The sequence below is a fragment of the Streptomyces sp. NPDC093984 genome, assembly GCF_044764595.1.
Lineage (GTDB): Bacteria > Actinomycetota > Actinomycetes > Streptomycetales > Streptomycetaceae > Streptomyces > Streptomyces cynarae.
Window position 1 is genome coordinate 1 of record NZ_JBIWIM010000019.1, and the last position, 56,669, is coordinate 56,669.

The 56,669-nt window shown below is 69.1% G+C and carries 49 protein-coding genes, 1 tRNA gene, 3 pseudogenes and 1 CRISPR repeat array (1 of these 54 running past the window's edge); of the genes and pseudogenes, 22 read left to right on the plus strand and 31 right to left on the minus strand.

Annotation, left to right across the window (positions count from 1 at the left end; translation table 11 throughout):
* The first annotated feature begins 143 nt into the window (after positions 1–143).
* Positions 144–1,026: direct repeats of the CRISPR family, unit length 29 nt; unit sequence GTCCTCCCCGCCGACGCGGGGGTGTTCCG.
* A 468-nt stretch (positions 1,027–1,494) separates the two neighbouring features.
* A complete protein-coding gene (locus tag ACIRC0_RS35805; protein WP_403625103.1) occupies positions 1,495–1,980 on the plus strand; it encodes a hemerythrin domain-containing protein in 486 nt (161 codons plus the stop codon).
* An 878-nt stretch (positions 1,981–2,858) separates the two neighbouring features.
* Here ACIRC0_RS35805 and ACIRC0_RS35810 read toward each other — a convergent pair.
* The 3 genes from ACIRC0_RS35810 to ACIRC0_RS35820 all read right to left on the minus strand — a co-directional run bounded on the left by ACIRC0_RS35810 (position 2,859) and on the right by ACIRC0_RS35820 (position 6,468).
* A complete protein-coding gene (locus tag ACIRC0_RS35810; protein ID WP_403625106.1) occupies positions 2,859–3,434 on the minus strand; it encodes a hypothetical protein in 576 nt (191 codons plus the stop codon).
* A gap of 44 nt (positions 3,435–3,478) precedes the next feature.
* Complete coding sequence (locus ACIRC0_RS35815) at positions 3,479–5,824, minus strand: P-loop NTPase fold protein (protein ID WP_403625108.1); 2,346 nt, start codon at positions 5,822–5,824, stop codon at positions 3,479–3,481.
* Between the two features lie 482 nt (positions 5,825–6,306).
* A complete protein-coding gene (locus ACIRC0_RS35820; RefSeq protein WP_403625111.1) occupies positions 6,307–6,468 on the minus strand; it encodes a hypothetical protein in 162 nt (53 codons plus the stop codon).
* 502 nt (positions 6,469–6,970) lie between these two features.
* Here ACIRC0_RS35820 and ACIRC0_RS35825 point away from each other — a divergent pair.
* Positions 6,971–7,045, plus strand: a tRNA-Met gene (locus tag ACIRC0_RS35825).
* 422 nt (positions 7,046–7,467) lie between these two features.
* Here ACIRC0_RS35825 and ACIRC0_RS35830 read toward each other — a convergent pair.
* From ACIRC0_RS35830 to ACIRC0_RS35850, 5 genes are all read right to left on the minus strand, one after another.
* Positions 7,468–8,316 carry a TniB family NTP-binding protein gene (locus ACIRC0_RS35830; protein WP_403625283.1) on the minus strand — a complete coding sequence of 283 codons (849 nt, stop codon included), beginning with the start codon at positions 8,314–8,316 and terminating at the stop codon, positions 7,468–7,470.
* 211 nt (positions 8,317–8,527) lie between these two features.
* Positions 8,528–10,633 (minus strand): Mu transposase C-terminal domain-containing protein, encoded by a 2,106-nt coding sequence (locus tag ACIRC0_RS35835; RefSeq protein WP_403625114.1) that lies wholly within the window; start codon positions 10,631–10,633, stop codon positions 8,528–8,530.
* Positions 10,630–11,388: a TnsA-like heteromeric transposase endonuclease subunit gene (locus ACIRC0_RS35840; RefSeq protein ID WP_403625117.1), complete on the minus strand. Its 759-nt coding sequence runs from the start codon at positions 11,386–11,388 to the stop codon at positions 10,630–10,632. Before ACIRC0_RS35840 ends, ACIRC0_RS35835 begins: the two co-directional genes overlap by 4 nt.
* A 160-nt stretch (positions 11,389–11,548) precedes the next feature.
* The gene (locus tag ACIRC0_RS35845; protein ID WP_403625119.1) at positions 11,549–12,943 is read right to left on the minus strand and encodes a DNA-binding protein; all 1,395 of its coding nucleotides are present in this window, start codon (positions 12,941–12,943) and stop codon (positions 11,549–11,551) included.
* A gap of 355 nt (positions 12,944–13,298) precedes the next feature.
* Entirely contained in the window at positions 13,299–13,661 is a 363-nt protein-coding gene (locus tag ACIRC0_RS35850; protein WP_403625122.1) for a helicase associated domain-containing protein, read from the minus strand.
* 437 nt (positions 13,662–14,098) lie between these two features.
* On the opposite strand from ACIRC0_RS35850, the gene ACIRC0_RS35855 reads away from it, so the two are divergent.
* A complete protein-coding gene (locus tag ACIRC0_RS35855) occupies positions 14,099–15,106 on the plus strand; it encodes a glycosyltransferase family 2 protein (protein ID WP_403625125.1) in 1,008 nt (335 codons plus the stop codon).
* Between the two features lie 412 nt (positions 15,107–15,518).
* Here the strand turns inward: ACIRC0_RS35855 and manB are convergent.
* From manB to ACIRC0_RS35910, 11 genes and pseudogenes are all read right to left on the minus strand, one after another.
* Positions 15,519–15,995: pseudogene (gene manB / locus ACIRC0_RS35860) on the minus strand (phosphomannomutase/phosphoglucomutase); the annotation flags it as partial.
* Positions 15,992–17,698, minus strand: coding sequence for an alpha-amylase family glycosyl hydrolase (locus ACIRC0_RS35865; RefSeq protein ID WP_403625128.1), 1,707 nt, complete (start codon positions 17,696–17,698; stop codon positions 15,992–15,994). The gene ACIRC0_RS35865 and the pseudogene manB, both read right to left, overlap by 4 nt.
* Positions 17,695–18,921, minus strand: a complete 1,227-nt coding sequence (locus ACIRC0_RS35870) for a Gfo/Idh/MocA family protein (RefSeq protein ID WP_403625131.1) — start codon at positions 18,919–18,921, stop codon at positions 17,695–17,697. Before ACIRC0_RS35870 ends, ACIRC0_RS35865 begins: the two co-directional genes overlap by 4 nt.
* Positions 18,918–19,934, minus strand: coding sequence for a glycosidase (locus ACIRC0_RS35875; RefSeq protein ID WP_403625286.1), 1,017 nt, complete (start codon positions 19,932–19,934; stop codon positions 18,918–18,920). The genes ACIRC0_RS35870 and ACIRC0_RS35875 overlap by 4 nt, the downstream gene beginning before the upstream one ends.
* Positions 19,935–19,995: 61 nt before the next feature.
* The gene (locus ACIRC0_RS35880; protein WP_403625134.1) at positions 19,996–20,796 is read right to left on the minus strand and encodes a carbohydrate ABC transporter permease; all 801 of its coding nucleotides are present in this window, start codon (positions 20,794–20,796) and stop codon (positions 19,996–19,998) included.
* Between the two features lie 97 nt (positions 20,797–20,893).
* Positions 20,894–21,856, minus strand: coding sequence for a carbohydrate ABC transporter permease (locus ACIRC0_RS35885; protein ID WP_403625137.1), 963 nt, complete (start codon positions 21,854–21,856; stop codon positions 20,894–20,896).
* A 9-nt stretch (positions 21,857–21,865) separates the two neighbouring features.
* Complete coding sequence (locus tag ACIRC0_RS35890; RefSeq protein ID WP_403625140.1) at positions 21,866–23,143, minus strand: extracellular solute-binding protein; 1,278 nt, start codon at positions 23,141–23,143, stop codon at positions 21,866–21,868.
* Positions 23,144–23,253: 110 nt separating this feature from the next.
* Complete coding sequence (locus tag ACIRC0_RS35895; RefSeq protein WP_403625143.1) at positions 23,254–24,291, minus strand: LacI family DNA-binding transcriptional regulator; 1,038 nt, start codon at positions 24,289–24,291, stop codon at positions 23,254–23,256.
* A 258-nt stretch (positions 24,292–24,549) separates the two neighbouring features.
* The gene (locus ACIRC0_RS35900; RefSeq protein WP_403625146.1) at positions 24,550–24,924 is read right to left on the minus strand and encodes a hypothetical protein; all 375 of its coding nucleotides are present in this window, start codon (positions 24,922–24,924) and stop codon (positions 24,550–24,552) included.
* Positions 24,925–25,390: 466 nt separating this feature from the next.
* On the minus strand, positions 25,391–26,329 hold the full coding sequence (locus ACIRC0_RS35905; protein ID WP_403625149.1) for a sigma-70 family RNA polymerase sigma factor: 939 nt from the start codon (positions 26,327–26,329) through the stop codon (positions 25,391–25,393).
* Between the two features lie 10 nt (positions 26,330–26,339).
* The gene (locus ACIRC0_RS35910; RefSeq protein WP_403625152.1) at positions 26,340–27,530 is read right to left on the minus strand and encodes an NAD(P)/FAD-dependent oxidoreductase; all 1,191 of its coding nucleotides are present in this window, start codon (positions 27,528–27,530) and stop codon (positions 26,340–26,342) included.
* Positions 27,531–28,076: 546 nt separating this feature from the next.
* Here ACIRC0_RS35910 and ACIRC0_RS35915 point away from each other — a divergent pair.
* The 3 genes and pseudogenes from ACIRC0_RS35915 (at position 28,077) to ACIRC0_RS35925 (ending at position 30,967) form a co-directional block, all read left to right on the plus strand.
* Positions 28,077–28,537 (plus strand): annotated as a pseudogene (locus ACIRC0_RS35915) (pyridoxamine 5'-phosphate oxidase).
* 293 nt (positions 28,538–28,830) lie between these two features.
* The gene (locus ACIRC0_RS35920) at positions 28,831–29,727 is read left to right on the plus strand and encodes a LysR substrate-binding domain-containing protein (RefSeq protein WP_403625155.1); all 897 of its coding nucleotides are present in this window, start codon (positions 28,831–28,833) and stop codon (positions 29,725–29,727) included.
* Positions 29,728–30,217: 490 nt separating this feature from the next.
* A complete protein-coding gene (locus tag ACIRC0_RS35925; protein ID WP_403625157.1) occupies positions 30,218–30,967 on the plus strand; it encodes an SDR family NAD(P)-dependent oxidoreductase in 750 nt (249 codons plus the stop codon).
* 209 nt (positions 30,968–31,176) lie between these two features.
* Here the strand turns inward: ACIRC0_RS35925 and ACIRC0_RS35930 are convergent, their stop codons facing one another.
* Positions 31,177–31,794, minus strand: coding sequence for a CGNR zinc finger domain-containing protein (locus ACIRC0_RS35930; RefSeq protein WP_403625160.1), 618 nt, complete (start codon positions 31,792–31,794; stop codon positions 31,177–31,179).
* Between the two features lie 136 nt (positions 31,795–31,930).
* Between ACIRC0_RS35930 and ACIRC0_RS35935 the strand changes: the two genes are divergently transcribed.
* Both ACIRC0_RS35935 and ACIRC0_RS35940 read left to right on the plus strand, forming a co-directional pair.
* Positions 31,931–32,479 (plus strand): carboxymuconolactone decarboxylase family protein, encoded by a 549-nt coding sequence (locus tag ACIRC0_RS35935; RefSeq protein WP_403625163.1) that lies wholly within the window; start codon positions 31,931–31,933, stop codon positions 32,477–32,479.
* Between the two features lie 327 nt (positions 32,480–32,806).
* Positions 32,807–34,264, plus strand: coding sequence for a dihydrolipoyl dehydrogenase family protein (locus ACIRC0_RS35940; protein ID WP_403625165.1), 1,458 nt, complete (start codon positions 32,807–32,809; stop codon positions 34,262–34,264).
* A gap of 313 nt (positions 34,265–34,577) precedes the next feature.
* Here the strand turns inward: ACIRC0_RS35940 and ACIRC0_RS35945 are convergent, their stop codons facing one another.
* The 7 genes from ACIRC0_RS35945 to ACIRC0_RS35975 all read right to left on the minus strand — a co-directional run bounded on the left by ACIRC0_RS35945 (position 34,578) and on the right by ACIRC0_RS35975 (position 41,231).
* The gene (locus ACIRC0_RS35945; protein WP_403625168.1) at positions 34,578–35,330 is read right to left on the minus strand and encodes an SDR family NAD(P)-dependent oxidoreductase; all 753 of its coding nucleotides are present in this window, start codon (positions 35,328–35,330) and stop codon (positions 34,578–34,580) included.
* Positions 35,331–35,538: 208 nt separating this feature from the next.
* Positions 35,539–36,423, minus strand: a complete 885-nt coding sequence (locus ACIRC0_RS35950; protein ID WP_403625171.1) for a TIGR03619 family F420-dependent LLM class oxidoreductase — start codon at positions 36,421–36,423, stop codon at positions 35,539–35,541.
* Between the two features lie 157 nt (positions 36,424–36,580).
* The gene (locus ACIRC0_RS35955) at positions 36,581–36,946 is read right to left on the minus strand and encodes an ATP-binding protein (RefSeq protein ID WP_403625289.1); all 366 of its coding nucleotides are present in this window, start codon (positions 36,944–36,946) and stop codon (positions 36,581–36,583) included.
* A 375-nt stretch (positions 36,947–37,321) separates the two neighbouring features.
* Positions 37,322–38,722, minus strand: coding sequence for an NAD(P)(+) transhydrogenase (Re/Si-specific) subunit beta (locus tag ACIRC0_RS35960; RefSeq protein WP_403625174.1), 1,401 nt, complete (start codon positions 38,720–38,722; stop codon positions 37,322–37,324).
* Entirely contained in the window at positions 38,715–39,035 is a 321-nt protein-coding gene (locus ACIRC0_RS35965; RefSeq protein ID WP_403625177.1) for an NAD(P) transhydrogenase subunit alpha, read from the minus strand. Before ACIRC0_RS35965 ends, ACIRC0_RS35960 begins: the two co-directional genes overlap by 8 nt.
* 2 nt (positions 39,036–39,037) lie before the next feature.
* Positions 39,038–40,261 carry an NAD(P) transhydrogenase subunit alpha gene (locus ACIRC0_RS35970; RefSeq protein ID WP_403625180.1) on the minus strand — a complete coding sequence of 408 codons (1,224 nt, stop codon included), beginning with the start codon at positions 40,259–40,261 and terminating at the stop codon, positions 39,038–39,040.
* A gap of 229 nt (positions 40,262–40,490) precedes the next feature.
* Positions 40,491–41,231, minus strand: coding sequence for an SDR family NAD(P)-dependent oxidoreductase (locus ACIRC0_RS35975; RefSeq protein WP_403625183.1), 741 nt, complete (start codon positions 41,229–41,231; stop codon positions 40,491–40,493).
* A 297-nt stretch (positions 41,232–41,528) separates the two neighbouring features.
* On the opposite strand from ACIRC0_RS35975, the gene ACIRC0_RS35980 reads away from it, so the two are divergent.
* Complete coding sequence (locus tag ACIRC0_RS35980; RefSeq protein WP_403625186.1) at positions 41,529–41,873, plus strand: ArsR/SmtB family transcription factor; 345 nt, start codon at positions 41,529–41,531, stop codon at positions 41,871–41,873.
* A 219-nt stretch (positions 41,874–42,092) separates the two neighbouring features.
* On the opposite strand, the gene ACIRC0_RS35985 is transcribed toward ACIRC0_RS35980, so the two are convergent.
* From ACIRC0_RS35985 to ACIRC0_RS35995, 3 genes are all read right to left on the minus strand, one after another.
* Positions 42,093–42,623 carry a hypothetical protein gene (locus ACIRC0_RS35985; RefSeq protein WP_403625189.1) on the minus strand — a complete coding sequence of 177 codons (531 nt, stop codon included), beginning with the start codon at positions 42,621–42,623 and terminating at the stop codon, positions 42,093–42,095.
* A gap of 143 nt (positions 42,624–42,766) precedes the next feature.
* A complete protein-coding gene (locus ACIRC0_RS35990; protein ID WP_403625192.1) occupies positions 42,767–43,531 on the minus strand; it encodes an SDR family NAD(P)-dependent oxidoreductase in 765 nt (254 codons plus the stop codon).
* 508 nt (positions 43,532–44,039) lie between these two features.
* Positions 44,040–44,336 (minus strand): helicase associated domain-containing protein, encoded by a 297-nt coding sequence (locus ACIRC0_RS35995; RefSeq protein WP_403625292.1) that lies wholly within the window; start codon positions 44,334–44,336, stop codon positions 44,040–44,042.
* Between the two features lie 992 nt (positions 44,337–45,328).
* On the opposite strand from ACIRC0_RS35995, the gene ACIRC0_RS36000 reads away from it, so the two are divergent.
* The 5 genes from ACIRC0_RS36000 to ACIRC0_RS36020 all read left to right on the plus strand — a co-directional run bounded on the left by ACIRC0_RS36000 (position 45,329) and on the right by ACIRC0_RS36020 (position 49,159).
* A complete protein-coding gene (locus tag ACIRC0_RS36000) occupies positions 45,329–45,541 on the plus strand; it encodes a hypothetical protein (RefSeq protein WP_403625195.1) in 213 nt (70 codons plus the stop codon).
* A gap of 423 nt (positions 45,542–45,964) precedes the next feature.
* A complete protein-coding gene (locus tag ACIRC0_RS36005; RefSeq protein WP_403625198.1) occupies positions 45,965–46,513 on the plus strand; it encodes a hypothetical protein in 549 nt (182 codons plus the stop codon).
* Positions 46,497–47,753, plus strand: a complete 1,257-nt coding sequence (locus ACIRC0_RS36010) for a terminase large subunit domain-containing protein (protein WP_403625201.1) — start codon at positions 46,497–46,499, stop codon at positions 47,751–47,753. The genes ACIRC0_RS36005 and ACIRC0_RS36010 overlap by 17 nt, the downstream gene beginning before the upstream one ends.
* 33 nt (positions 47,754–47,786) lie before the next feature.
* A complete protein-coding gene (locus ACIRC0_RS36015) occupies positions 47,787–48,050 on the plus strand; it encodes a hypothetical protein (protein WP_403625204.1) in 264 nt (87 codons plus the stop codon).
* 158 nt (positions 48,051–48,208) lie between these two features.
* Positions 48,209–49,159 carry a hypothetical protein gene (locus tag ACIRC0_RS36020; RefSeq protein WP_403625206.1) on the plus strand — a complete coding sequence of 317 codons (951 nt, stop codon included), beginning with the start codon at positions 48,209–48,211 and terminating at the stop codon, positions 49,157–49,159.
* A gap of 58 nt (positions 49,160–49,217) precedes the next feature.
* On the opposite strand, the gene ACIRC0_RS36025 is transcribed toward ACIRC0_RS36020, so the two are convergent.
* Positions 49,218–50,240 (minus strand): hypothetical protein, encoded by a 1,023-nt coding sequence (locus ACIRC0_RS36025; protein ID WP_403625209.1) that lies wholly within the window; start codon positions 50,238–50,240, stop codon positions 49,218–49,220.
* Between the two features lie 153 nt (positions 50,241–50,393).
* Here ACIRC0_RS36025 and ACIRC0_RS36030 point away from each other — a divergent pair, with 153 nt between their 5' ends.
* From ACIRC0_RS36030 to ACIRC0_RS36065, 8 genes and pseudogenes are all read left to right on the plus strand, one after another.
* On the plus strand, positions 50,394–52,115 hold the full coding sequence (locus tag ACIRC0_RS36030) for a hypothetical protein (RefSeq protein WP_403625212.1): 1,722 nt from the start codon (positions 50,394–50,396) through the stop codon (positions 52,113–52,115).
* Positions 52,116–52,173: 58 nt separating this feature from the next.
* Positions 52,174–53,175 (plus strand): hypothetical protein, encoded by a 1,002-nt coding sequence (locus tag ACIRC0_RS36035; RefSeq protein ID WP_403625215.1) that lies wholly within the window; start codon positions 52,174–52,176, stop codon positions 53,173–53,175.
* A gap of 87 nt (positions 53,176–53,262) precedes the next feature.
* Positions 53,263–53,958, plus strand: coding sequence for a hypothetical protein (locus ACIRC0_RS36040; protein ID WP_403625217.1), 696 nt, complete (start codon positions 53,263–53,265; stop codon positions 53,956–53,958).
* A 113-nt stretch (positions 53,959–54,071) separates the two neighbouring features.
* Positions 54,072–54,410: a hypothetical protein gene (locus tag ACIRC0_RS36045; protein ID WP_403625221.1), complete on the plus strand. Its 339-nt coding sequence runs from the start codon at positions 54,072–54,074 to the stop codon at positions 54,408–54,410.
* Between the two features lie 83 nt (positions 54,411–54,493).
* A complete protein-coding gene (locus ACIRC0_RS36050; protein ID WP_403625224.1) occupies positions 54,494–54,958 on the plus strand; it encodes a hypothetical protein in 465 nt (154 codons plus the stop codon).
* Positions 54,959–55,323: 365 nt separating this feature from the next.
* On the plus strand, positions 55,324–55,578 hold the full coding sequence (locus ACIRC0_RS36055; RefSeq protein ID WP_403625227.1) for a hypothetical protein: 255 nt from the start codon (positions 55,324–55,326) through the stop codon (positions 55,576–55,578).
* The gene (locus tag ACIRC0_RS36060; RefSeq protein WP_403625230.1) at positions 55,575–55,949 is read left to right on the plus strand and encodes a PIN domain-containing protein; all 375 of its coding nucleotides are present in this window, start codon (positions 55,575–55,577) and stop codon (positions 55,947–55,949) included. The genes ACIRC0_RS36055 and ACIRC0_RS36060 overlap by 4 nt, the downstream gene beginning before the upstream one ends.
* A gap of 252 nt (positions 55,950–56,201) precedes the next feature.
* Positions 56,202–56,669 (plus strand): annotated as a pseudogene (locus ACIRC0_RS36065) (L-threonylcarbamoyladenylate synthase) (it continues 506 nt past the right edge of the window).

Consider the following 56,669-nt stretch of genomic DNA (forward strand, 5'->3'; position numbering starts at 1 on the left):
ACCGAACAGGGCTACGCCATCCGCACCGCCGGCACCCGCCGCCGCATCCCCATCGACTTCGAAGGCCTTACCCTCATCCGCATGACAGGACTACCACAGGTAAAGGGAGCGCAAAGCAACCTCTGAGGCGCAGGTCAGGAAGTGTCCTCCCCGCCGACGCGGGGGTGTTCCGGCACGGTGCCGATGCCGGTCACGGCAGTCGCGGTCCTCCCCGCCGACGCGGGGGTGTTCCGTCCTCGACGCGGAACTCCCACCGCCAGTCGGGGTCCTCCCCGCCGACGCGGGGGTGTTCCGGCCATCGAGGCGCTGAAGAAGGCGTGGGACGAGTCCTCCCCGCCGACGCGGGGGTGTTCCGTCATGGGCGGGCTCGCGGTCGGTTCGATCGTGGTCCTCCCCGCCGACGCGGGGGTGTTCCGCATGCGGACTGACACGCCCCGTGCCAACCAGGGTCCTCCCCGCCGACGCGGGGGTGTTCCGCACGCGTTCGTGTCCGACTACGCGGAGGGTGCGTCCTCCCCGCCGACGCGGGGGTGTTCCGCTCGTGAAGGCCGTGCACGTCAAGGACCCCGAGTCCTCCCCGCCGACGCGGGGGTGTTCCGATCCGATCGACCCGCGGGCGCTGAACGCGTTCGTCCTCCCCGCCGACGCGGGGGTGTTCCGCTGGCGCGGCAGGCGTTCCTCGCCGCGGCGAAGTCCTCCCCGCCGACGCGGGGGTGTTCCGCCGGTTCTGCACTCAGCACCGGATCATGCTGGGTCCTCCCCGCCGACGCGGGGGTGTTCCGTCGACGACGAACCTGGGCCGGGTCGGTGCGGAGTCCTCCCCGCCGACGCGGGGGTGTTCCGACGCGCGAGGACCGGGCCAAGCACGGTCGCGAGTCCTCCCCGCCGACGCGGGGGTGTTCCGGCCGCCGGTCCGCTGTCCCTCGAGCAGGTCATGTCCTCCCCGCCGACGCGGGGGTGTTCCGTTCGAGTAAACGCCGAGCACGATCGGGCTGGCGTCCTTCCTGCCGACGCGGGGGTGTCCCGCCGTACGGGGCGGAAAAGCTGAGCGACGAGGGCAGTGCGACCCCGCCTCCTACGACGCTGTGGCAGTCCGCCATAGTGAAGGCCCCGCCGGTCCGCGCTCCCCCGTCGCGGACCGGCGGCCGGCGGATTTCGTTCTGCTCAAGACAGCCGAGACGTGTACGGGGTCCGTGCCGGCTGTGTCCGGCACGGACCCTCACACAGCCTCCCACGGCTACGACGCAGCCCACTCCAGCCCGAGGTCAGCCAGTGCCTGGAGCTTTGCCCCCAGGTCGGTATTTGCGGAGGGTGCGGTTCCTCTGGAGTGAAGCGCTGAGCTGGCAGAACGCCGGAGCACGGAGCTGGTTTTAGGCGCGAGCGGGCACTGTGCTTGCCGTGTCGCCGCGTTGCGTGATCAGATTGCGGCAGCATCGCGTGCCGGTGGCGGACTGCGTCAGGCATGGAGGTGCGGAACCGAAGGGACCGCCATCCGTGGCTTCCCGCGACGGCGACCGTGTAGTCGCCTTGAGTCTGCAGCTCTCACAAGCACATCAAAAACTGCGTCGTCAGATCAACGAGATCAGGACAAGTCTCGGACACCGCCGGTTGAGCGACGACGCACTTGTCACCCATTGCCTGGCCTTTTGTGCCGCCTTGACCTCGCACCATCAAGGCGAGGACGACGGGATGTTCTCCCAGTTGCTGCGCGAACGCCCGGATCTCGCAGCGACGGTCGCGAAGCTTGTCGAGGATAATGGAATGATCTCGTCGATGCTGTCCCGGGTGCGTGAACTCGCCGAGAGGGCTGCCGAATCGCGTGGCCCGGTCCTGGAGACGATCGGGCGTGAGCTTGACGGATTGGCGGCGATCATGGAATCCCACTTCAGCTATGAAGAGCGGACGATCAGCGAGGCGCTCGATGGCGGAGTACCTGATACCGACTGGCCCGACATGGTCTTCCGGTTCGGCATGGCATAAGGGAGGTTCGTGATCAGGCCATGAGCTCGTATTGGTCCTGGTCAGGGGTGGGGTAGAGGCGCTGGTGCTCGCGGGTGGCGTGGAACCGCCAGTAGGCATCGAGGTCGCCGTTGGAGACGAGAGCGCGCAGTCGCAGGACGGCTTCAGCTCCGGCAAGGCCGCGTCACTGGTCTCGATCACCTCGAAGATCTCGCGGTAGGCATCCCGCCAGTGATCGAGAAGGCGCTCCAGGTCCAGCGGCTCCAGCGAGCTCTCGGGCTCCCAGGGAAGATACGCACGCAACTTCGCCAGACTGTTCAACGCCGCGTGGTACTTCTCGGGGTAGAGGCGAGCCTGGTGGGCGGCCATCTCCTCCAGCACCATCCAGGGCACAGCGACCCGGTGGTGCTTGGACTGCCGCAGCTTCCGAATGAGGTCAGCACGCGGACTCGACGGTGACAGATGGTTCACCGCGTTTGTGTCAAAGATGATCACACAAGCCTCCCTGCTCGTACGGGCGCAGTATCTCAGCGGCAACCTGCCGGTCGCCCGCGCGAAGAGGGCCGGCGCCTGACACAGCGCGAGGGCCACGCCGACTCCGGCATGGCCCTCGCGCGGTCCCCGACGGCCGCTACGCCGCGGCCCACGCCAGTCCGAGGTCGGCCAGCGCCTGTGTCCAGGGGCGATTTTTCTGATCAGTGGGTGGTGGGCTGGCCCGGGCTGATCAGTTTGGTGTTGGGGGCGATAGGGCTCCGGGCCGAGCTATCACGGCTTGGTGATGGGGGACCGGGTTTCAGTTCTCTGAATTGAGCTGCTGTTTTGTCAGGTGGAGCGGGCGTTGGTCAGGTGTGGTCATATTCCGGGTGTGTTGATCAGGTTCGTTGAGTGCTGCTATGCGGTCATCCAGTACAGGGCGGTGTCCATGTCGCGTGGGGTCCAGGTGCGGATCGAGGCTGGGGCAGCGGCGAGGAGTTGTCGATCTTTTCTATGTAGCGGCTGTAGCGGCCGGGTGCGTGGCTGAGGGTGATGCCGAGAGTGCGCAGTCCGCTGTGGGCTCGCCGGTCGTAGATGGCCATGCGGTCTGGTGCGGCTGCTGTGAGGACGGCGGAGGCGAGGGCGTCACCAGTGCGGAAGCCTGGTAGGTGGGCGAGGGCGGCGCGGCCGGCTTGTGCTCCCGCGCTGCGGCTGAGGGTGGTGTCCCGGGCGGCGGTCGTGGCTGCGGCGGTTGCGCGGCGTACGTCGGTGTCTGCGAGCGCCATGAGTTCGGCCGCCCAGGGCGTGTCGGCTCTGAGCCGTTTCCACATCAGCAGTGCTCCGATGTCGGCTTTGCCGATGCTTCCGCTGGTGCATGCACGTCGTGTCACTTCTTGCAGGGTCTCGTCGTAGTACGGGCTGACGGCGCCGGTGTAGGCCTGGTGGGCGGCGGCGACGCGCTGCCATTGTTCGGGTGCGAGAGCGAGCGGTTGGTCTGTCACGGTTTGCTGCTCCGTCTTGTCCGGAGGGATGAGGCAGGGGGTGGTCAGCCGCTGACTGGGGGGTTGCCGCGGTGTTCCCGGAGTGCTTGGAGGATGCGCGCCGGGTGTTCGTCCTGGGGGTTGTCGGGGTCTGCTGCGGGGGCGCCGAGGAGTGGGCCGAGGCGGCTGTACAGCGCGTCGAGGCCGATGAGCGCGTCAAGGCTATGCAGGGTGTCGCTGTCGATGGCGGGGAACGGCGCCCGGTCGGGCGGGAGGAGTACGGCGAGGAGGGCAAGCGGGTCCCACCCCTGGTCGAAACGTTGGTTGATCCAGGTACGGCAAACCTCGGATTCAGTGTGGCGCCATGCCCAGATGAGCGTGATCTGCAGCTCGGTGAGTTCGTCGATGGGCCGGCTTGCGGAGGCGGCGAGGTGCCGCGCGATCTCGTGGCTGATCAGTGAGCGGGCCTCACCGATCCAGTCGTGCGTGGCCGCTGCCTGCGCGTGGTCTGGGCTGTCGGGGGCGTTCCGGGCAGTGACGCGTTGCAGAGTGCGAGCGGCCAGGACAGCTCCGTCAGGGGTCTCAGCCATTAGTTTGAGGATTGCGGGCCGGTCGGGCTCGGCAAGGTCGGTCAGGAGGTCTTTCGCGAGGAAGTCCATGGCGCGGTCCGCGGTGAACAGGCCGAGGGCCCCTTGGGGAGCGGAGGTCAGGTGGCCGTAGTGCTGGGCTGCGGCTTTGAGGAGCGCGGCAGCCGGTAGGGGTGTGCCGGCGGCGCGTTTGTACTGGATGCGCCGGGTAATGCGCTGGGTGTCGTCGCGCAGACGCAGGAGGAGTTCGTCTGCTTCGGTCCCCGGGGTACCGTCGGCCAGTTGCTGCAGGGCGCTGTCGAAGGTGTGCTCGGGAAGGTCGTCGTCGGGGATACCGAAGACCATGTACCGGTCGAAGTAGTCAATGCTGCCGATGCCGCGCCGCAGCGCAATGGCCTGGGTGTTGGCGCCGTAGCCGAGTGCTTGGCGAAGTGGTGCGAACAGCATGCCCATGAGGCCGATCACGCCGTCCAGGTGCTGTTCGGCGACGCCAGCGTCCTGCAGCCTGGTGCGCCAGCGCTCGATGCCTTGTTCGGGCCGCTCGTCGCGGCGTGGGGGCAGGCTCACGCTGGCGCCGGTGAGTTCGGCTCGGTGCTGCCACAACAACTGGTAGGCGCGGGGCTCACTGGTGCGCAAGAAGGTGACGATGAGGAAGTCGACGATGTCGACGTTGCCGGTGAGCTGGCCGAGGGTGGCGTCCACCTGGCCGAAGAACCGCTTGATGGCCCGCGGGGTACGCAGCCGGCCCTGCAGGTAGCGGTAGTAGGCCTCGGAGAGCCTTTCCTGCTCGCTGGCTGGCAGGGTCAGGCTGTGCGAGGCGAGGACTGCGGCGAGGGAGCGGTTGACCAGAATGTCGGCGTCGCGCTCGCGGAAGGCGGGAAGGTCCAGCCGGACCTGGATGATCTTTTCCAGGAAGTCGCGTGCGCGGGGCTCGCTGTTACCGACGAGCTCACTGCGTTGCAGGACGTCCAGCAGGGTCCGTTCGTCGAAGCTGATCAGGTAGTACACATTGGGCAGATGGCCTACGAGGCGTACCAGCTTGAAGACGACGAGGAGCTCTTCGGGGGTGAGGCGGTCCAGGTCGTCCATGACGACGAGGACCGGGTGACCCGCTTTGCGCAGGGCTTCCTCGGCTTTGTGTTTCGCGGCGGATGCGCTCGTGTCGCCGCTGATGCGGTTGCTGACCTCCTGGATCAGCCCCTCGGAGTCCAGGCCGAAGAGAGCGGTGACCTTCCCCAGAGGACTGATGGCCTTGCCGAATCCGCCGATCTTCTCCCGCGCCTCGGACCACCGCTCGTTCTTCGGGAGGGCTTCGCGGATCTCGCTGAACAGTGCCAGCGTGAGCGACTCCAGATCGGAGTACAGCCACGGGTTGAGTTCCGCGACCAGCCACCCGCCATCGTTGGCCGCGTCGTCCCGCAGGCGACGTGTCACCTTGCCCAGGACGCTGGACTTCCCTGAGCCCCAGGGGCCGATCAGCGCGAGGACTCCGGTTTCGGTCTGGGCTCGTACCCGGTCCAGCAGGCCGATGACATGGTGGGCGTATTGCCCATGTCCGAGCAGGTCAGGTCCTTCCTCGTGGTCGAGGAAGGGTTCGTCGTTGAAGAAGTGCGCGTCGGCCATGTGCCCATTGTCGGGACAAGTCGGAATCCAGTAAGGGAATTCGCGCAGTTCAGGTCGAACGAGGCTGGCTGTGGTGGGGAGGTGTTGCTGGTCGGGGTGGAGTAGGAGCCAGCCGCGTTGCTGGTTGTGGAGCCATGGGCGGGCTGCTGGTGTTCCCAGGACGGCAACGCCCGCGCCAGCACGCCTTCCTCGACGCCGCACAGGCCTGCCAGTATCCGCCGCCCGCCCTCGTTGAGCAGGAGCTCCGCGTCGGCTCGCACGGCGCCGCCTTCATGCCGGGGACGGGAGCCGGTGACCGTGAAATGCCCGAGCACCTGCTGGGGGTGCATGCCGTACGTGGCAGCCACCCGGCACATGAGCGACCAGATCGTCTCGCTGCTCACGGACGCAGTCCGCACAGGACCGGAAGAGGTGTCACCTCGTCACGGTCTCGTACCTAGGGTGCCCAGCAGGCACTGACGGCAAAGATTCATGCCCGGAAGCGGACAGACAGGCGTGCTGTCACTGGTGCGCGTCAGGGCACGTCACCGCAGAAGACGCAGTACCACAGGAGGAGTCGATGTAGGCGGCTAGGCGCCGCTGCCAGGGGGTGTCCTGTTCGCGCAGGACAGCGCGGCAGGCCCGCTCCAGGGTGCTGTTCTCCCGCCAGCGAAGAAAGCGGCGCCGGCAGGCGAGAAAGGGTCTCAGAGCCGGGGGAAGACGCGTCCAGGCTGCCCGGTGCAGGCGATGTAGACGATGCCCTCCAGGAGCTGCCGCTCGCAGCGGGGACGGCCACCGGTGTGCGATCGCGCGGGCAGCAGATCGGACAGTGTCTGCCAGGCGCGTCGCTGATCCGTGGCTGCCACACCGACACCCGATCTGCCAGCGACAGCAGCTCATCGACCAGACGCCGCTGTTCCGGAGCACGGCCCCTGCCTTCGATCAGCTGCCCCTCGAGGTCTCCGCCCTGCACACGCGGTATAGAAGGCCACTCCTGTGCGCTGCTGGGCGTGCGGTGGGCAGTGCGTCTTCGTACGGTTTTCTGTGCCCGGCTCAGACAGGACGGCAGGGCTTGGCGGTCCCGTGCCCGGTCGCACGTTGCATGGGACCGCCCCCGAGGAGTAACTGGCCGCGGCAGGGTGGGGGGCCCCTGTCGTCCCATCCCGATGGCCCCGCGGCGGTCAGGCCAGCTGCTGGCGGTCAGTGCCTCCGGGGCTGCGCCCTGCTGCCCTTCGTCGTGAACATCCCGACGCACGGCGGCCACCATCGCGCCAGCCGAAGCGCTGTCGCGTGCAGAGGTCAGATGGTGCGAGCGGCCCGGTAAGTCCCTGCAGTTGTCGCGGGTGTGGCGTATGGTGATGTCACCGACGCGGGGTGGAGCAGCTCGGTAGCTCGCTGGGCTCATAACCCAGAGGTCGCGTGGTTCAAATTCCGCCCCCGCTACGATCGAAGGGTCCGGCAGGAGCCGGGCCCTTCCCCGTTTTCATCGGCTGCTAGCACCCTTGGAGGGCTGGGCGGGGGCTTCGCAGTTATGCCCATTCGATGCCGAGCTTCCGCAGTGCGTCCTGCTGCTCTTGGGTGAGATTGCCTCGCCTCGCGCGGGTGTTCGAGACCCATACGCCGAGCTTGACGGGTAACGCTCGGAGGGGGGCTTGTTGGTGTGTCTCGGGCTTGCTGGCCTGGTGTGTTGTGGGTTCGTTGAGAGTGGGCGGGTGCGCGGTTCCGGCGGGTAGTCCGGGGTGTGAGCTGGGGTTGTGTCGTGTGTGCTGAGTGGGACCGGGTTCGTTGTGGGTTTCGCTAGCGTGTAAAGGCTCGGTTGGTGTTTGTGCTGGTCAGCGCTGTTTTGCCTGTTCGGTGGGTGGGGGTTAGCGGTTGTGGGTGGGGCGGTTGTGTTGTTCGGCGAGGTGGTCGAGCTGTACCGCGTCGAGGGCAGCTTTGGTGATGCGTTCGGTGCCGTCGTGGATGGCGGTGATGGCGGCTTGGCGGATGAGGCGGGTGAGGGATCCGATGCGGCCGGCCGTGCGCTGGTGGAGGTAGGGGGCGTGCCGGGGGAGGAGGCCGGGTTTGTGGTGGGTGAGGTCGAGGGCGTTCTCGATGTCGGTGATGACGTCGCGGAATGGTTGGCGGGTGCCGTGGCGGGCGGGGAGGGGGCCGCAGGTGATGAGGGTGGCGCGGCCGGCGAGTTGAGCGCCCCGTGTCCCGCTGAACAGGGGTGTGTCGGTGACGTTGATGCCGGCGTACACGAACGTGGCGGGCAGGCGTTCGGTGAGATCTTTTAGCAGGTCGGCGGCCTGGGCGCCGGTGGTGGTGCGGGGGTTGAGGCGGTGGATCTCGTCGATGAGGACGAGTTGGACGCCAGCTTGGGTGTAGGTGTGGCAGACGGCGTCGGTGATCTGGGTCTGGGTCATGCGGGTGGTGGTGGGGATGCCGAGGTAGCGGGCGAACTCGGTGATGAGGGTTTTCGCGGTGGCGCCAGGCGGGACGAGGACGTACGCCACGGGTGCCGTGGCGTGGGCTGATCCGGGCGGGGGCGGGTTTTTGCGGGTGTGGGCGAGGTGGCAGGCGCGGCCGACGTTCAGCAGGGCGGTGGTTTTGCCGGCTGCGGCGGGTCCGGTGACGATGAGGGAGGGCCGGGCGGTGGTCTGCTGGTGGCGGCCGAGGATCATCAGGGTGCGGACCTGGGTGGCGAGCTGGCTGATGGCGGGGGTGCGGATGGTGACGAACGCGGAGTGGTAGGCGAGGCGTTCGTCGGTGCTGCGGGGCGGGTCGTCGGGCTGGGGCGGGGCGGGGCGGGCGGGTCGGTGGTGGCGAAGCGGCGCCAGCCCTGCCAGGTGGTCAGGGGCCAGGACGGCTCGGCCGTGTTGCCGCTGCCCGCGTCGGCGGGTGCGTTGCGCGGTTGGTGCGCTGCGGGGTGGGGGCGGGTGTTCACCACTTGTCGGCTTCCTCGTATGCGTCGTAGAGCCCGAATCCGGCGGCCGCGGTGGGGCGGGTGTCGTCCTCGGGGAGGTCGTCGAGGTCGTCGATGCTGTCGTCCTCGCCGTGCTGCGACGACCCGCCGGTTATGGGGCCGGTGCCGTATTGCGGGTGCCGTGTGGCGGGAACCGGCAGCGTGGTGGCGCGGGCGAGGAGAGCTCGTTCGGTGGTGGTGGCGTGGCCGCTGTGGACGCGGCGCATGAGCTGGTCGAGGGCGTCGGCCAGGCCGGCCTCATGCTGCTGGCTGTCGTCGTGGTTGTTGTGGTGGGCGTGGGTGCGGATGTGCTGCCAGGTGTGGTCGTTGAACGGCTGGTGGACGTGGTCGCGGTGGATCCAGGGGATTTCGGTGAGCTCGCCGTCGGGCAGGCGGATCCAGATCTGGCGGACGTCGTGGGGGTTGTAGTGGATTTCCCATTTCCCGCCCCGGCCGGCGACGGGGGAGGCCTGGCCGCGGTACGGGGCGAGGAGATCGTGGTCGTAGGTGCGGTGGTGGATTGTGATGCCTGCGCGAGTGATGGCCTGCCAGCGCACGGGCAGCAGCTCCAGGTAGTCCTGGCCGGTCAGCGGGACGGGCACGTACCCGGCGACGGCGACCAGCGCGGCCCACATCTGGTTCGGCGTGAGGGCCTTCTTCGGCATCATCGGGTGGCGCAGGCCTTCGTGGGGCCGGTGGTGGTAGTGCACCAGCCATTCGTCGAGGAGGTCCTGGAGTTGGGGGACGCTGTAGCAGGCGTCTTTCTCGGTGTCGGGGCCGCGGCGGGTGACGTCGGATCCGGTGTAGCCGGGCAGGTGCTGGCAGAACAGGGCGTTGATGGTGCCGAAGGTCCGCTCGACGATGCCTTTGGCGGTGGGGGAGTGGGGCGGGGCGGGCTGGACGCTGATGCCGAGGTGTTCGCAGGCGGCGGTGAACGCGGCGGAGATGAAGACTTTGCCGCGGTCGACGACGATCGTCTCGGGCAGGGCGACGGGCCGGGCCGCAGCCCCGGCCAGCCGCTCGTCCAGCGCGGCCAGCCGCTGGTGGGGGAGTGCGGGAGCGTGGTCCATGCGCAGGATGTCCGGCCAGGTGGGGTGGGCGGGGTGGGGGACGGCCATCTCCGCGAGCAGCAGGGCGGCGTCGACGGCCTTGGTCGCGCTCGGGCACAGCACGGCGGCGAGGATGGCGCGGGTGGCGACGTCGACGGCGATGGTGAGCTCCGGGCGGGCGAGGCGTCCGTCGTCGAAGAGGGCGAGGACGTCCAGGCGGGTGGTGTCGACCTGGACCTGTTCGCCGGGCCGCAGCGCCGTAGCTGGGGTAAACGCCCGCCCGTCGACGCTCGCCGGTACTTGCCGGACGGGTCCGGAGGGCAGTTCGCCGGGCCGGGCGAGGGCGGTGACGAGCCGGTACAGCGTGGCCTGCGACGGCGCGGGCACCGTGCCTGGGCCGTGCCGGTCCTCGAGGATCTGGTTGATCAGCGGGAACAGGCCGTTGATGGTGCCCTTGGAGCGGCCGCGGCGGCGGCGCAGCGCCTCGCGGACGGCGGCGACGACCCGGTCGTCGGCCCGGCCGGTGGGGCTGGAGGCGCGGGTGGTGCGGTGGTCGAGCAGCCCCCACAGGCCTTGTTTGCGGTAGGCGAGCCGCATGCGCTGCACGGTGGTGCGCGAGACCCGGCCGAAGCCGAGCGCGGTCAGCTCCTGGGCCTTGGCCTGCTCCCCTTCGGCCAGCGTGTGCCGCTCGGGGTCGTACTGCTCGCACACTGCCCCGTCGCTGCCGGGCCCGCCGGGCAGGCCGCATTCGACTTCCCTGACGTGCCGCTGCCACGCCAGCGCTTTCTCACGCGCGGCGGCAGGGGCGGTCTCGAACAGCCCCCACTGCGGGGCCGCCTGGGGCACATCGGCCCCGATGACGGTGAAGCCGGGGTCGGCGAACAGGTGCCCGGCGAGCACGGCCTCACCACCGCCGTCCGGGCCGACGAGATGGATGGTCTGTCCAGCCAGAGCAACGACCTGCCACGTCACGCCACGGAACCGGACATGCGCGCCGGCCTTCACCGCCGGCCGGGCATCGCGCCGCGCACTCACTCGGTGTCTCCCGTCCTGCCCGGGACTTCCCACTCCTGGGGACCGACCAGGACACGCTCGTGCAGCGGCGTGTGCAGACCGGCCGTCAGCTGTCCGTGCCACAGGGCGTGGAAGACGCAGGGGAGGACCTCGATCGAGTCGCCGACCGCTTCGGTGCCTTCGATCAGCGGCCGTGGCCGCGTGAACGCCTCCAGGACGGACGCCGTCAGGCCGGGCCGGTCGGCGTTGCGGGGGTGGCGGTAGCCGGCCAGCCATTTCAGGTTGGCGGCCAGGATGTCGTCGAGCGGTGGGAGGCGCCGGTAGGTCCAGCCGATGTCCGCGCACGCCTGTGCCACCGCCTCGGCGGCCTTCCTCGCGCGTTCGCCGCCGGCGTCGGGGTGGCTGGGGCAGTCGGCAAGCAGCGCGGTGCCGTCGGCACGCCGGGCGAAGAGCTGTGGCACCCAGGAACGCACCTGCCCGCCAGGATCACGCCACAGCAGCCGCACCGGCCGCCCCGCCAGGCCCGTCATGTCCGGGTCGCGGTCCAGGACCATCAGCTGGACGCGCATCGCGTTCGACCCCGCGGCCACGTGCCGCCCGGTGGTCGCCGACCACCACAGGCCCGGCCCCCAGCGCCGCCCCGGGACCACCGGGAACGCCGACACCGGCGGCAAGTCCTCGAACGCCACGGTCATGGCGGCATCCGCCCACCGCTGCTGCACCGCCTGCCCCACCGGGTCGAGGAACACCGCCTCCAACCCGCTGCCCTGGTCCACGGCCGCTCGCCCTGCCTGGCTCCGGTGCCGGGCCGCTCCTGTCCTGGTCACCCGCGCCAGCTAAGCCGGTCCCGCCGACAAGCATCGCCATTTTCAGTGTTTCTGCCACGAACGAGTGCCGTATCAGCTAACAGCCGACCCGCCCCTCGGCACAGTGCTCTCAGCCGCCGCTCTTCTGCCTGCCCGCCGTCAGTATCTGGCTGAGCGTTTCAACGGGCATGTCCACCCACCGGGCCACTTCCTCAAGCGGCACCCCGCCGTTCACCGCCGCCACTGCCGTCCGTTTCCAGGCCGCCTCGATCAGACCGGCACTGTGACCGAGACCGCGCAGCAGCCGCCGGGCGACGTCGGCGGTCGGACCGGTCTGCACCCCGCGCAGCTGTAGCAACTGCTCCTCGGCGCTGTCGATAGTGCTGGTGATCAGCATGCGCTGCTCGGCGGGTACCGCAGCCCGCCACATCGTCCCCGAACCGGGTGCCTTCTTCTCCTTGCCCAGCACCCGCAGCTGGCCGGCCATGGTTGCGGCCTGGTGTTCCTGGCGCAGCCACCACGGGTCGTTGTCGTACCCGGGCGGCCCGCCGGCGCCGCGGCGAAGACGGATGACGCTGCCCATCAACGCGATGAGCGGCCCGCCGTGGTCCGTCGCGGCCAGTGGCCCCAGCCATTCCCTACCCAGCCGATCACCGAGCCGGCGGCAGAACCTCCCGTCGGCGGGCAGCGCCCGCGGCCGCCCGGCACCACTGTCGGCCCACACCAGCTCGGCCATGGCCGGGTCCAACAGCGTGTCGGCCACTACCACCACCTCCGGGAAGACGACCGCGTCCCGCCCCACGATCCGCCACCACTCCAGATCACCAGCAGCATCCCCGCCCGCAACCTGATGCAGGCGCCGCGGCCAGATCGTCTCCCGCTCCCACTGCAGGGCCTGCTCCCACCACCGGGCCACCACCGCCTGCGCCAGCGCGAACACCCGCTCCGGCTCCGCATCGGCCCGCACCGCCCGCCGCACCACCGAGGCCCACCGCCGCTGCGCCGCCACCACCTCCGGCAGGCCGCGCAGATCGAGGTGCTCCAGCGGCTGGTTGGCGTCCGCGTCCAGCAGCCACCGCCCATGTCGCATGCACACCCGCTCCCACCGCGGCGCGTACCGCACCACCCGGAGAGCCGTCCCCGTGCGCCGGGCCGTGCACAGCCGACAGCCGAACGCCACCGGACCGGCTACCGCGCCACCGATCCGCCACAGCCCCACCGGATCGCCATCCTCGGTGCGTAACTTGGCGTCCCCTTCTTCCAAGGACGGCAACGCCCGCGCCAGCACGTCCTCCTCGACGCCGCACATGCCTGCCAGGAGCTGGCGTCCGGCTGCGTTCAGCAGCACCTCGGCGTCGGCCCGTGCGCCTCCGCCCTCGTGCCCAGGAGGGTAGTTGCGCCACTTCCAGCACGCCCGCAGCGCCTTCGCTTCCATCCCGTAGCGGCTGGCGATGCGGCAGATCAGCGACGAGGTCGTCTCCCTCCGTAGGGGAACGGTCCGCAGGAGGCCGAGGTTACGGATCACTCCACCACGGTCTCGTGTTCACCGCCCCAGGCGGGCGTTTTCGCAACGACTGTGCAGTGGATAAACCAAACCGGATCCGCACGGGGCTGCAGCACGCCCGGTCGATCAGTCCGGTGGTCGGCGGGGAGAGGCACGTCGGCACGTGTGCGGCGCCTTCTTACGCAAAACGACACCGACATCCACCACGGCGACGCCATGACCTGCGTTCACCGCGCGGAGACGGCGCCATGCCGCACCGAGAAGCTGCTGCTCGGACTGCCCGCGGACGACGGGCCGCCAGGAGCCAGCACCAACAATCAGCCCTCCGCCGGCTCTGATCCCTCTCACCCGTCTCCACGGCCGCTGCCCCTGGCTGCTATGTCCACCTCATCCCGATGACAGACAGTTGTTCGATCCGTTCCGGGGTCAGGGTCGCGGCTCGCGAGCGTTGGTTGCTGATCCATGCCCCGAGCTTGATCTCTCGTTCCTCCTGGGCCTCGCCGCTCTCGCTGTCGCGGCTGTCGTCCCCGCTGGCGACGGCAATCCGTTCGATGTGCTTCCTCGGCACTCGAAGGTGTCCCTCACGCTCGTAGAACTGGCGGGCGGCTGCGTAGTTGAGGGCCCATTTGTCGGCCTGCGTACGGCGCGGCTGGGGCTTCTCGTCCTCGTCATCCCCACCGGCAAGTGCAAAGGACAGGACCCCTCCGTCGCCAGCACCTACCGGGCGCTCGCCGGGCACGGGAAGAGGGAAGGTACCCCGAAGCCGTCGAGGCCGCGCACGCCGACTTCACTGCCCTCCACGCCAGCGAAGTGACCGGATCCCGAGCGTGGGCAAGCCTGCCGGGGCTTCAGGATGTGAGCCGCCCCGATTTTCGTAGAGTCAGGTGATTTTGTTTCAGGCGGACTGCGGGGGCTGCTCCTGGCTCTGCCCCAAGTCGCGTTCGTCAGCAGCAGGAGATCGAGAACAAACTTGGTGATCTTGTAACGATGGGTCGTCCCCTGTGACACGCAGGACCTGGGACGCGCTGAACACAGTGACCCCGGTCGGGATCACGCCGCCTGATCTCCGGGGGGAGGTACGCGGGCGGCATCAAGACAGGGGCGCGGCTCGTTTACACCCGCGTGGCGGGCCCGCCCCCTGTTCATCTCGCAGCGTTTAGAGCGGAGTTCACGCCGATGATCAGCGTCATAGTCGCCGCGTACGACCTTCAGGGACAGCTGGGGGTCTGCCTGAATTCGATACTGAACCAGTCCTTCCGGGACGTGGAGGTTGTCGCGGTCCTGGACCAGTCTGCCGAATGCCCTGCGGGCTTGGTGGATGACTATGCTCGGCGGGATGGGCGGGTCTCGGTCGTACGGCTGACGGGCGTCGCCGGCATCGGCCGGATACGCAACGCGGGGGCGGAGCGCGCCGCCGGTGACTACCTGCTGTTCCTGGACAGCGATCACATCATCGGGGGTGAAACGCTTCAGGCGATGGTCGATCGGCTGCAATCGGCAGACGAGCCGGATGTTCTTCTCTTCGGGCACACTCGCCTCCATCGCGGCTGCTCATGGCCCGGTGCCGCCGCCGGCCTGCTTGCCCGGCAGGGACGTGAGCCCTTCGCCTCGATGGACCAGCCCGAGTTGTTCGGTGCTCCGGCCTACTCCTGGGACCGTTTGGTCCGCCGCGACTTGTGGATCCGGCAGGAACTCGCGTTCCCTGACGGTCTCCACGAGGAGGTCGCAGTCGTCCACCGTGCCATGCTCGCCGCCGACCGGGTCGCTGTCCTGAAGTGGAACTGCGTCCAGATCCGCCGTCGGCACACTCAACACCCCGCAGGCTCACCGGGCGGCACCCACTTCGACGTCTTCGGCCGGTACGAAGACAGCTTCGACTTGCTCGAGGAACGCGGCGCCCTGGAGGTTGTGGCTCCCTTCCTCTTCACTCGTATGATCCGTCACTACCTCTTCCTTCTCAATCTCGAGGGATGTCTCTCCCGCTCCGAGCGCCCGCAGTTCTTCCAACGCGCCAGCGAGCACTACCGGCGGTTCCTCCCCGACGGCTACGAGCACCCCGAGGGTAGGGAGGGTGTCAAGTTCCAGCTCGTGGCGAGCGGGAGATACAGTGCGCTGGAGGCCGCCAGTCTCCCTCAGCGCGCGCGGAGTTTCGTCTCCCGGGGCGCCGCCGTCCGCGGACGGTAGCCCCAGGCTGGGTGACTTCGACCGTTACTGCCGCCGACAGAGCGGCGCCGCATGTAACGCACCCTGCACGGCCGGGTCAGCGCGTCCACCCAGATGAACGCCTACGGTCCGGCTCCAGCAGCCGCTTGCGAGGGGCTGGTCGGCGTCCGCGTCCAAGAGCCACTGCTCGTGCCGGACACACACCCGGGACCAGAGCGGCGCGTATCGCACCACCCGCACGGCCGTCCCGGCACGCCGGGCCGTGCACAGGCGGCAGCCGAATGCCACCGGCCCGGCGACCGCGCCGCCGATCCGCCACGCCGCCGCCGGCACTGCGTCCTCTTCGGCGGGCAGCTTGGCGTCCTCCTGTTCCCAGGACGGCAACGCCCGCGCCAGCACGTTGTCCTCGACGCCGCACAGGCTTGCCAGGAGCTATGTCGCGTCGGGTGATGGTCCCGGGTGCGCGCCGGGCCGCCGGAAGCGGCCCGCCCGCGGCCCAGCGCTCCACGAGCCCCCGGACCTCCCGCAGCCCGGTGTCATGGCCCACCGGGGCCGCACCCGCGCGGCACATCTTGATTCCGTTGTACTGCGCCGGGTTGTGGCTTGGGGTGAACATCGCGCCCGGTCGCTGCAGCGTTCCGCTGGCGAAGTACAACCCGTCGGTGGAGCACAGGCCGATCTCGGTCACGTCGGCACCGCGCTGCGCGGCACCCTCGGCGAAGGCACGTGACAGGCTCGGGGAGCTCGGGCGCATGTCATGCCCGACGACGATCGCTTCCGCGCCCGTCACTTCGGCGAAGGCCGCGCCGAACAGCCGGGCGAGGCCCTCGTCGAGCTGGTCCGGCACCGTACCACGGACGTCGTAGGCCTTCACCAGGCCGGAGAGGTCGGTACGTGGCCTGTCGCTCACTGGTCTTGCTCCTTGTGGATGATCCAGACGGCCGTGTCCTGCGGAACGGCCCTGCCGTGCAGGGGCGCGCTGGACAGCAGCACCTCGGCGTCGTCGTCCAGCCGCAGCGGCCGGGTACCGAAGTTGACCAGGCACCGCAGCCCCGAACCGCGCTCGAAGCCGAACCACTCGCCGCTGTCCGGACCGTCCAGCTTCAGCGTCGCATGCGACGCGGGGTGGGCGCGCCGCAGCCGCAGCGCCGTCCGGTACAGTGCGAGCATGGAGGAGTCGTCGCCCTCCTGTGCCCGTGCGGAAAGCCCGGCCCAGTCGGCGGGCTGGGGGAACCAGCAATCCTGCGGGGCCGCGGTGCTGAAGCTGTAGGGGGCTCTCTCGCCCTCCCAGGGCAGGGGCACCCGGCAGCCGTCCCGTCCGCGCTCCCGGTGGCCGGAGCGTTCCCACAGCGGGTCGCGCAGCCGGTCGTCGGGGAGTTCGGCCTGCGGCAGCCCGAGCTCCTCGCCTTGGTAGACGTACGCCGCACCCGGCAGCGCCAGCATCAGCAGCGCCGCGGCCCGGGCACGTCGCTCACCGACCGGGCCGCCGCCGTAACGGGTGACCGGACGGACCGCGTCGTGACTGGAGAGCACCCAGGTGACCGGGGCGCCGACCGTCTGCATGCCGGCCACGGACTGCTCGACCACCTGCCGCATCGCCGCCCCGTCCCAAGCGCATTCCAGAAAGGCGAAGTTGAAGGCCTGCTGCATCTCGCCGGGACTGACGTACCGGGCCAGCCGCTCGCGGTCGAAGACGCCCGCCTCGGCCACCATCACCCGTTCTCCCGGGTCCACCGCGCCGGCCGGCGCCGGGTGGGTGTCCAGCAGGACGCGCCAGTCGCGGAACAGCGGGTGCAGTTCCTCCTGGTCGTAGTAGGGCATCAGGTGGTTGCGATGGATGTCCTGGTGCTGTCCGGGGCCGGCGTCGGGCAGGCCCTCCGCCTTGAACAGGGTGTGGGCGACGTCGACGCGGAAGCCGTCGACACCGCGGTCAAGCCAGTGCTTCAAGATCCGCTCGAAGTCGGCGACGACCTCGGCATCGCGCCAGTTCAGGTCCGGCTGTTCCGGCGCGTGCAGATGCAGGTACCACTCGCCGGGGCGGCCGTCCGGGCCGTCGACTCGGGTCCAGGCCGGGCCGCCGAACGCGGACTGCCAGTCGTTGGGCGGCAGTTCGCCGTCCTCGCCGCGTCCCGGCCGGAAGACGTAGCGCTCCCTGGCGCGCGAGCCGGGCTCGGCGGCGACCGCTTCACGGAACCAGGGGTGCTGGTCGGAGGTGTGGTTGGGGACCAGGTCCACCAGAACCTTGATGCCCAGTCCGTGGGCCTGCTCCACCAGGGCGTCGAAGTCGGCCGGGGTGCCCAGATCGGAGGCCACCCCGGTGTGGTCGGCTATGTCGTAGCCGCCGTCCGCCAGCGGGGAGGGGTAGAACGGCGTGATCCAGAGCGCGTCGACACCGAGCCTGCGCAGATGACCGAGCCGGGCCGTGACACCGGGCAGGTCCCCGATGCCGTCACCGTTGCTGTCGGCGAACGAACGCGGGTGGATCTCGTAGCAGACGGCGTCCCGCCACCAGGGGCCGGCGGGGTCAGGTCCGCCGGCCCCTTCCGCCCCGGGCACGGCGACGGCCGGCCCCGGGAGGGCGCCGTCGGCGTCCGGGAGCCGCAGCGTGGTCATCGGCTTCCTCCCCCGGCCGCGAGCGAGGGGATGACCACGGGCAGGGTGCGGCCCGTCTGCGCCGACCGGGTCGCCGCCTCGGCCACCGCGACGGCGGCCAGCCCGGCACGGGCGTCCGCCACCGGGGTGCCCCCGAGCGCCGCGCAGTGCAGCAGGTCGGTCATGGCGGCCCGTACGCTCTCGCCGTAGATGTGCGGCTTGCGCGCCTCGCCGCCCAGGTCGATCACGCAGTCCACCCGGTGCGGGACGACACGGCGGACGCCGCGGCCCGAGGCCGGGCTGTCCGAGCCGACGTCGCGCGTCACCGACACGGTGATCCGCTCCTGCCCGTGCGGGCGCAGCCCCGGGACCGCGAGGAGGTCGCCGGCTCGCTCGGGCAGCCCCTCCCAGCGGGCGGCGCCCGCCTCATCGGTCCAGGCGGTGACCGTCGCGAAGGTGGGGATCCAGCCGGTGACCCGGGCTTCGGCGAAGCCGTGGTCCAGGCGCATCAACTGCCGTTCGGCGCGGTGCGCGTGGGTGAAGGAGTGCGTGTGCGTGGCCACGGCCCCACCGGGGTGGGTGGCGGTGGCCACCACGATGTCCACCGGCCCGCCGTCCCGCCGCACCGCGGTGCCCTGGACCTCGACCGGGTCGCTGCCCATGAGGGCGCTCGCCGCGTCGAAGAAGTGCACACCGTGCTCGATGTGGATGCCGCCGCTGCGCGCGGGGTCCCAGAACCAGTGATCCGGGCCGAGGTCCTCGTCGGAGGCGTCGTTCTCGAAGGCGAACCGCCGCAGCGGGTCGAGAAGCCCCTCCGCGCCGAGCCGCTGGAGCAGCCGCAGGATCGGGTTGTAGCGCAGCACGTGGTCGACGACGACCAGGCCGGACGAGCGGTCGGCCTCCTCCTTGACGCGCGCGGCGTCCTCGAGGGTGACCGCGACCGGCTTCTCGCAGAAGACGTGCTTGCCGGCGCGCAGGGCCGTCAAGGCCCCCTCCGCGTGGGCGGCCGGCGGGGTGGCCAGGGCCACCACGTCGACGCCCGGCAGCGCGATCGCCTCCTCGACGCTCGTGCAGACGGTCGCGCCGTGCCGTGCGGCGAGCGCGGCGGCCCGGTCACGGTCGGCGTCGGCGCACGCGACGACCCGCAGTCCGGGGATGTCGCGCACCGCCTCCAGCACGTACGCGCCGAATCCGCCGCAGCCGATCAGGGCCAGCCCGAAACCCGCCTCGGGTACGGCGTTCACTCGGCCCGGTCCAGGCGGGCCACGCCGATGTGGGCGTCGGCCATGCCGTAGAACACGTAGCGCACGCCGTCGATTTCCTCGATCGCCGTGGGGAAGACCACGTTCGGAACGGTGCCGGAGCGCTCCTCATCGGTCTCCGGTGCCATCAGCGGCTCGGTGGTGCGGGCCAGGACCCGGGCCGGGTCGGCGGGGTCGAGGATCATCGCGCCGGCCGCGTAGTGAACCGTCTGCGCTTGGGCGAACGGGTCCTCGAGGGTGCCGGAGACACCGTGGTGGATGAGCAGCCAGCCCTCCTCGACCCGGACGGGAGCCGGGCCGGCACCGATCTTGAGGGCTTCCCAGGGGTACTCGGACAGCGCGACCAGGCGGTGGTGACGCGGCCTGGCCAGCGCGCGGATGTCCTGCTTCACCTCCTCGACCGGGACGTAGGAGATCCAGATGCCGGGGCGCTCGTCGGTCACACCCGCGGGCAGGTGAACGCCCTCGCCGGGGCGGAACCAGCCCAGGTCCCACATCGGGCGGTGCAGCATGGCGAAGTACATCTCACCGTCCGGGCCCGGGACGGGCTCGGGGAAGTGCACGACGTCCTTGTTGGGGAAGAGGTTGAGGTCGGTGTCCAGGTCGGGCTGGTACTCGAACTGGATCGGCCCGAGGCGCTCCCAGTTCACCAGGTCCTCGGAGACGGCGAGGGCCGGCTTGGGGCCGAGCGGGCCGTAGGCCACGTAGGACAGCACGTACCGCCCCAGGTCCTCGACCCATGTCGTACGGGGGTCTTCCACGCCGGCGTTGTTCTTGCCACGCTCCCAGCCCTCGTCGGGGGCGAGGACCACGCCGCGGCGCTCGACCCCGGTGGGCACGCCGTTCTCGACGGTCACCTCGGCGAGTCCAACGCGGGAGACGTTGCCCTCGGCGACCAGGCGAGGCAGCAGGTGGAGCTTGCCGTCCGGGGTGCGGCCGGAGGCGGGGTTGAGCACACCCTCGACCTCGTTCGCCTCTCCGGGAAGCGGGGACATGACGACGCCGACCCGGGTCAGACGGTAGGGGACAGGGTCGGTGGTGCGGTGGGTCACGGGTTCAGCCCTTCGTGGCGGAATCGATGTCAGTGGAGGAGAAGCGGCTCTGGAAGGCGATGTAGAGCCCGACCGCGGGAGCCGCCAGCACACACGCCCCGGCGAGGATGGTGCCGAACGGGTTGGCGGCGGCCGAGGACACGGTGCTGATGTAGTTGGCCAGGGAGACGGCCAGGGGCTGCATGTCGTGCTGCTTGGTGACCAGGAACGGCCACAGGAACTCGTTCCACGGCCCGGTGAAGCTCAGCAGCACCACCGAGACAAGCGCCGGCTTGCACAGGGGCACGGCGATACGGAAGAGGATCCGCAGCTCCGAGGCGCCGTCTATGCGGGCCGCTTCGAACATCGCGGCCGGCAGCTGCAGGAAGAACTGTCGGAAGATGAAGACGGCGCTGGTGTTGATCGCGAACGGCAGGATGACGCCCAGGTAGGAGTCCGCCAGACCGTAGTCGCGGACGATCAGCACATACAGCGGGATGATCAGCAGCTGGAACGGTACGACCTGGACCAGCAGCACCATCGCGAACGTGGTGCCGCGGCCGCGGAAGTGCAGGCGGGCCAGAGCGTACCCCGCGAGCAGCCCGAACACCGTGGTGCAGATGATCACACCACCGGTGAAGATACCCGAGTTGATCAGCGATCGACCCAGCGAGATGGCCGAGTTGATGTCGCTGTAGTTGCGCAGCGTGAGGTTTCCCGGGTTGGGGAACGCTCCGGCCGGGCTCGAGTCGGGCTCCGTCTGCAAGGAGCCGATGATCATGTAGTAGAAGGGGAAGAGGAAGGCGAACGCTCCGATGAGGAGCACGATCCTCGACCAGACCGTCCGTAGGGGCGATCCCGTCGCGGAGTCCGCCCTGCGTCGGCGCTTCCTGTCGGACGAGGCTGTGAGAGCGGCGTTCATCTCAGTCCTTCTCCAGGAAGCGGCGGTAGACCAGCGAGATGGCGCAGATGAGCACGACCAGGATCACGCCGATGGCGGAGGCCTCGTCGGGATGCCCCTGCTGGAGACCGCGCTGATACATGAGCAGCACCGGCGAGGTGGTCGCGCCGTCGGGCCCGCCGCCACTGGTGAGCAGGTAGGGCTCGGTGAACAGGTTGGCCCCGGTCACCGTGGCCAGCACCAGCACCAGGAGGGTGGCGGGGCGTACCGCGGGAAGCGTGATCGACCAGAACACACGGAACTTGCCCGCTCCGTCCAGCGCGGCCGACTCGTACAACTCGTTGGGCACGTTCTGCAGCGCCGACAGGTACAGCACGATGAAGAAGCCCAGTTGCTTCCAGGCGACGAAGACCGCGATGGTCGGCATCGCCAGGTGCGAGTTCACCAGCCACGAGGGGTCCGGTGCCAGCGGTCCGAGTGCCTTGTTCACCAGCCCATTGGTGTTGAACAGGAAGATCCACACACCTACGACGGCGACGCTGGCGGTGACGTAGGGAATGTAGTACGCGGTCCGGAAGAACGACCGGAAGGGCAGCTTCTTGTTGAGGGCACTGGCGAGCACCAGCGAACCCACCACCGTCAGCGGGACGTTGATGACCAGGAAGACGGCGATGTTGCCGAAGGAGCGCCACACTTCGGGGTCGGTGAGGACATTGGTGTAGTTCTCCAGTCCCACGAAAGGCCGGTCGACGGTCGCGCCGGGTGCGGTGAAGAAGTAGTCGTGGAACGAGATCCACACGGCGAAGCCGAGCGGATACACGAAGATCGCGGCAAGGTAGACCAGGTACGGAGTGACGAACAGCGTGCCGATGGGCTGACGTCCACCGATCCGCAGCACCCAGGACCGCGGCCGCTGCGCTGTTCGGCCACGGGCCCCGGGAGCGCTGCTCCCGGAACCGTGGGTCTCAGTCTGTGCAGAGGACATGGCCGGAGGTCACTGGCTCTCTGCCAGCTTGTCGACCTTGCCCGCGGCCTCCTTCAAGGTGCCGGCGAGGTCGCCCTTGCCGAAGATGACTGCCTTGGTGTAGGCGTCGCGGAAGGTCTGCCAGATGTCGACCGAGTTCGGCACGTTCGGGGACTCGATGGTGTGGTCGGCCTGCTGCGCGAAGGTGCTGTAGGCCGGGTGCGACGCGAAGTACGACGGGTAGGCGGCGGTCAGGTTCGCCCGCATCGGCATCTGACCGGTCGCCTCGAGAAGCTTGCCGTCCTGCTCCTTGCTGGTGGCGAACTTCATGACGTCCCAGGCCGTCCCCCGGTTCTTGCAGGAGGTGTACATGCCGATGGACTTCTCGTCGCTGAAGGTGCCCTTGCTGGACGTGCCGTCGGCCGTCGGGACCGGAACGGCGCCCCACTTGAGCTTGTCGCCGTAGACGGCGACCGCCCAGGGACCGACGATGGCCATCGCGGACTTGCCCTCACCGAATGCGTCGCCGTTGAACTGCTCCTTGGGGGCCAGGCCCTCGGCGTACATGGTCTTCCACAGTTCTGCGGCCTTGACGCCGTCGGGCGAGGCGAACTGCGCCTTGCCGTTCTCGACCAGCTGCTTGCCGGTCTGCGAGGTGAACAGCGGGTAGAAGTCGAACCAGGACTGGTAGAACTCCGACGTCGGCGCCGGCCAGATGGCGGCCTTGGCCCCGCTGCTCTTCACCAGCTTGCGCGAGGTGTCGAGGAAGTCCTGGTAGCTGGCGAGCTTCGGGTGCTCGGCGTCCAGTCCGGCCTTCTTGAAGAGCTCCTTGTTGTAGAAGATCATGACCGGGTTGCTCTTCCACGGCATCTGGTAGTACTTGCCGTCCGGGGAGGCGTACTGGGACAGCCGGTCACCGACCCGCGACTCCAGGTACTTCTTGGCATCGGGGAAGTCGTCCAGCGGGACCAGACCGCCCTGCTTCTGGAAACCGGGCACGGCTGCCGGAGCTGTGTTGAGGACGAGGCAGGGCGCGTTGCCGGCGGTGATCGCCGCGCCGATGACCTCCTCGGAACTCTTGCCCGCGGGAATCTCCTGCGCGGTCACCTTCTCCTTGGGATGGGCGGCGTTCCAGGCCGCCACCATGCTCTTGCCCCACGCCACTTCCTGCGCGTTGTTGGAGTACCAGACCGTGATCGGGCCGTGGGCGTCGTTCGAGGCGTTGCCCGTATCCGATCCGGAGCCACTGCCGCACGCGGTCAGTGTCAGAGCCGCTACCGGCAGCAGGGCGAGGAGGGCCTTCTTCATTGGAGGTTCCGTTTCTTGCTGGGTGTTGTCAGTCGGCGGGTGCGACCTTGCTGCGCTGTCGCCGGCGCCGTCCTTGAGGACTTGAGGAGGGGAGGGTCCGGGTGCCACCGTCACTGGTGGTCGAGGGCCGCACGGGCGGGGGCGGGGCCGGTCGAGCCGCGGATCACCAGCGTCGCCGGATCGAGCTCCACGTCGGCGGTGGTGCCGTGCTCTATCACCTCCACCAGTGCCTGCGCGGCGGCCCGGCCCCAGGAGGTCGGATTGGCGCGGCAGGTCGTCAGAGTGGGGCTGGTCCAGGAGGCGAGAGGGACGTCGTCGAAGCCGACCACCGACAGGTCGTCGGGCAACCGCAACCCGGCGTCCTGGGCCACTGCCATACCGGCCGTAGCCGAGAGGTCGTTGGCGTACACGACGGCGGTGGGGGGACTGGTCTGGGACAGCAGCGCGCGGGTCGCCTGGGCCCCTCCCTCGGCCGTGAAGCCTCCGGGCAGCGACGTGCCCGGAGGCAGGCCCGCCTCGGCGAGGGCGTCCGCCCAGGCCTGACGGCGGCGCCGTGCGTGGACGAACTCCTCGGGACCGGCCACGTAGGCGATGTCCCGGTGTCCCAGTTCGACCAGGTGGTGCACGGCGTGGCGGACCGCGGGACGGTCGTCGAGGTTCACCGAGGGGAAGTCGGAACCTCCCTCCACCGCGCCCACGGCGACCGCGGGCAGACCGAGCTCCGCCACCAGGGCCGGGCGCTGGTCGTCCACGCGCAGGTCGGTGAGGAAGACGCCGTCGACCCTCCGGTCGGCCGCCAGCCTGCGATACGTCTCCACTTCCTCGCCGGGGCGGCTCATCTGCAGCATCAGACCGTCGCCGGTCTCGGAGATCACCGCCTCGATGCCCGCCATGAACGCCGGGTAGAACGGATCGGTGCCGATCAGCTCCGGTTCCCGGGTCAGTACGAGACCGACGGCACGTGCCCGTCCCGTGGACAGCGCACGAGCGCTGCGGCTCGGAGTCCATCCCAGTTCCTCAGCAGCCGCCCGGACGCGCTGCTGAGTGGTGAGCGCCACACCCGGGCGGTTGTTGAGGACGAAGGAAACCGTCGCACGGGACACCCCGGCCAACTTCGCCACATCCGCGATCGTGGGACGACGGGCCATGTGTGAACTCCTTGGGCATGCCGGACGACGCCGGCCACGGGTGGCGAAGGTCGACCAGTACTTGAACCGGTTTAAATGGCGGCTCATAGCTTCGGCGTCACCTGCCGTTAAGTCAAGGCCCCTTGTTCAGCTGCCTTTTGATGGCGATATGATCAGATAGCACGAAATGGCCGCCTTAGCTGTTTCGGAGGCAGAGTCGCGGGAGGCGTGTCGCCACTGCCGGACGGGCGCCCGGTCGGCAGGGGGCCGACTCCCGGATCACCGTTGTCCGGAGCTTCCGCGCCGACGGGGCGATCGCGGCCGTTTCCGGACGTCGGACGGCGGTTTGCTCAGGAGCTTCGCGACGACCCCGTTCCCGGTAGGCGGCCACGGCTGCCCAGCCTGCCGCGCGGCGAGGACGTGTTCGATGCCGGCAACCCACGAGCCCGGCCGCAGTAGCTCAAGCGGGTAGCGCTCCAGCTCGGAGAGGCGCATCTGCAGCGTCCAGCCCGGCGTCATCGTCAGGCCCCCCGGCAGTGCCGTGCCCCGCAGCCGTTCCTGCTGGTGGATTTCCATGAGGACCTCGCCCGGCTGATGGTCTGCCTTCCCGGGCGGGTGGACCCAGCGCGCGTCCAGGCCGGCCGCCTTGGACACCGCGCACACCCACGCCACGTATCAAGCGGGCTCCACCCGGCCGTCGGGTGTGTTCTGCCTCTGGCGGTGGCCATCGTTGCCCGGCGCCCACCGCAGCCACACCATGAGCGTCTGTCCGAGAGCCTCGGTGAAACCGCATGGAAGGAGCGCGGGTATAGGGCGGGACTGGTCGACGGCGGCCCGGGACAAGGGGCTGTTAAGGTCACCGGCCGTCTCCAGGAGCGTCAGCAAGTCCCGGACGCCTGGCTGTATAAGGTGGCCGTCCTGGCCTTGGCCAGGGCCCCTTGGATCCGCCCTGGTCAGCCCTCCGCGACGATTCGTAGTTGGCCATCGGGAATCCGAATCTCATGGCCGAGTCTGACTCGGGACACCGACGTGCTTCGGCCCCCGTGCTGCTGTGCAGCGCGGGGGCCGAAGGGGTGCCGTCCTCGCTCCGACTCAGGTCACTGGATTCCGGTGGCTCTGGTCACCATGCGGTGATGACCGGCGCGTCGGGTTCGTGCTGCCGCCAGGCCTCGTTGAGGCGCGCGAGCCGGTCCGCGGCGGCGATGCCGTGCAGGGACGCGACCTTGCCGTCGGTGACTTCGAACGCCACGGCACCCACGACCCGGTCGTCGACCACGGCGAGGACGGCTGGGGAGCCGTTGACCAGCGCGATGTGGAACGCGGGGGAGCCGCCGGCCAGCCGCCGCTTCGCGGGAGTGGGCTTGAAGCCGGCCCGCACGTAGGCGGCGATGCGCTCGCGGGTGTTGTACCGCAGCAGCCGCCTGGCCAGTCCGTAGCCGTCCGAAATTGCGGTCGCGTCGGCGGTGAGCATCGCCACCAGCCGTTCGGTGCGCCCCGACGTGGCGGCGGCGAGGAACTCCTCGACGATCCGGCGCGCGGACGCGGGGTCCACCTCGTCGCCGCCGCGGCGCTCGGCGGTGACCCGGCGCCGGGCCCGGTGGACATGCTGTTGGCTCGCGGACTCGGTGATGTCGAGGATCCCGGCGATCTCGGCGTGGGGGTACGAGAAGGCCTCGCGCAGGACGTAAGCGGCCCGCTCGACCGGCGAGAGGCGCTCCATGAGGATCAGTACGGCCAAGGACACCGATTCGCACTGCTCGAAGGTTTCGGCCGGACCGAGCATCGGGTCGCCCTCAAGGAGCGGCTCGGGCAGCCATACACCGGCCGCTCGCTCGTGGCGCGCCTGCGTTGATCGGAGCCGGTCGACGCAGAGATTGGTGGTCACCTTGGTCAGCCACGCTTCCGGCACCTCGATACGTTCCCGGTCTGCGGCCTGCCAGCGCAGGAACATGTCCTGCACGGCGTCCTCGGCGTCGGCGGCCGAGCCGAGCAGACGGTACGCGAGCGAGGCCAGCCGGCCCCGGCTGGCCTCGAACCGATCGATGGCTGCGCTGTCCATGCGGAGCAGCCTATGCGGCAACCCTCACACCACCCCGGTCAGGCGAGGCGGCCAGGCGGTGCCTGCGCTTGGGCATGCCGAAGGTCGGGTGGGCGATGCCCCACCCGGCCCCCTTGAGTACGCCCGACTTGAGCCGCGCGGCGATCCGGCCGCCCAGGTACCAGGACTTCGCCCGGACGTTCCCGTCCACCATCTGGAAGATCGCGTCCCGCCGCCCGAGGCTGATGTGATTGCCGTAATACTTCAGCCCGGTAGTCGGGACCTTGCTGCCCGTCAGGCGCGCGATGATCGCGGCGGTCGCCTGTATGTTGGTGACGCCGGCCGAGGCGCAGGACATCGGCAGCGGCCGACCGTTCTCGCCGATCGCGTAGGCGCAGTCACCGGCGGCGTAGACGTCCGGATGTGAGACGGAGCGCATGCTGCCGTCGACGACGATCTGGCCGGTCTCGGCGACCTCCAGGCCGCTGCCGGCCGCGATGGGGTCCACGGCGAACCCGGCGGCCCACACGGTCACGTCGGCCGGGATGGACGTGCCGTCGGCGGCGATCGCCTGTGTCGGCTCGACGGCTTCGATGTCGGTGTGCTCGTGGACGGTGATGCCGAGCCGGTCGAAAGCCTGGTGCAGGTGACGGCGGGCCTTCGGGGAGAGCCAGGTTCCCAGCTCGCCGCGGGCGGCGAGCGCGACCGAGAGGTCAGGCCGGGACTCGGCGAACTCGGTAGCGGTCTCGATGCCGGTCAGCCCCTCACCGACGACCAGCACGGCGCCGCCCTCGCCCAGTCCGGCCAGGCGCTCGCGTAGACGCAGCGCCGAGGACAGGCCGGTCACGTCAAAGGCGTACTCGGCCACGCCCGGGACGCCATGGTGGGCTACGGAGCTGCCGAGCGCGTAGAGAAGCGTGTCGTACATGAGCTCGCCGTCGCCGTCCTCGCCGGTCACGGCGACGGTCCGGCGCTCGGGGTCGAGGCCGGTGACGCGCGCCAGGCGCAGGCACACCCTGGTGCCCGCGAATACGTCGGTGAGCTTCCGGAACGTGAGGTCCTGGCCGATTGCGAGCTGGTGGAGCCGCATCCGCTCAACGAAGTCGGGCACGGCGTTGACGACGGTGATCTCGGTGTCGGCCGGAGAGAGCCGGCGGCCCAGGTTTCCGGCGGCGAAGGCCCCGGCGTATCCGGCGCCGAGTACCACGATGCGGTGCTTCATGGCGATGCTCCTGTCTCGTTCGCGTGCCCTTTGAACGAGATGGCGCCCCGATTGCTGACAGGAGCTCGTTGTGACGCCGGTCACCGAACCAAAACAAGCGGCTCAGCCTCCGGCAGGTGCTTGGGCCCGACCGAGATCGAGTACTACCCCCCGATGGCCTGCGCACAGGCCATCGCCTTCCTGCGGGAGCAGGGTCAGTACGTGCCGGGGGCCCGGCTGGTGTCGACGCGGCAGGTGGCCCCTTGTTCCCGGGCTTTTGATGCTCCAGCCGTAGATGGTGATCTTCATGTGTGATGCACGGGCACGAGATCCAGCGCCTGTTCAATTCACGAAGCTTGTCGTCCGGCCCGTGGATGACGCGGCCAAACGGCGCCGCTGGTTTGTCTGGTGACGCCGCCGCCAGGCACGAGCCACGCCGGCCATTACCGCCGACAAGAGCACCCTATTTGGCCGTCCACGAGGCAGAGGCTGAGGGGTTCGTGGGCCGCCGGGAGCAGGTCCCTGGCCTCATGCGCGCTTGGAGCCTGCTGGCTGAGGTCGACACTCATGCAGACCACGGGGATTGTTCGCCGCCAGGCGGCGGAGCGTAGGCGCGACACCCGAACGGCTCGTTACCGAGTGGGATGTATGGGTGTCGGCAGCACGTCCCGATCAAGGGCCGCACCAGGTGCCGCTGTGGTTCTTGAGGGACAGGCGAGCAGTGTGGATGTGCACCGGTCACCCCCGGCTTCCGCAAATGCGCGGAACGTCGGCGGGGAGCCGCGCGTGCGCCTGGCGCTGCCGGACAACTTCGGCGTGGTGCTTCTCCAGGGCGAGGCGGAGCGCTTTGGACCAGGATCTGCCCGGACATGCGGCGGAGGCGTTCGCCGCCAAGTTCGGGTGGGACCCGCGCGCGGAGGCGGGTTCCTTTCTGTATGTGCGTGGCGCCAAACTGTGTGCGCGTGTGGCGCGGCGAAGGGGAACTACGCGGCAGAGGGATCATGCGCGACGGGCCGTGGTTGGAATAGCGGCCGTCCTTGGCTGACGCCCCTCTCCCCATCAGCAAGATCACGATCTACGGCTCGAGTACCAAGACGTGAAGGCGACGTCGAGCCGGTCGTCGCCACATCTCAGCAGCGCCAAGCTCCGCGGCGTTGATCGCGCCCAAAGGCGGTTGCGGGCCCTCTGAACTCTTCGAGGTGCAGCGCGACGCATACGCTCCATGACCCCGGTCGCAGCCATCACCCCGGGCGGACGGGGCCATCGGTCTGGCTTCTGGCAGGCGGATGACCAGGTCCACGCCGTGTGCTGGTATGGAGGGATGGAACTGCGGGAACTTCGCGCCTTCGTCGCTGTCGTCGAGGAGCGCGGTATGTCTGCCGCCGCACGCCGACTGCACGTGAGCCAGTCAGCGCTGTCGCAGACGGTGAGCGGCCTGGAGAGGCAACTGGGACTGAGGCTGCTGATCCGCACCAACACCGGTGTCCGTCCGACCGAGGAGGGAGAGACCCTTCTGGCCGAGGCTCGCGCAGTGATCGCCCGACATGACCAGGCGCTGCGGACCATGGCAAGCCTGATGAGTCCGGGATGCGGGCTGCTGAGGGTCGGCATTCCGCTGGAACTGCCGTCGGATCTGCTCCGGCCGGCGATGGAGCAGGTGGCGGCCACATGTCCTGACACGCGCGTGCAGGCCCGCCATCTGTCGTCCGCGGCACAACTGGAGGCGCTGCGCGCCGGCGACCTCGACATCGGCCTGCTTAGGGAACGTCCTGTGGACCCCGACCTCGACGCCATGCTGGTCGTCACGGAGAAGCTGGGCGTGCTGCTGGCCGCGAGCGTCGCTGCCGAGTTGGCGGACGACGAGGGCGTGCGCCTGGAGACCCTGCGGGGCCTGGAGTGGGTGAGCTTCCCCCGCTCCGGCAGCCCGGCATGGTACGACGAAGTCACCTCAGTCCTGCGTAGCTTCGGCCTCGACCTGGGCCCGGAGGCACCGGAGAACCAGTCGTTGATCGCCGAGGTCAAACTGGCGGCGGTCAGCACAGAGAAGGCTTTCGCCCTGGCCCCGCCCCATTGGTCCCAGCCCCTGCCCGAGGGCGTTGTCTGGAAGCCCCTGCACAAGCATCCCTTGGTGCGCCGCACCTGGGCCGCCTGGCCGACCCATTCCCGGCGCCGCGATCTGGCCGGCTTCATCACGGGACTCCCAGCGGCGGACATCTGACTCAGGGCGGGGCCATGTAGGCGCCGTTCCGCCTGGCCGGCGCCCGAGCCCTGTCGGTAGCGGCCGACCGGCGATGCGCGGTGCTCGGCTGCGTACGCACCATCATGGCGGCGGCCTCGGGGACATCCCGCCGGTGCGCTCAGTGTCATTCCTGCGCCCCTGTCGCAGGATCGTCCCTAGGGCGCCGGTCGCAGGATCTGGTTCGCTCTTCGCCGTCCACGTCGCCGGAAACAATATCGCGGCGCTGTCATAGGAATAAACGGCCGCCGCCATTAACAGACTAGATAGCAGATTCCCTCGGTACGGGGAATAAGATGGGTGTCACGCCTCTGACCTGCGTGGATGATGCTCGTAATGGGCTGAGTGCCGTCCTCGACGTACCGGTCGAGTGGTCTGAATTCATGACGCCATGGGAGAGAGGTTGAACGCGCATCCTGAAAAGGGGCGTACGTTATTGCGCGGCAACCAACTATTCGATGGAGTGCTTACCGTGAATTCTTCCTACCTCGCCGGCAGCGTCGCACTGGTTACCGGAGCCACCAGCGGCATCGGCGCAACGACCGCAGGCCTGCTCGCCGAGCGTGGAGCGCATGTGCTGGTCGCTGGGCGGGATGCGTCACGTGGCGAGTCCGTAGCCGCGAGCATCCGAGCCAGGGGAGGCAAGGCCGACTTCCTGGCCGCCGACCTCACGACGGCCGACGCGGCCCGCGACCTGGCGCGGCGCGCGACCGACATCGGTGGCGCGGTCGACGTCCTGGTCAACAACGCCGGCATCTACCCCTTCGGGCCCACCGCTGACACCGCCGAGGAGCAGTTCGACGCGGTGTACGCGCTGAACGTGAAGGCCCCGTACTACCTCGTGGCCGAGCTCGCGCCGGGCATGGCGGAGCGCGGCCGTGGCTCCATCATCAACGTGAGCACGATGGTGGCCGACTTCGGCATGGCGGGCATGGCCCTGTACGGGTCGAGCAAGGCTGCCGTGAACCTGCTGACCAAGTCGTGGGCGGCCGAGTACGGTCCGCGGGGTGTGCGGGTCAATGCCGTCGGGGTCGGGCCGACGCGCACTGAGGGAACGGCCGGAATGGGCGACGACTTGAGTGGTCTTGCTGCCCAGGCCCCCGCGGGCCGCCCGGCGAGTCCTGAGGAGATCGCCTCCGTGATCGCGTTCCTGGCGAGCGACGCGGCGAGCTTCGTGCATGGTGCGGTCGTCCCCGTCGACGGCGGTCGCGTCGCCGTCTGAGCCTGACGGCCGAAACGCTGAAACCAGCATGGAAGGGACCCGGCTCAACGGACGAGAAATCGTTGTGCCGGTCCCTCCCGGGTTGCCTGGCAGCGGCCGCGGCAGGATGCCATGAGCATGGCTTCGGGGCGGTGGAGCGTTCTTCGCTCTTTGGCGGGCTCGGCGTATGGGGGCCGGGTGGTCAGAGCGACGGCTTGTCTGTGCGTCACTTACGCGGTGTGGTGGCGCTGGTAGTGGCGGGCGACGCGGACGCGGTTACCGCATGCTGGGGAGCACCACTCGCGGCGTGGGTGGTTCTTGAAGAAGTAGAGCAGGCAGTTGGGGGCGAGGCAGGGGCGCAGGCGCTCCCGGTCTGGTCCGGTGAGAAGCTCGACTGCCTGGTGGGCTATGAACTGTACGGCGAGGTGCGCATTCCCCGAGCCACGGTAGGTATGTGAGGGCTGCCCGCCCGTGGGCCAGACGAGCTCGGGCCAGGCCTGAGCAAGGGCGTTGAGCTTGGCGATGGCCTCATGGCGCGTCGGCCCGGGCACGGTGGCCGGCGGACGCGGATCGTTGGTCATCTCGGCTGCCAGCTGTCGCAGCACGTCGCGCAGTGCACGCAGCTCCCCGGCGACCGGGCGCACCGTGTGTTCGTCGGTCTGGTCCGCCTGAAGGTCGCTCAACGGGCCGAGGCGGTTGGCGACTGCGCGCAGCCAGGCAGTGGAGCCGGTGTCGTCGACGAGGGCGTCGCGCGTCCGGCCGCGGTCGAGTGTCACGGTGTTCATGAGCTCGATGGGCAGAGGTTCTCCCAGTAGCGCCGCGCTTGTGATCGCTGTCCCTTCCGTCATGCTTTCGACCTTACCACCCGCCTAACGGGTAGCTCGCTCGGCAACCATTTGACATCGAGCAGGTGGCGCGCCATAGTCCTAATGGGTAAGTCATCAGTTATCCATTAGATCGATTGAATCACCAGGAGAAGCCGCTATGTCAGCGCTGCCCCAGATCAACCCCGCCGAGGCCACCGGCGAAGCCGCCACCCTGCTCGGCGAACTCAAGAAGAGCGTCGGCTCCGTGCCGAACATGGCGAAGGCGATGGCGAACAGTCCGGCCCTGCTCAAGGGCTGGATGAGTCTGTCGGATGCTCTGGTTGGCGGTGTGCTTCCTGCCGCTGTCCGAGAGCGACTGGCACTGGCCACCGCGGAGTACAACCGCTGCGCTTACTGCCTGTCCGCCCATACCTTCCTGGGCAAGAACGTCGCCAAGATCGACAGCGACGAAATAGGGCGCGCTCGCCACGCCGAGTCCGCCGACCCGCACACAGCAGCGCTGCTTGCTCTCTCCGACGCCATCGCCCGTGGCCGCGGCACGGTAGACGAAACCGTGCTGAAGTCGGCCCGGTCCGCCGGCGTCACCGACGCCGAAATCGCCGAAGTCGTAGGCAACCTCGCCCTGAACATCCTGACCAATTACTTCAACATCGTCGCCGAAACGGACAACGAGTTTCCTCTCGTCACGCCGCATCAGTCGGCCTGACGCCCCTGCCGTGCGGGTCGCAGCCCTGTCCTGCCGACAGCGACCCGCACGCCCCACCTGTTGGCCCGGGCAGGCCACCCTCGGAACAGAGGGGATGGTCGGCTCACGACCGTCGGCGGCAGGACTCGGTCAGCCGACCGGCAAAAGCTGCGAGGAATCCAGCACCGGTGTTCTGTTGGGAAGAACGCCGTGCAAGGCAGAAGGTGCTCCTCTCAGCGCGCCTACCCCGTCACCGTCGGCATCACCGACAGTGATGCGTCCGTGACGTGAAGAACACCTGATGAACACCGGCCGGACCAGTACACATCATGACGAAGCGAGGCAGCGATGACTGCACTATCCGAGTCCCAGGAAGACGGCACCTACGACGTGATCGTGCTGGGAGCCGGTCCGGTCGGCCAGAACGTCGCAGACCGCGCCCGCGCTGCTGGCCTCACGGTGGCCGTCGTGGAACGCGAACTGGTTGGCGGCGAATGTTCCTACTGGGCCTGCGTGCCCAGTAAGGCACTGCTGCGGCCGGTCATCGCTCTCGCCGACGTCACCCGCGTGGACGGTGCGCGGCAGGCCGTGACCGGCAGGCTCGACAACGACCGGGTGTTCGCCCGTCGCGACCGCTACGTCACCGACTGGGACGACAGTGGCCAGGCCCGGTGGGTGAAGTCCATCGGTGCCGACCTCTTCCGCGGCCACGGGAGGATCGACGGCCCCCGCCGCGTGACGGTGACACCCGGCGACGGCGCATCGCACACCCTCACCGCCCGGCACGCGGTGGCCATCGCGACCGGCAGTCGGCCGGTGCTGCCCGATCTACCAGGCATCGACGAGGCCCGGCCCTGGACCAACCGGAACGGCACCGACTCCAGCACCGTGCCGGCCCGGCTCGCCATCGTCGGCGGCGGTGGGGTTGCTGTAGAGATGGCCACCCTCTGGCAGGGCCTCGGCTCCCAGGTCACCCTCCTCGCCCGCCGTGCGCTGCTGCCCCGTATGGAACCGTTCGCCGGCGAGCTGATCGAACGCGCCCTCACCGAGGCCGGCGCGGACGTGCGGATCGGTGTGCAGGTGAACGCCCTTCGCCGCCCGGACGCCACCGGCCCCGTCACACTCAGCCTCGACGACGGCAGTGAGGTGGAGGCCGACGAGGTCCTGTTCGCCACCGGCCGCACCCCCGCCACCGATGACATCGGCCTGGACACCATCGGCCTCACCCCCGGCTCATGGCTGGATGTGGACACCACCTGCCTGGTCCACGGGGTTGAGGGCGAGTGGCTGTACGCCCTCGGTGACGTCAACCACCGTGCGCTGCTCACCCACCAGGGCAAGTACCAGGGCCGTACCGCGGGCGACGCCATCGGCGCCCGCGCCGCTGGTCGCCCGCTGGACGATGCCGCCTGGGGCGACCACGCCACCACCGCCGACCAGCACGCCGTACCCCAGGTCTTCTTCACCGACCCCGAGGCCGGCGCCGTGGGTTTGACCGCCGAACAGGCAGTCCGCGCCGGATACCACGTCAAGGTCGTCGACGTCGACTTCAACGCCGCCCAGGGCGCCAACCTCTATGCCGACGGCTATCGGGGCCACGCCCGGATGATCGTCGATCTCGATCGGGACGTCCTGCTCGGAGTCACCTTCGTTGGTCCAGGCATCAGCGAGCTGCTGCACTCGGCCACCGTCGCGGTCGTCGGCGAGGTCCCGCTCAAGCGGCTCCGGCACGCCATCGCCTGCTTCCCGACCGTGAGCGAGATCTGGCTCTTCCTCCTTGCCGCCCACCAGCGCGAAAGTGGCTGAGCCTGACCGGACGCCCGGCCGGACAGATGATGTCGCAGCCGCCGACGATCAGCGGTCCGAGTCGCACGTCGATGGCGCTGGCAGGCCACGAAGGCCGTGTCATCCTGCGGTGTAGCGCCCAAGCACACGGGTCCTGGCCGGCCATCTCCATCGGCAGCTCTGGGCGTTCGACGCTCCCGGGTGCGGCGCGTGCGGTGAGAGGGTGGAAGGCACCAGACGCTGGCCGCTCGGTATCAGCGGCAGGGGATCCCGCTCGGCATGTCCCGGTCCGGCGATCCGGCCCGGTGCCCGGCGGGGATCATCGGGCAGGGGGTCAGACGGCGGTGCGGCCGCCGTCCACGGGCAGGACCGCGCCCTGCACGAAGCTGGCCGTGTCGTCGGCGAGGAAAGCGATCACTGACGCGATCTCTGCTGCCGAAGCAGGGCGTCCCGCGGGCGCCTGAGCCGCCAGGCTCTGCAGGTCCTCCTCGGCCTGGGCGGTCGTTTCGGTCCGGGCCGGGCCGGACTGCACGGCGTTGACCCGCACCCCGCGCGGCCCGTATTCGGCTGCCCAGGCTTTGGTGAGCAGGTTGAGTGCGGCCTTGCTCGACCCGTACAACGCCATGCCGGAGAAACCGAGCGCGGCCGCGATCGTGGTCACGTTGACGATCACCCCGCTGCCTCGGGCAGCCATCCGGGGAGCGAGTTCGGCCACGAGGTAGAACGGCGCTTTGACGTTGAGGGCGTACACGGTGTCGAAGAGGTTTTCCTCCGTGTCCTCGGTCGGCGCGAAGGGATACATGCCCGCGTTGTTGACCAGGACGTCGACCCGGTCGCCCCCCAGCGACAGGGCCTCACGCGCCAACCGTCGTGCAGTCCGCGCGTCGCTCAGATCAGCGCTGAGGAAGTCGGCCTTCCCACCCTGTCTCCGCAGCCCTGCCACCACCACGTCACCCCGCGCGGTGTCACGGCCGGCCACCAGGACGTACGCACCGCGCCGGGCCAGTTCTTCCGCAGCGGCGGCGCCGATGCCGCTGGTCGCTCCGGTCACGAGTGCGACCTTGCCTTGCAAGGATGCAGACGCCATGATCGATCCTTCCCTCGCATCACGTACTCGATCGGTGGCCCGAAGCGGATACCTGGCCTGGGGGCAGCCGCTGCGTCCGTCTGCGGCTGCCTGGCGCAGGGCTGCTGCATCGGTTCCGTCGCGGCCGGGCGTCCACTGCGCCTGCTCCCACAGCAGCACCAGGCAGGGGACCTTGCAACCAGTCGCAGCCGCATCCGAGCGGAGGGGTTCAGGGCAGCGCCGGCTTGAGTTCCTCGGCCACCCAGTGAAGCGCCTCGCGCAGCCCGGATCCGTCCAGAGGTATCCACAAGGAGCACATCGACACACCGGCTTCCTGCAGCCGGGCGAGGTCGTCGATGATGCTGTCCCGTGTGGGCTGTGACCCTCCCGCGAGACGTCCGGGTGCAGGTTGGGTGGTGGGGAAGCCAGGGGGAATCAGGAAGACGACCGTGGCCAGCGTCAGGGTGGAGGAGTCACGGCCGCTCTGGTCACCGAGGTCGGCCAGGCGGGAGCGGACGTGTTCGGCAATGACGTGGTCGATCCCGCGGCCGAGCCAGCCGTCAGCGAATCGGACAGTGCGGCGCAGGGCAGCTTCGCTGTGGCCTCCGATCCACACGGGGGGCCCTCCGTGTGTGCGGGGGCGTACTCCCGCGACGGCCTTGTGCAGCTGGGTGAACCGCCCGGCGTAGGTGACCGGCTCAGTGCCCCACAGTTTCCTGACGATCTGCAGGTACTCGTCCGTACGCGCTCCGCGCTGGCTCAGCGGCACCCCGACCGCTTCGAATTCCTGTGGGTTCCAGCCGGTTCCGGCGGCGAGCACGAAGCGGCCGCAGGAGAGGACGTCCAGGCTGGCCGCGGTGTTGGCCAGCATGACCGGGTCGTAATAGGGGACGACCAGGACACTGGTGGCCAGTCGGATTCGGGAGGTGGCGCCCGCGACAGCGGCCAGCGTCACGAACGGGTCCAGCGCGGAGCCGATCGGGTTGCGCAGCATATGGCTCGACATGAGCACGTAATCAAGGCCCAGTTGCTCCGCCTCCTGCGCGGTCCGCAGAACACGGTCGCCGTCTTCGGCGGTCCAGGGCGGCGGCTCAAGGGATACACCGAGTTGCACAGCCCTTTGTATCAACGCCTTGGCTGATCAAGCTGCCCGCAGCCCCGCGCTGTCGGCCGGACGGAGCAACCCCGGACGCGCCGGTGGTCGCCCGGCTCATCCTCAGGCGTTGCCATGCGCTTCAGGGTGGCTTCCTTGGCGCGGACGGCGGGCACCATCACTGTCGGGTCTCCGGAAAGGCGAGGGAGGCCCAGGCACAGGTTCCGGAGCGCCTCTTGCAGATGCCACTGGCGGTGGCAAGCGCCTCCACGATGACAAGACCGCGACCGGCCTCCGGCATCCCGCACTCCGCTGCGGCATCCTCCTGCCAAATCCCCGAGTCTGTGACCATGACCAGAACGCACGACGCCTCGCTGTCGATCGTCAGCGTGACGCTGTCCGTTCCGCTGTGGAGAACGGCATTGGCCACCAGCTCGCCGACAACGATGCGGACGTCGTCGACCAACTCCGGCCCGCGGAAGTGTCGCACCAACAGATCAGCGAACGTACGCGCCTCGGGGACGAGCCGCCCTTCGGCGGCCATCACCAACTGAGCGAGCCCAGCGTGTTCACGGGCGTCCGGCCGGCACGCGGGGCCAGCCTCACACTCCCGGAGCGAGCAGGCGCTGCTCGCACATGGGTCAAGCATGGCTCTCCTGTGTCCTGTGCAGTGGAGCGGCACGGCCCTGCCGGGTCGCCTTCCCCAGCAGTTGGGCTTGGTACAACGGAGCGGACTCGCGAGTTGATGCCCTACCGCCATAGGGGCTTTCGAACGCCGATATGAGCGAGTCGCTCGGGAGCATGTGTTGAATCGGCGCCAGGCCTTCGGTACAGAACGGTGATGATCTTGTTGCGCGGCGGACGGCATTGCCCGAGCAACCAGTCGGTTCCTCGGGCGGTGCCGCCCGCCGCGCCGCCGTCAGACCCTCTCCAGGCCGGCGCTTTCCAGCTCGCGAACCAGGTGGGAGGCGACGTCCTTGGCGTCTCCGAAGAGCATGAGCGTCTTGTCGAGGTAGTACAGCTCGTTGTCGACGCCGGCGAAGCCGGTGCTCATCCCTCGTTTGACCACCATGATGGTGCGTGCCGAGGCCACGTCGAGTACGGGCATGCCGTAGATCGGACTGTCCTCGCGGGTGCGGGCGGCCGGGTTGGTGACGTCGTTCGCTCCGACCACCAGGGCGACGTCGGCCTGCGGGAAGTCGCTGTTGATCTGGTCCATATCCAGGATGCGGTCGTAGGGGACATCGGCCTCGGCGAGGAGGACGTTCATGTGGCCGGGCATGCGTCCGGCGACCGGGTGGATGGCGTAGCGGACCCGCGCACCTTTGCGCTCGAGGATTTCGGCGACTTCCTTGATGCGGTGCTGGGCCTGGGCGACGGCGAGCCCGTAGCCGGGAACGATGATGACGTCTCTGGCCGTCTCGAGGATCATGGCGGCCTCGTCGGGGCCCGTGCTGCGCACGGGCCGGTCCTGCGCGTCATTTTCCCCGGCGGCCGCGGTGGTCTCGACCTGCCCGAAAGCGCCGAAGAGCACATTGCGGAAGGACCGGTTCATGGCACGGCTCATCATGACGGACAGCAGAAAGCCGGAGGCACCGTCGAGCGCACCTGCGACGATGAGGGCCTTGTTGTCCAGGACGAGTCCCATCGCCGCTCCAGAAAGTCCGGCATAGGAGTTGAGCAGCGAGATGACGGTGGGCATGTCGGCCCCGCCGATCGGCACGACGAGGAGAATGCCGAACAGTGCGGACGCCGCGATCAGCAGCGGAAAGCGTGCATCGGCCGACGGGGCGACGATCAGCCAGAGCGCGACGAGGGCCGCTGCGGTGAACAGGACCAGATTCACCAGTTGTTGGCCGGCAAAAACTGTCGGGCGGCCTGGGAGGATGCCCTTCAGTTTCCCGAACGCCATCAGGCTCCCGGTGAAGGTCACGAACCCCAGCACGACCTCGCACATCAGCGCAGTTGCGATGAAGGTGCTGAGCGACGCGGCGTGCTCGTAGTACTCGGCGGTGCCGACGAGTCCTGCAGCCAGCGCGCCGAAGGCGTGGGAGAGGGCGATGCGTTCAGGCATGGCGGTCATCGGCATGTACTTGGCCATGGCTCCACCAATGACGGAGCCGATCACGACGGCCAGCAGGATCCAACGGAAGTCGACAATCTCTTTGTTGATCAGTGTTCCGGCGACGGCCGCCGCCATGCCGACCACCGTCAGCAGCAGACCCTGGCGTGCGCTTCGGGGATGAGCCATGCCGCGCAGTCCGAGAATGAAGAGGGTGCCGGAGGCGAGGTACAGCAGCGGGATGACGATGTCACGCATCGGCCTTGGCCTTTCCTGCGGCGTGGGCCGGGTTGCTGGGCCGGAACATACGCAGCATGCGGTTGGTGATCAGGAATCCGCCGATGACGTTGATGCTGGAGGCGGTGACAGCGACGGTGCCCAGCACGGTGATGAGCGGGCCGCGGTCGGAGCCGGCCAGCAGCAGGCTGCCGACCAGCGAGATGCCGGCGATCGCGTTGGTCAGGGCCATCAGCGGGGTGTGCAGGAGCGCGGGCACGCGCCGGATGACTTCCAGGCCGATGACGGATCCGAGGACCAGGACGTACAGGCTGGCTTCGATGGCTGTTGACATGATCAGTTTCTTTCTGCCGTCACGGCGTGCAGGTTGTTTGCGGCTGAGGCGTCCGGGGCGTCCAAGTCGAGCAGGGTGCGCAGCCGGGGGTGGACGACCTGTCCGTCCGTGGTCAGAAGGGTCTCCTGGATGATCGGGTCGTCGGCGGTGAGCCGCGGGCCGTCCTCGCCGAGCAGGTGGCGGGTGAAGTTGGCGAGGTTGCGCGCGTACAGGCGGCTGGCGTGGGCTGCCACACCGGCCGGCAGGTTGGTGGGCGCAGTGATCGACACACCGGAAAGTTCGATCGTCTCGTCGGGAACGGACAGGGCGCAGTTGCCGCCCTGCGCGGCCGCGGCGTCGACGATGACGGATCCCCGGCGCATCGCGCGCACCATCTCCTCGGTGATGAGCACCGGTGCCGGTTTCCCCGGGACCTGCGCGGTGGCGATGACGATGTCGGCGGCGGCGACTTCGGCCGCGAGGACCTCGCGCTGTCTGGCGTAGAACTCCTCCTGCTGCGCCTGTGCGTAGCCGCCGTTGCCTTCGGCCGAGGAGGTGTCCAGGGGCAGGTCGACGAAGATGCCTCCGACGCTCTCGACCTGCTCGCGTGCTGCGGCGCGGACGTCGTAGGCGCGGACGACGGCCCCCAGCCTTCGGACGGTGGCGATGGACTGCAGCCCGGCGACGCCCGCACCAAGGACGAGAACACGTGCCGGGGTGATGCTGCCGGCCGCGGTGGTCATCATCGGCAGCATCTTGTCGACCTGCTCGGCCGCGACCAGCGCCGCTCGGTAGCCCGCGACAGCGGACTGCGAGGACAGTACGTCCATCGCCTGCGCGCGGGTGATGCGGGGCAGCAGATCCAGGGAGAACGCCGTGACGCCGTGCTCGGCCAGACGGCGAACGGGTTCGGGGTGACTGAGCGGGTTGGCCAGCCCCACCAATACCGCCGCGGGACGCGTCAGCCCCAAATCCTGGGCGAAGGCCGGGTCGGAGGTGTGGCTGCCGGTTCCGGCGAGGTGCACCTGCAGCACCATGTCGGCGCTGAATGCGTCGGCGCGGGTGCCGGACAGGGCGCCGGCGGACAGATAGTCGCTGTCGGGATGCCCCGCCCGGTAGCCGGCCCCCTGCTCGATCACGATCTGGTGACCTTCGTCGGCCAAGGAGCGAACTTCGTTGGGGGTGAGAGCGACCCGGGTCTCTCCTGGGACGACTTCACGTGGGACGCCGATGTGCATGTGCGTCATTCCTTTCACGCCGCTGGGGAGTGGTCGGCGCTTGGCTCGTATCGGGTGGCCGCTCGGCGTGCTGAAGGGCACGACGGCCAGTGCGCGGCTGGGCAGGCCCGCTTTTGGCCGGGCCGCAGGCTGGTGCACGGGGGAGGAGCGACGCTGCCGGCTAAGCCGGGAGCGGATGCCGGCACCGGACCGCCCCGCTTGAGGCGGTCCGGTGAAGATGCGGCCTGGCCGCGATCGGTCACAGGCCCAGCGCCATGAAGCCGCCGTCCACCGGCAACGTGACACCGGTGATGTAGCTGGCGCGGGGCGAGGCGAGGAAGACGACGGCTTCGGCGATCTCACGTGCCGATGCGAGCCGGGCCAGGGGCACCCGGGCCCCGAGGGCCTCGAAGTCCTCCTCGCCGATCATGTCGACCACGTTGTCCGTTCGGGTGTGGCCGGGCGCCACCGCGTTGAACCGGACGCCCCTGCCACCAAACTCGACCGCCCACGTGCGCGTGAAGGAGTCCACGGCCGCCTTGGACGCACCGTAGACGGCCGTGCCCTGTATACCGCTCAGACCGGCGATCGTGGTGACGTTGACGACGCTCCCGCGGCCCTTGGCGGCCATCTTCGACACCAGCGCCTGGGTGAGGAAGAACGTGCCGCGCACGTTGGTGTCGAGCAGGGTGGTGAACGCCTCCAGGCCCTGCTCAAGAGTGGGCGCGAATGGAAAGGCGCCGGCATTGTTCACCAGCACGTCCACGTCCCCAGCCTGTTCGGCAAGCCGACGCACCGATTCCAGGTCGCTGAGATCGACCGCGACGAACGTGGCCTTTCCGCCTGCGGCCTCGATCGCGGCGACCGTCTCCGCGCCCTTGGTGGCGTTGCGGCCGGAGACGATCACGGACGCCCCTTGCTCGGCCAGCAGCAGTGCGGCCTCGCGGCCGATACCCGAGGTGCTGCCGGTCACCAGGGCGGTCTGGTTCTCGAATTGCATGAGTATGCCTTTCGGTGATGCGGATGTGCCCGCGCTTTAGGTACGAAAACTTCCGTACCACTGTCGGTTGATTTCCTCGCTCCCGCAAATCAGCCCTCCTTCGGCGGCAGAACGCCCACTATCCCTTTGAACTGGGCATTCCCTTTTGTGGCCCATGGTTCCGATGGCGGCTATAAGTAGGTCCGTGAACTGGTCCGCTCTTCAAGATCCGCAGACTTTTACGTGTGCGGCTTCTGCCGTTCCGCGCAGCCTTCTCCTCGAGTACGCTGAAAAAACGTCGCGCAGGAAGGGAGTGCCGTGCCCGACATAGATGGTCACCCGACAATTCAGGAAATGCAGATCGGTTCCGTGTTCGCCGCACTAGCGGATCCACACCGCCGCCGCGTGATCGAGCTGCTGTGTGCCGAGCCGGATCTCGTCGAGCGCACATGTGCCTCGTTCGGACTGACAGTGTCCAAGTCGACCCTGACCCACCACTTCCGCGTGCTGCGCGAGGCCGGCCTGATCCGGCAGATCGACTACGGCAACAGCCGCAAAGTCATGCTGCGCCGCCGGGAGCTGGAAGACCGCTTCCCCGGCCTGCTGGGTCTGGTGCGTGGCGAGGTCACACAGAACTTCCCGACCCTGCCGCAGCGCCGGTGAAGCATCGCCTGTGCCAGGGCGTCGACGGGGCGGCGTTACTGGTTTCCACGGCGAACGGGCCTACCGGTCCCGCATCGCGGACCAGACGTCGTCTTCGCGTGGTCGACGTGGGGACGACTGGACGGCCGGCGGTCTCGCTCCGAAGCCGACTCCCGCCCCCCTGAGCGGCCGGTTGACAGGGCGGAAGGAAAGGGGACGATGCGCCGACGCCGCGTCTCCTCAGTCGTCCGTCGGCTCGACGGCACACAGCGCGGCCCTTAGCGCGGACAGCGCTTGACCCAACCGCCGGAGGTCCCCAGCGGCCAGGGCCATCCGTATCCGCTCGTGTGCGGTAGCCCTGGCTGCTGAATCCTGCCCCAGCCAGGCAGACAACAGGGAAGCAAGTTGCGCCTCGGCGGCCCGGACTGCCACGGCGAGGTCGGCGTTCCAGACGTCGATCGCCGGCCAGTCATCCAGCCGGCGAATCAGCGCGTCGTGCTGTTCGGCGACGTCCGCCAAACTCCGCTGGAGCCCGCCCCTCCCAACCGAAGCAGCCGACCACCCGCACTCGGCCCAGACGGCGCACAGACCGGAAACCTGCGTCTTGTAGTCGTCCCATGCTGCACGCAGGCTCCGAACACCTTCCAGCTGCTCACGGACCGGACGGCCGAACGGAGCGCCTACGGTGGTCTCGCCGGACGTTCGAGCCGCGGGGCACGAGCCGGTGTCTTCCACCGCGGCACAAGAAGGGGTGTTCGCTCGGAGCTCCATGGCAACCTTCTGTCCAGGCATCACAGCCGTGCTCTTGTCGATCGAAGCTGGTGACACATACCGCCACCCTCATGACCCGCCGATCGCGCCCACAGACCGCAAGGGCGGGCGGTGCCACCCCGGGACCGCCCGCGGTCGGCGGGTCAGTTCACACTCTGACCGCCATCAACCATCACGGCCTGGCCGGTGACGAACGAGGCCCGGTCGGACAGGAGGAACAGCGCCACCTGCGCCACCTCCTCCGCCTCGCCGATACGGCCGAGCGGGATCTTCTCACCGTGTGGGTGGTACTCCGAGCCGTCGTTGTTCTTGGTGATCCCGCTCTCCGTCAGCGGGGTGCGGATAATCGTCGGGTTCACGGTATTGACGCGGATCCCGTCAGGGCCGAGTTCGACCGCCGCTGCGCGAGCGAGTGCCGCCACACCGCCCTTCGTGGCGCTGTAGACGGAGATGCCGTGGGTGCCCAGCTCCGCGAACACCGACCCGTTGAAAACGATGGCCCCGCCATCGCCCTGCCGCTTCAGCTGAGCGACCTCGGCCTGGAGGTAGAAGAACGAGCCCTTCAGATTGCCATCCACCAAGTGATGCCACGCGGCCTCGTCCAGCTCCGTGATCGGGCCGACCGCGGCGGTGCCGGCGTTGTTGAAGGCCACATCAAGCCGACCGAAACGATTGACGACCTGCTCCACCACATCGGCCGCGCCCTTGATGTCGGTGGCGTCGGCCTTGATGAACAGGGCCTCGCCACCGTTATTCACGATGCCGTCCATGACCTCCTTTCCTGCGCGTTCACGCCGACCGGTGAAGGCCACCCGTGCACCCTCCTGTGCAAAAAGAAAGGCGGCAGCGCGCCCGATTCCGGACGTTCCACCGGTGATCAATGCGACCTTTCCATCCAGCAGACCCATTGTTACTCCTTGCCCTATCTTGCTTGGTGGCCGCTGGATACCTTCCTCGATACCCGGCTGACCTGTCACCGTGCGGTGACAAGGGTCCACAGCAATGCCGCATCCGCTGCCATTCCAAGCTGGCTATTACGGGAACCGATGGCCGCCGACAGAGAACGCGATCGTCTGCGCGTCCGCAAATCAAGCTCGTCGTCCGGTGCCAGTCCCCTCGTGCTGGCCTCGGCCTCCGCGGCGCGGGCATTCGCGCCCGTTGTGCGCCGCGGCGCACGGCGCCTGCTGGGTGCCATCGACCTCGGGCACGCCGCCCACCAGGTCTTCCCCGGCCGACGCGGGGGTGTTCCGCTGGCCGTCGCACGGCCCTTGGTGAGGATCGTGTCCTCCCCGCCGACGTGGGGGTGAAGGACGGGCTGACCGAACGCTGGAAGGCGGCACAGCAGGACGGCTGACCCGACGAGAGCGGGGGCGGACAGCATCACCCTGCCCGGCCCCGCGCCGCGACCTGACGCGGTTATGTCCAGCGCATGCCGATTGCGGAGAGCTGCTGCACCCGCTGCGGGGAGAGCGTGGCGGCCCGGCTCCGCTGGTTCCCGATCCATGCCCCGAGCCGGAGCTCCCGGACCTCCTGGCCCTCACTGCTACCGCCGTCGGCAGCGTCTCCGACGATGATTCGTTCGATGTGCTTCCTCGGCACGCGCAGGTGCCCCTCGCGCTCGTAGAACTGCTTGGCGGCTGCGTAGTTGAGGGCCCATTTGTCGGCCTGCGTTCGGCGCGGCTTCGGCTTCTCGTCCTCGGCCGCGGGCTCGATGGGGTGTGTGAGCTGGGCTTAGAAGCCGTTGTCTTTCCGATTGTGAGCAATGGGTTTCCGCTGTTCAGGCATGGTTTCGGCGTCGCTGCGGGAGGGTTCGGGCGATCAGTTCGTTCTAGGTGATGCGGAGATGACCGATGCCATCGGTGATGGGGTTGCTGGAGGAGCGGGAGGCGGCTGCCCGGGTGCGGGCCGAGCGGCTTCGCGCGGAGATGGAGCGGATCACGGCTGAACACGCCGACGCGGAGGCGGTGTTGGAGCGACGAATGATCGCCCGGACGGAGCTTGCCGAGGCCCTGGTTGCTGGCGGCGAACAGACGCAGGCGTCGGCTGCCGGTGTGCAGGAGGCGCCGGCCGTCAGCGAGAAGGCTCCGGCTCCGGTTGTGGGGTCCGTCGTGCCGCGCTGGCACGAGGCGGCGACGGTAGACGCACTCGCGATGGACTACCGGCGGATCGTCGAGCTCGTGGAATCCGGTGCGGGTGAGGCGAGGGGATCTCGGCGAAGCAGCTTGCCGCCGGGCTTGGGCTGGAGCTGGTGCCCGCGAAGATCGAGGGGGTGCGGTCCAAGGCGAGGCGGCTGGCCGAGCAGGACTGGCTTGCGGCGTCGCCGTCGGGCCGGTTCACGCGGCGGCAGCCCACGCTGTGCGAGGACGGCGAGTGGCGGTCGCTGCTCCCGCACCCGCGGGGATGGTCCCGCGGCGGCCGGCCTGCTGGGCACGGACTCCGCCTGCTCCCCGCACCCGCGGGGATGGTCCCAACGACAGCGTGTGGCTGCTGGACGACCCGGTCTGCTTGCCGCGCCCGCGGGGATGGTCCCGCAAGCGCCGCGAGCGCGCCTACATGGAACAACTGCTCCCCGCGCCCGCGGGGATGGTCCCGACAACTTCGACGAGTTCCCGGCCGAGGAGATCTGCTCCCCGCACCCGCGGGGATGGTCCCGGATTCAGCGGGATACCCCACGGGCTCAGGTCCTGCTCCCCGCACCCGCGGGGATGGTCCCGATCAGCGCGTACCGCAAGGCCCAGGGCTGGGCAGACGGCCGCGTCTTCTACCAGGTGGCGGTGCATCTCGGGGACAGCACCGGCACGACCGCCCGCCTCTACCAGTGGCCGCAGCCCGGCCTGCGGACAGCGCAGCGCCCCACCACCCACACCAGCAGTGACGCCATGCCCACACCACCCCCACGTCGGCCCAGCTCCCAGTAGCGAGCCGTGCCGCTGTGCTGGCCGCCATGAAGGGCATGTGGCCCTGGTGTGGCGTACGCAAGTGGACGGCTCCATACAGGTGTTGGGTCTGCGGCCGTCTGCCGCCACCTGTGACACTTCAGTCGCTCCGCCCGCTGTGGAGAGTGACCCCCTCCTGGCGGGGTCAAGGCGCCTGCCCTCTTGGGGGAGGCTCGCGGGCGCCGACGTGCAGCGGCAGGCCCGGTTCCCCCCGTGCCGGGTCTGCCCCTGCTCGAATGACCGGCCTGGGCGCCCATCACGTGGCAGGGCGCCCAGGCCCTCAACGTTGACGGGCGACTAGCCCGGTCACTTCCACCGCTGAAGAGCGCGCCACGCCCCCCTGGGATCTTGCAGTGCCATGATGAATCCCGGCGTGGGGGCGCAGCAGCGAGAGGAATCCTGCCGGTGGGACGCCCCGACAAGGCCGCGCGCGCCGCCATCGCACAGCGGCGAGCGGACGCCATCGACCTACGCCTGGCCGGCGTGGACTGGCTCACCGTAGGCCGCAAACTCGCCGCCGACCCAGCCGTCAACTCCGACCGGATCGCCTACCCGCAGGGCTACGGCATCGATCGGTACAACAAGGGCCAAGAGCCACCCACCGACGAACAGCTCATCCACGCGGCCTGCAAGGACGTCCGCCAGGTCCTCAAAGAGCGCACCACCGATGTCGAGGACAAGGCCGACGAGCTGCGCGCCGTGGAGAACCTGCGCCTGGACCGCCTGTTCTTCGTCGCCTACCGCCAGGCCGTCAAGGACGGCGGCCTGCCCGCCATCGACCGGGCGCTGCGCATCATGGAGCGCCGCGCCCGCATGAACGGCCTGGACAAGCCGTCGAAGACCGAGATCGTCACCCCGGCCGCCGAGGGCAGCGAGCTGACCGCGGTCGCGCTCGACGAACTCAAAGCCCTCATCGGCATCTCGGAGGAGGCCGCGCATGGCTCCGACGAGTAGCAGCGAACGCGAGGCCAGACTGCTGGCCGCCTACCGCTCCAAGCCGCCAGCGCAGCGCCGCGCCATGGCTGCGACAGCCTCACCCGAGCTGCGCGTGCAGCTAGCCCGCATCGAATGCTCCATCGCCATGGACGCCTCGCCGGGCGCGCTCGCCGCAGTCCTCACCGAGCGCCGCGAGATGCAGACCCGGCACCTGCACCTCATCGACCAGGCGTGGATCGACATGGCCGAGGGCCGCGCCGACCGCGTGATAATCACGATGCCGCCGCGTCACGGCAAGTCCCGCCGCGCCTCCCGCTGGGCGCCCCTGTGGTACCTGCGCCAGCACCCCGACCGCCGCGTCATGATCGCCTCCTACAGCGGAGACCTCGCCGAGGAGCACTCCCGGTGGATCCGCGACGCCATTGAGACGTGGGGTGACGAACTCGGCATCCACCTCAACCCCTCCAGCCGCGCGGCGATGCGCTTCGACATAGCCGGGCACCAGGGCGGCCTCGTCGCAGCCGGTATCGGCGGCAGCCTCACCGGCAAGGGCGCCACCATCGCCCTCGTCGACGACCCCGTACAGGACATGGCCTCCGCCGACTCCCCGAGCATGCGCCGCCAAACCTGGGAATGGTGGCAGAGCGTCTTGCAGATCCGTCTCGAACCGGACGGCGCGATCTGCGTCATCCAGACCCGCTGGAACGAAGACGACCTCGCCGGGCGCATCCTCGCCGACGCGCAGGCCAACGAGTGGAAGATCATCGACCTGCCCGCGCTCGCCGACAGCGACACCGACCCGCTCGGCCGCAAGCTCGGCGAGCCACTGTGGCCCGAACGCTTCGACGCCGAGCACCACGCCACCACCCGCCGCCGCGTCGGTGAACGCGTCTGGGCCGCCCTCTACCAGCAAAAGCCGCGTCCGCCCGAGGGCGGCGTGTGGCAGCGGGCCTGGATCAAGGACCACCGGCTCACCACCATCCAGTTCGGCCGCCTCGACATGGCCCGCGTCATCGTCGCGGTCGACCCCGCCGGCGGAGAGTCCGCCATCGGCGACGAGACCGGCATCATCGGCGCCGCCCGCGGCTTCGACGGCCACCTGTACGTGCTCGAGGATCGCTCCGGAAGCATGGGCGCGAACGACTGGGGCCGCACCGCCTGCCTCCTCGCCCTCGCCCTCAAGGCCGATGCGATCGTCGTCGAGTCTAACTACGGCGGGGACATGGCCAGGCAGGTCCTCTCCCAGGCGTGGGAGTAGCTGCGCCGCGAGGGCTCCACCAACGGCGCCCTCATGCCCCGCGTTCTCGAAGTCACTGCCAAGGTCGGCAAGCGCCTGAGGGCCGAACCCATCGCGCAGCTGTATGAGCAGGGCGTGGTCCACCACGTCGGCGCGCACGTCGCCCTGGAGGACCAGATGGTCACCTGGGTAGTCGGCATGGACAGCCCCGACAGCATGGACGCCGCCGTCCACGGATTGACCGAACTCGCCGACCCCGACCAGCTCGCCGCCGTGGCCGGACACATCCACGACGACCGCCTCGGCGGACGCCGATAACCCCCGGAAACGGCCCCATAAAGACCAACGGTCCGGCCGGGTCCCGGCTGGGGCCGCAACGAGCCACTAAGTACGCCAAACGACGGTTGAAGTGGGGAAGTTGGAGTTCACCCCCCTGCAATGTAGCCTCGTCTCCAATCGAGAGACGAGGAGACGTCATGGTGGCGCGACTCGAAGCGACGTACGGGGACAACGGGGAACGGGAGCATGCCATCGAGAACTCCGATGCGTTCGCCCGGGCGTTGGTAGCGGCGGTGCGCGGCGAGAGAGGGGCTGAACCGTCAGCCGATGCGAAACTGATGGAGCTGCTGCGGGACATCGCCCGTGCCAGTCGGTTCATTCAGCACCTGGAGGAGTGGCGAGAGCTAGCAATTGTGCAGGCAGACAAGCTGGATGCGGATGCAAGCCGCGTCAACCTCGGAGTGGCAGCGGGCATGTCGCCCTCGAAGCTGTACAAGATTCTGGAGAAGCACGGCCGGCCCAAGAACCGTACGCCGCTGACTCGTTTGGACCTTTTGGAGAGCGCCATCACCTCTGAGGGCGGCGAGTGGGACCCGGCGCGTGTTATCGAGACGCTGGAGAGCTACGGCTTCGAGACGGATGACAAGGGTGCGCGGTCGCTGCTGCGAGACCTGAACCGGGAGAACGTCCTGGAGCGGAAGCCCGGGGTCGGAGGCCGCGCGATTTACCGCATTCCTGGGGCAGGCCGGGAGTGGCTGTACGTCCTGGACCCGAAGCTGGACACCGTGGAGGGGGGACCGTCAACTTCTGCACGGGTGGCGAAGCTGGCTGGCGAGGACACCGGGCCGGGGCAATGGTGGTTGGGCCGAAAGCTCAAGGACATGCGCTCGGGTGACCGGTTGTGGATCTACTTTGCAGCACCGGAAAGGAAGATCGCTGCCATGGCCGAGGTGTCGTCGGAGCCGTACCCGGCACCGGCTGGCTCGGAAAAGCCCTACCTGGTCAACGCGACACTTCATGCCAAGGCGACCGAGGCGCTGCGCAAGAATCCGGTGAGGTTGGAGGCGATGGCGAACCAGCATCCTCAGGGGTGCGTGGGCCTGGCCGACGCGGATCTGGCGCTGGTCCTGAAACACGCGGCTCTGTAAGACGCCACCCGCCGTTCGTCTCCCTCGTGGGATGGCGGTCCGGGCGGGCCGCCTTCGCTCACGAGATGTGCGCCAGCCCCTCGGGGGTCTCGCCCGGCCCGGTGTTAGCGCAGTCGCCGGTGCCGAGGGTGTTGGCGATGCTGTACGCGGTGGCCATGTCAGCGTTGAGGTGGTCGATGGCCTTGTTCGTGGTGGTGATCGCCGTGGTGATGTGCGCCTCCGCCGTGGCGATGGCCGTACTGGCACCGGGCGGCGTGGGCAGTCCGTCAGCAGCGAGGGCTGCCAACCCGTCCTTCAGCGCGGAGATCTCGGACCGTAGGTCCTTGATCCCCTGCTGCTCCTGGTCGACGTCGTAGCTGGCCGTGGTCGTGACGTCGTAGCCGACGACATTCTCCGCGTCGTAGCCGACCACGTTCTCCACGTTGTAGCAGTCCTCGCCATTGCCACCCTTGGCGTCCTTGCGTAACTGGGCGAGGTCCTTGTCGGCTGTTTCGACGTCGTCACGCACCGACTTGGCGTTGGTGAAGGATCGGTTGGAGCCCTGCAGCGTTGCGAGAGCGTCCTGGGCCGTGCGCTGGTCCGCTGCCTGGGCGCTGGCCTGGGCACTCGCGTGCTCCGTCACCTGGTCCTGCTGCTGCGCGGTCTGCTCGGCCTGCGCGTCTTCCGTCCAACCGCCCTGCAGCAGGCTGCTGCACAGGCTCTGCCCGAATATCTGGCTGTTGGTGTCGCGGACCACAACCACAACGCCGTCCTTCCGCACGGCGCACACCATGGGCACGATTTCCTGTACGGCGACGGCCTGCGTCGTCCAGAAGTCGCCGCCCTTCGACAGAGACTTGGCGAGGCTGCTGCATTCGCTGGCCGGGGACCCGCCATTGCTGTGCACCTCGGCACGGGCGGTGTGCCCGTACAGGTAGACCGTGCAGACCCCCCTGCCGCAGGGGCCATGCTGCTCGCGGCCGACGTCGGCGGAGGAGACAGTGCGGACGCCAGGCGCAGCAGCAGGCGTGTGCGACGACGCGCAGGCGGTGAGCAACGCACCGGAACCGAGCACGGCCACAGCGACAATGCCTGATCTCATCGAGTGTTCTCCTCGCGAATGCCCTGTGACCAAGTGTGTTGGAGCTGTACTCTCCCAAACCCTCCCGGGCGCCGCGACAGCAAGGCGGAACAACTGCCCCGCGTATTCTGGTCGACGCGGGCGCGGGGCCTTGCAGGACCTGGAGGGGCAGCCGTGAGGCACCTGCGCGAACTGCTGATCGACGCCTGGTCGTGGCTGAACTACAAGCAGGCCATGGCCCATCCCGCCCGGCCGGGGCAACACGCGTTCCCCGAGCTGAACACCTCGTGGGTGCCCGACGCCGATATGCGCCGCCTGGCCGGGTACATGTTCCTCGCCGCGTACGACTCCAACCAGGCTGGGCAGCTCGCCTCGATCACCGGCGACGACCACCACGGCGTGGAGCGCCGCGAGCTGGGCGACCCGTCCAAGCTGATCGACACCACGTTGAGCTACCTGCTGGGGCCAAAGCAGACCATCGTGGTTCCCGGCGCCGAGCACGCCGACGAAGCCGACGAGCCCACCCCCGAGGTGAAGGCGGCGGCCGACCTGCAGGAGCGGCTGCGCTCGTGGGCGGACAAGGAGCTGCTGCCGCTGCGCATGCAACAGGTTGAACGATGCGCGGTGCGCTGCGGGGACAGCGTCTACACCGTGGCGTGGAAGCCAGCGAAACGGCGCGTGCTGCTGCGCACCTACGACCCCGGCTGGTACTTCCCTGAGTGGGACGAGGGCGAGCAGGACGCCCAGGAGTACCCGCAGCGTGTGCACTTCGCGTGGGAGCTGCCCGCCGACCCGGTGCGCGGCCTCAAGGACCGGGTGCGGCGCATCACCTACGGACTCGGCCCGATCGGTGCCGCCACAGCGCCTGGCCGTACGGCTGACGGGCGTGCGATCCACGAGCAGGTCGCCGGCGCGGACGGCGACCCGATGCTCATCGTCGGCGACACCCTCGACCCGCTCACCGGCACCGTGACTCGCACCTACCCGTGGGCTCCGGGCAAGCCCACCGCCACCGACACCGACAGCGCGTCCGCCTCGTCGACCACCGGTACGCCGATCGTGGCCCTCGCCGGGGCGCGGCTGCCCATCGACCGCTCCACCGGCCAGCCGCTGCCCGTACGGGTGGAGGCCGGCAGCGTGTGTCAGCTGAACGACAACGGCCGCATGGACACCCTCGACACCTCCGCGCAGCTCGCCGAACTGCGTCAGCGCGTCGACCACCTGATCGACCGGCTCGCCGCCAACACGCGTCTGACCGCGGCCGGGTTCGGCAGCCTCGACCCGGCCAACTGCCGAACGGGTACTCGCTGCAGATCGCTCTCGGCCCGCTCGATTCCCTCGTCAGCGGGATGCGGCTGGCCCGCGACCACAAGTACCAGCTGCTGTTGCGCATGGTGCAGCGCCTGCACCAGGCCGGGCAGGAGTGGCTCGCCGGCGAGTCGCTGCCTGCCCGCGTCCTGTGGGGTGCGCACACCCCCACCGACCGCACCACCGTCCTCAACGACGTCGTGCAGGGCTACGAGGCGGGTGTGTTCTCCCTGGAGACCGCAGTCCGCATGCTGCAGGAAGCCGGATACCCCATCGAGGACATCGCCGAGGAGATCGAGCGGATCCAGAAGCGGGCCTTCGACCAGGCTGCCCGTCTCGCCGACGCGACCGGCGACAATGCGGCGGTCCGCGAATACCTGGGCCTTCCCGAAGCTGACCCGACCCCGACTGTGCCGCTTGTCGACCCGGGGCAGGCCCCGCAGGACGGCCCGCCGACCAGCCCGCCCTCGGCTATGCCGCTGCCGCCGACACCGCTGCAGCCGCCCGGCGCGACTGGGGTCATTGGCGAAGCCGGTCCAGGCCCCCGTTAATGCCCGTCCGGAAGGAAGTTCCAGCAGAGACGACTGAGCGGCGGGCCTCCGCCGTTAGCATCTGACGAGCTCACAATCACTGAGGGGGCCACACGATGCAGGAGCTGCCGCCGTCACGGGAGTCTGGCCATTCACCGGCAGCAGCCGGCGACTCGGCCGAGTTCGAGTCGGGCGAGGTGACTGGCATCTTCGAGATACCTCCGCCACCCCGGAGCCCCTTCTCGATCGATGAGGATGAGGATGCTCCGCCACCCCGCCCGGAACCTGCAGAACCCGCCGAGGGCGACACCTCCCCTCGCCGCTCTCCGGTGCTCTGGGATCGGGTGGTCCCATTGGCAGCCACCGCCTTGACGATGATCGGATTGCTGACGGGCATTGTGGCCGCCGTGTCGGGCAAGGAGCAACAAGCTACCAAGCCGCTTCCATCATGGGTGTGGCCCATAACGGTGGCGGGGTCGGTGGTACTGATCGCTTTTGGACTGTGGTTCTACTCGGTCGTGCAGAGGGAGAAGCTGAAGGAGGCTCAACGCGGACGCGCAGCCCTCGAGTCGGCCGCCGACCGTCTCAGGGAGCGAATGGAGCTGCCGAGCCTGGTCGACTTCAACCGAGTTCTACTGGACAGATACCACGGCATCGCAACCGATCAGGCGACGAAGGCGTACCGCAGCAGCCGCTTCGCCATGGCGATAGGGCTTGTCGTCCTTGTCGCCGCGTTCTTCGCCGGCTGGCGCCTGAACGCGCAGGGGGATCGGCTGTTCGTCGGGTCTGTCGCCGCGGTCGGCACCGCCTTCACCGCCTACCTGAGCCGCACCTACATGCAGACATACGAGCGGGCCCTGTACCAGCTAAACCAGTACTTCAATCAGCCCGTACTCAACGGCTATTTCCTCAACGCTGAACGCATCGCCGCCACGCTACCGGTCGAGCGGAGAGCGCAGATCCTGGAAATGATCGTGGCTGACATCCTGGAAAGCGGCAAGGTGATGCACCGCAATGTCACAGCCGCCAACTCGGAGCAGACGAGCACCCCCAAGTCCGGTCGGCGCCGCGGAACAGACCAGGCTGGGTCCTCAATCTCCGCGCCGCAGAGCCAGTAATGGTCACCGGCACACGGGTCGAGCGACTACGGCTGTGGCTACACTGATCGACGGCGCGGGGGCGCTGCTGCTGGAGGACTGGATCCCATGGACAGGCTGCTGCCCGACCCCCGTACGCGGGTCGGCTACCGGCGTGATGGCCGCCCCATCTTCCCCATTCTGGGCGCGGACCTCACCGCCCCGTCCAACCAACAGCTGCCGCCCGCCCCGGGCACGGATCCGGCCGCACCGCCGGCGCCACTGCCCGACCAGGACGCGCTGAACCGGCTGCTGGTCCGCGAGAAGCAGCAAGGCGAACGCGCCGCGGTCCGCAAGCTCGTCGAGCAGCTGGGCTTCACCAAGACCGACGACCTGACGACGTTCGTGCTGCAGCAGCGTGAGGCGCAGGCCGCGCAGCTCTCCGAGATCGAGCGCCGCGAGCAGGTCGCAGCCGAGGCGACCGCCGCTGCGCAAGCGCGTGAGGCGCAGGCCATCGCCCGTGAACGCGCAGCGGTACGCCGTTCTGCTCTGGTGGCGCTCGGTGCGACCGGTGAGGACCTGAAGGACGCCGAGCGGCTCCTGGTCATCGAAGACGACGCCGACGAGGACACCGTCACCGAGGCCGCCCAGGCCCTGAAGGCGCGCAGGCCCGAGCTGTTCGGCGGGACCACGGCCGCGGTGCCGCCCGCTGCGCCTGGTGGCTCCCCGGCAGGAGGGCCCCCGCCGCACGGCGCGAACATGCCCAAGCCTGGCCAGCATGGCGCCGACATGGCCCGTCGGCGCGGCTTCCTGACCAGCTCCTGAACCTTCCACCGGCGGGTTAAGGCCGGATGTGTGGGGACCACGCCCCCTCTCGTGGACGACGCCACCAGCCGGTGAGCGGACGAACACCCGCCTCGTCGTCCATGGGAGGACTCATGGCCGTTCAGCCGGTCACCACCACCCGCAACCTGACGGCCGACCGGTCCTGGCTCGCCAGCCTGCACGGCACCGACTCGGTCGACTCCATCACCCTCGACATGCCCACCTTCACGTCGGGCACGCACTACGTCCCGCCCACCGACACGGACATCCCCTACTCGCGGCTCCTGCCCGGCCTGCCCGTCGGCAAGATCACCGCGAGGGGCCTGTACGGGCTCTATGCCACGGGCGCCACGGACGGCCGGCAGACCCGGCCGGGTTTGTGTTCGCGGAGGTGCTGTTCGCGCCGACGCAGACGAAGGTCCCGGCCGCGCTGCTGTGGCACGGCTCAGTGAAGACCGCGAACCTCCCGGTCGCTGTCGCCGCCGTGGCCCCGTCCGCCATCTGCCAGATCCCGTTCGTGTAAGGAGCCCCGTCGATGACTGTTCAGGACCTGATCAAGGACGTCACCACGGCGGCGGACCTGACCACGTTCACCCGCTACATCCCCACCCCCGCCGACTTCCTGCTCACCCAGACCGTGTTCGCGAAGGTCTCGGTGCAGGACGTCATGTGGCGCATCAAGAACACCAGCCGCTACGTCAACGCCGCGAAGTACCGCGCCTTCGACGCCTCGGTGCCGTTCGGGGACCGGCAGGCCTGGCAGACCGCCACGCAGGGCATGCAGCCGTCCCTGGGCCAGAAACTCATGGTCGGCGAGGTCGAGCTGCTGCTGCAGGGGGCATCTCGCGGCGCGGACGCCCATGGGCGCCTACAAGAACCTCATCAGCCACCGCACCGTCGATTTCGACGACCCGATCGAGGCAGCGGAGATCATCCAGTTCGCGGACCGCTGCGCCAGGTCGAGCGGGCCAAACGCCGCATCGACGCGGTAAGCGTGTAGGGGGCGCACATGGTGCGGGGTCTGCGCAGCCGTCGGCCCTCCCATGGGGAGGCCGGGAGGGACGGCGCGGCCCCGCCCAGGTGACAGCACACGGACGGGGCCAGGGGGCGGGGGCCTCCGCCTGGGGGGCAAGAGGATCACCGCGGTCACGGGATGGCGCTGATTCGGCCACGCAACGGGGTTGTGACTGGAATCGGCCGCATGGCGGGGTCAGCCTTTGGCATCCGGCCCTGGACCGGTGGGGGCGCCGTGCCGTCTTGAGGTCGCCCCGCCATCCGGGCCGCCTGTGGTGGCCCACCGACTGGGCCAACAGCGCGCTTGAAAGACGTGATCCCGCCATGTCTACCGGCGGTAGAATCGGCTCTATGAGCAAGCCGACGAGCATCAAAACCAGCGAGGAAGTGCGTAACCGGCTGCGCATCCTCGCGGAGGAGCGCGGCACCACCATCACGGAGCTGCTGGAGGACCTTGCTGCCCGCGAGCTCACGGTTGCCGAGCGGGAGCAGCGCGCCCGGGAGGCTGCCCGGGAGCTCGGCATCGACTACACCGAGCAGGTCCAGCAGGCCGGCCAGGACGCCTGGGCGAAGATCCGCGCCCATCAGGGCGGCGCCGCCGCATGAACCTGACGGCCGTCCTGGACCACACCGCTCTGGCCGCCCTGTTCCGTGCGGATCCCTTCTTCACCGGCCTCTACATCGAAGCGTCGCGTGGCACTGGCCGGGTCATGATCCCGTCGCTGTCCATGCTGGCCGCCGAACGGCAGGTCGCCGGTGCGGGCAAGCACGCGGCGTCCCTGCGGTTCGCGGAGAACGTGCCGTTCACCGCGGCGCACGCGGTGGATGCGATGGAGTGGACAAACGTCGACTGGCCGGTGGCGCACGCGGCGGCGATCGCCTGGCAGGCGGTGAAGGCGGGGGAACCACTCACTGTCCTGTCGCTGGAACCCGAGCTGTACGCGGGCACCGGCATTACTCCGCTGAACCCGGCCTGACCTTCGATCGAGCGAGCCTGCGGCGCTGACCAGAGTTGGAGGCGGCATCCAGGCTCACGCTGTGCTGTTACTGGTGGGTGTAGAGGTGGTGCTGGCGGGTGGTGACGAGGGTGCGCCGTGAAGGTGTGTCGCCGAGATGAGCACCAAGGCCGCCAGTAGTTGATCTTGATGGCCCGGGGTCAATGAGACCGCAGTTGGCGCTGAGGTTGATCAAGACCGTCGCCGGTCCTTGACGCACCTAGGATTGCGAGGGTGACGGCAAGAACCAGTGAGATCGAGAAGGCGGCCGGTGTGCTGCGCGCTGGGGGCCTGGTGGCTCTCCCGACCGAGACCGTCTACGGTCTGGGCGCCAATGCCGAGGACCCCGCCGCCGTCTCGCGCATCTTCCAGGTCAAGGGACGTCCGCCTTCCCACCCGCTGATCGTCCACATCGCCGGCGCGAAGCAGCTGGACGACTGGGTGAAGGATGTGCCCCAGGCGGCCCGCCTGCTGGCTGAACACTTCTGGCCGGGGCCCCTCACGCTGGCCTGGGGCGTGGGCAACGGGTGCCCCTGGAAGCGACGGGTGGCTTGGAGACGGTGGCCGTGCGTGTGCCCGATCACCCCGTCGCGCTCGCGTTGCTGTCGGCCTTCGGCGGCGGTGTCACGGCGCCGTCCGCCAACCGCTTCGGCTCGGTCAGCCCCACTACGGCGGAGCATGTCCGTGCTGAGCTCGGCGAGG

Coding starts and splice junctions, on each gene's coding strand:
- ACIRC0_RS36055 (WP_403625227.1), top strand. CDS start 55,324: ATGAGCAAGCCGACGAGCATCAAAACCAGCGAGGAAGTGCGTAACCGG.
- ACIRC0_RS35975 (WP_403625183.1), bottom strand. CDS start 41,231: ATGCAATTCGAGAACCAGACCGCCCTGGTGACCGGCAGCACCTCGGGT.
- ACIRC0_RS35965 (WP_403625177.1), bottom strand. CDS start 39,035: ATGTCAACAGCCATCGAAGCCAGCCTGTACGTCCTGGTCCTCGGATCC.
- ACIRC0_RS36040 (WP_403625217.1), top strand. CDS start 53,263: ATGGACAGGCTGCTGCCCGACCCCCGTACGCGGGTCGGCTACCGGCGT.
- ACIRC0_RS35970 (WP_403625180.1), bottom strand. CDS start 40,261: ATGACGCACATGCACATCGGCGTCCCACGTGAAGTCGTCCCAGGAGAG.
- ACIRC0_RS35920 (WP_403625155.1), top strand. CDS start 28,831: ATGGAACTGCGGGAACTTCGCGCCTTCGTCGCTGTCGTCGAGGAGCGC.
- ACIRC0_RS35960 (WP_403625174.1), bottom strand. CDS start 38,722: ATGCGTGACATCGTCATCCCGCTGCTGTACCTCGCCTCCGGCACCCTC.
- ACIRC0_RS36050 (WP_403625224.1), top strand. CDS start 54,494: ATGACTGTTCAGGACCTGATCAAGGACGTCACCACGGCGGCGGACCTG.
- ACIRC0_RS36025 (WP_403625209.1), bottom strand. CDS start 50,240: ATGAGATCAGGCATTGTCGCTGTGGCCGTGCTCGGTTCCGGTGCGTTG.
- ACIRC0_RS36000 (WP_403625195.1), top strand. CDS start 45,329: ATGGTCCCGATCAGCGCGTACCGCAAGGCCCAGGGCTGGGCAGACGGC.
- ACIRC0_RS35935 (WP_403625163.1), top strand. CDS start 31,931: ATGTCAGCGCTGCCCCAGATCAACCCCGCCGAGGCCACCGGCGAAGCC.
- ACIRC0_RS36060 (WP_403625230.1), top strand. CDS start 55,575: ATGAACCTGACGGCCGTCCTGGACCACACCGCTCTGGCCGCCCTGTTC.
- ACIRC0_RS36035 (WP_403625215.1), top strand. CDS start 52,174: ATGCAGGAGCTGCCGCCGTCACGGGAGTCTGGCCATTCACCGGCAGCA.
- ACIRC0_RS35855 (WP_403625125.1), top strand. CDS start 14,099: ATGATCAGCGTCATAGTCGCCGCGTACGACCTTCAGGGACAGCTGGGG.
- ACIRC0_RS35945 (WP_403625168.1), bottom strand. CDS start 35,330: ATGGCGTCTGCATCCTTGCAAGGCAAGGTCGCACTCGTGACCGGAGCG.
- ACIRC0_RS35910 (WP_403625152.1), bottom strand. CDS start 27,530: ATGAAGCACCGCATCGTGGTACTCGGCGCCGGATACGCCGGGGCCTTC.
- ACIRC0_RS36010 (WP_403625201.1), top strand. CDS start 46,497: ATGGCTCCGACGAGTAGCAGCGAACGCGAGGCCAGACTGCTGGCCGCC.
- ACIRC0_RS35865 (WP_403625128.1), bottom strand. CDS start 17,698: ATGACCACGCTGCGGCTCCCGGACGCCGACGGCGCCCTCCCGGGGCCG.
- ACIRC0_RS35895 (WP_403625143.1), bottom strand. CDS start 24,291: ATGGCCCGTCGTCCCACGATCGCGGATGTGGCGAAGTTGGCCGGGGTG.
- ACIRC0_RS35940 (WP_403625165.1), top strand. CDS start 32,807: ATGACTGCACTATCCGAGTCCCAGGAAGACGGCACCTACGACGTGATC.
- ACIRC0_RS36015 (WP_403625204.1), top strand. CDS start 47,787: ATGCCCCGCGTTCTCGAAGTCACTGCCAAGGTCGGCAAGCGCCTGAGG.
- ACIRC0_RS35890 (WP_403625140.1), bottom strand. CDS start 23,143: ATGAAGAAGGCCCTCCTCGCCCTGCTGCCGGTAGCGGCTCTGACACTG.
- ACIRC0_RS36020 (WP_403625206.1), top strand. CDS start 48,209: ATGGTGGCGCGACTCGAAGCGACGTACGGGGACAACGGGGAACGGGAG.
- ACIRC0_RS35905 (WP_403625149.1), bottom strand. CDS start 26,329: ATGGACAGCGCAGCCATCGATCGGTTCGAGGCCAGCCGGGGCCGGCTG.
- ACIRC0_RS35930 (WP_403625160.1), bottom strand. CDS start 31,794: ATGACGGAAGGGACAGCGATCACAAGCGCGGCGCTACTGGGAGAACCT.
- ACIRC0_RS35955 (WP_403625289.1), bottom strand. CDS start 36,946: ATGGCCGCCGAAGGGCGGCTCGTCCCCGAGGCGCGTACGTTCGCTGAT.
- ACIRC0_RS35985 (WP_403625189.1), bottom strand. CDS start 42,623: ATGGAGCTCCGAGCGAACACCCCTTCTTGTGCCGCGGTGGAAGACACC.
- ACIRC0_RS36045 (WP_403625221.1), top strand. CDS start 54,072: ATGGCCGTTCAGCCGGTCACCACCACCCGCAACCTGACGGCCGACCGG.
- ACIRC0_RS35885 (WP_403625137.1), bottom strand. CDS start 21,856: ATGTCCTCTGCACAGACTGAGACCCACGGTTCCGGGAGCAGCGCTCCC.
- ACIRC0_RS35875 (WP_403625286.1), bottom strand. CDS start 19,934: ATGTCCCCGCTTCCCGGAGAGGCGAACGAGGTCGAGGGTGTGCTCAAC.
- ACIRC0_RS35990 (WP_403625192.1), bottom strand. CDS start 43,531: ATGGGTCTGCTGGATGGAAAGGTCGCATTGATCACCGGTGGAACGTCC.